This is a genomic window from Streptomyces sp. x-80, from assembly GCF_046549095.1.
GTDB lineage: Bacteria > Actinomycetota > Actinomycetes > Streptomycetales > Streptomycetaceae > Streptomyces > Streptomyces celluloflavus.
In genome coordinates, this window is record NZ_JAJPWM010000022.1 from 56,246 (window position 1) to 112,657 (window position 56,412).

The window sequence follows — 56,412 nt, forward strand, 5'->3', positions numbered from 1 at the left end:
CCTGGACCGTTATCCGGATCGAGGGCGCGGTGTTGTTCTGGCAGACCAGTTGCAACTGCCAGTGATTCTTCGGAGCTGTGGTCTGACAGTTGGCCGACCCCCAGTTCGGCCCCTGATCGGTGAAGCAGTACGACGTCTGGGGAGCCGCCGACGCGCCGGGCGCCACCACCGCCCCCGCCGTCAGCATGACCGTTCCCGCCGCCAGTACCGTTCCCCATCGACGCATGTCTTCTCCGCCCTCTCCTGGTCACCCGTGGCGTGTACGTGCCACAGCATCCCAGCGACTGGGGACTATGCCCCCGTCAGTGACAGAAATGGCAGGAACGTGCCCGCGGCCAGCGGATCGCTCCCGGCACACGCCGACGGAGAGCGGTCACCGGCCCGTGGCAGCGGGGCGGGCGGGGAGCCATCCTCGCGGGCGCGGGGAACGGGCCGCGCCAAGAAGGCCCCGATATTCGATCTCCGTCAGGTGCCGCAGAGCGCCTGATCCGCCGGCGCGAAGAGTACGACCTGAGAGGTACGGACATTCATTCTTCATGATGACCAAAAGCGATGTTCAAGGACATTTCAATAGAGAACATGAGTCGTAGAAAAAGTGGCTTCGGGTGTGGCGCACTGGCGGTAGTAGCCGCGCTGATGGTGGTGCTTGCCAGCGCCTACACCCAGCGGGACGCCCTCACGGGCAAAGCCTGGAACGTCACCTACCGTGCCACGGGCAGCAAGACCGAGCCGATGTCGGTGACGTACCAGGACACCAAGAGCCGCTACCTCTGGGGCGACCGGTCCCTCAAGGAGCACGCCGCGAAGAACGTACGCACCGGGTGGTCCCGCGAGGTGACCCTGGCTGCGGGTCGGCAGGCCAAAATCACGGTGACCCCGGCCCCCGGCGCGACCGCCCACTGCCAGATCCTCCTGGACGGCGAAGAGCCTCTGGCCAAGAGCAGCTCCCCCGCACCCGGGCAGCCCGCGGTCTGCATCGCAGACCTCAAGGGGTCGAAGAACCTCTGGGAATGAGGACCGGCGTTCCGCGGGTACGGGCATACGCAAACCCGTCAGAGGTGCCACGCCACGCCACACCAAGACGGAGCACGGCCTTTCTCGCGCCCCTCCTGTACCTGCTTGACCGACTCCGTGCACGAGCGCCCCGGCACGGCCGCGACCGGAGAAGCCCAGCAGGCCCGGCGGCCATCGTGAAGCGATCCCGGCCCGGATGACGACAGGAGCGCCCTTCGTCCGAGTAGCGGCCGACAGGGCCGAAGTGTCCGTATCCCGCCTCAAAGGATCTGGTTCACGACTCGGGTGTGACCTGCGACGACCAGATCGTTGGAGACGCGCTGCGGGTCAGATCGGGGCCGCCCCCGACAACGGGCCCCCTGTCAGAGACATTTCGCACCCACCTATGCTTTACGAGATATTTAATAATCTTTTTCTGGGAAAGTGGGGGGTACGCATGAAGCTGTCGCGTATTTCATCCGTTGTCGCGGCTGCCGCAATCGCGCCTGCCGTCCTGTTCGCCTCTCCGGCAGTCGCCGCCGACACCGCCACGTCGCCGGCCAGCTCCGCCCCTGACACCGCATCGGACGCGAAGCCGGACACGCAAGGGAACGCGAAGGCCGACGAGAACAACCGCTTCGCCATCCTTGAGATCATCCACAAGTCCAAGCCTGACAGCCGGGTCTACGAAGCCGCGCAGGCCGCCATGAACGGCTCCCCCGAGGACCGCGTGCGTTTCCTCGAAGAAGGCTACGAACTGGCCCAGTTCGCGGACGACAGGCTGCGCACTGTTCGGATCTTGAGCGTCGGCGGGAAGGGCGTGCGGCGGGAGGCCGGCGAGGCGCTGAAGAAGGGCACCCACGAAGCCCTCCGCCAGTTCCTGGAGGTCGGCCAGTACAAGGCGCGCGACGAGGACAACCGCGTCGAAATCTTCACCATCCTCGTCACGGCCAAGCCCGGAAGCGCCCTCTATGACGCCGTGCAGGAGGCCCTGGACGGCAGCCCCGAGGACCGCACGCGCTTCCTTGAGGTGGGCCAGCACGCAGCCCGCGAGACCGACGACAGCATCCTCGTCACCCGCATCGCCATGACCGGCGGCCCCCACGTCAAGGAAGCCGCCAGGAAGGCGCTGTGGAGCGGCAAGGCAGCGGACGTCCGTCACTTCCTGGACGTCGGCCAGCACGAGGCCCGCAAGCTGGACGAGGCCGAGGCCGCCAAGGACAAGGACAAGGACAACGGCAAGGAGAACGCCAAGGACGGCCAGGAGTCCAAGGACGGCCAAGGGGCCAAGGACGGCAAGGCGACCGACGGCGACAAGCAGAAGCAGAAGCAGGACGGCACCAAGGATCCCGAGGAGTCCAACGACACCACCGGCGTCAAGCCCGCCGTAGCGATCTCCAGCACCGGCTCCTCGGACGCCCAGCTGGCCTCCACCGGCGCCAGCTCGGCCACCCCCTGGGTCATCGGCGGCAGCGCCGTCGCCCTCACCGCCGGCGCCGGCCTGATCCTCACCTCCCGCCGCCGCACCTCCAGCGAGAGCTGACACCGAACGCCGGCACCCATGCAGGAAGAGGCCGGGGCGGCCGCCCGCACACGGACGACCGCCCCGGCCACCCCTCACCCGGCGGACGCCGCAGCGAACGACTGCTGACGCTCCCTGGAGAACGGTCCGGCACAGCACTCGCACTCGGCCCGTTCGGGCGCTCGGCGTCCGAAGACGGGTGGCTGCGGCAGGACGGCAGCGGCCCTCCAGCCACTACCGGCTCGCCGACCCGGCAGGCGGGCTCCGCCCACCACAGACGTCGCCGGCCGGCCCCCGGATGCTCGGCCCGTCCCAGTCCGCCGCCTGCGGTCACCAGCCCCGGCGTGGCGTCAACGCCGATGCCGGTCACGACCGTGGGTTCGATGCCGCCGTCGGCCGGTCCGGCCTGCTGCGCCTGATGGCGCGAGACCGGTCCTGGGCCCTGCTCGTACTCATCCTTGACGTGCGGCACCCAGGCCGCGTCCGGCATGCCCGGCGCCAAGAACCCGGTACAGCCGTCTTCTTGGCACAGTTCGGCCGACCACGCGGCCTCACCTGAGGCGACAGGCTGCCACCAGGCGGATTCTCGGACATACCGCCCTTGCTCTCCCTGTCGCGTGGACGGGCAGGCCACTCAGCGGTGCTGCCATACGAGGGTGTAGCGCCAGAACAGCCGACGGCGCAGTCGTGCGCCGGGCAGGACCGCATGGGCCTCCCGGACGATGTCGGGGAAGCTCATGTCCGCCGGCCGGGTCCTGGCCGTCATGGAGGCCGGGCGAGGTGCTGTGCGGCCCCTGTTCTTGACCCAGCCCGTAGTGGCGTTGAGTGGGCTGGCTACGGCTCCGAGCAGGTAGTCGCCCGGAGTTGTCGGGCGCGACAGCCCGAGAATCACGAGAGTTCCGCCGGGCGCCAGGTGGCGGCGGAAGACGGTGAGAGCATCGGTGAACGGCAGATGGTGGATCGCGGCGACGCACGTGATGACGTCGTAGGAGTCCGCGGGGATCCCGGTCAGCGCGTCCGCGGCCGTGAAGGTGACGGGAGTTGCCGGAGGGGTCAACTCCCGTGCCTGGGCCGTGATCTCCGGGTCGGAGTCGATGCCGTGTACCGTGCCGGCGCGCACGGCCAAGAGCCTGGCCAGGTCGCCACTGCCGGAGCCGACGTCCAGGGCACTGTCGAAGCGCCGGGGCAGCTGCCGCAGGATCCAGGGGTGGTAGTGGGCGTTGTGGTCCCAAGGGTGGGCGGCATTGAACTGGTCAAGAGCCCGGAGGACCCGGTGCGGCAGTGTCGTCATGCCGCCACTCCATCAAGTTGCTGTTGCCCGCGGCACGGGGATGGCCGACGGCCTGTGAGCCGTATCCGCCGCGGAACCACCGGGAACTCCGTACCGGGGGTGCCGGTTTACCGGCGGCGGCTCCGGTCGCGCGGGGACAGGGACGAATCGGAGAGGTGGACCGCGTGCCGCGCCGGGGCGGGCTGCTCGGGGCCCGTCTCTCGCGCCCGAGACCGAAGGCCGCCGCTGCCGAAGGGGCGGATGACGGTGGAGCGTGATCCGGCTGCGGTCGATGAGGAGTCAGGCTCGGGTCAGGACAAGACAGGACAGGACAGAACAGGTCAGGCCGGCATGGGCGGACGGTTCGGCCGGGACGGAACCCGTTGGAGCCCCTCGTTCTCTTCGTCCGGCGGCCGACGTCTCATCCGCGTTCGCGGAGGTACGCCTCCAGTTCGGCGGCCCCGGTCAGCATCGCCCGCCCGCGGGCGGAGAGCCGGCCGCGCCAGTCGCCCAGCGCGGCCTCCAGCGGCGCCGGCCCGCCGGCCGCCCGCACCTGGGCGATCAGCGGGGCGATCTGCTCCAGCAGGTAGCCGCCCCGTCTGAGCTGGTGGGCCAGCCGGGCGTCCCGCACGTCGGCCTCCTCGTAGACGCGGTACCCGGTCAGCGGGTCGCGGCGCGGGCGCACCAGCCCGGCGCGCTCCCATTTGCGCAGCGTCGCGGGCCGGATTCCGAGCTTGTCCGCCAGCGGGCCGATGAATGTGCCGTCAGGCCCGGACACCGCCGCGTCGGGTGCGGACGCGGCGGCGGGTGCCAGGTCACGGAGGGCGCGTTCCACGGCCTGGAGGGTCCGCCGGTCGTCGAGCAGCTGGGCGTGGCTCTCGTCGATGAGGTGGCACGCCTCATCGACCGCGCCCCGGTTCACGGCCCGCATGACCGACGTCGCCGTCCGGTGGCCGTGGCCGGGCACCAGGGCGAGGAACGCGCCCAGGGCCATCGCGTGCAGCGGGGTATAGGCGCGGTAACCGTTGGGTGTGCGAGCGGCGGCCGGAAGGATGCCGGCCTCCTCGTAGTTCCTGATGGCCTGCGTGGACAGACCGTGCCCGCGCGCCAGGTCAACCGGCCTGAGCCGTCCGCCGTTTTGAAGGTTCTGTGCCATGCGCCCGACGATATCGCGGGAAAGTTTCCACCGAAGGTTCAACGATACCGTTGAAGGCATGGCTACTGACATCAAGGACACCGTCCATGCCTTCGAGGCCGCCGCCGTCATGAGGCTGCTGCCGGCCCGGCCGCGGCTGCTCGCCCTGGGCGAGCCCACCCACCGCGAGGACACTCTGCTCGGCCTGCGCAACGAGCTGTTCCGGCAGCTCGTCGAGCAGGAGGGCTACCGGACGATCGCGATCGAGAGCGACTGCCTGATGGGCCTGACTGTGGACGACTACGTCACCGCGGGCACGGGCACCCTCGACGAGGTCATGGAGCGGGGAATCAGCCACGGCTGGGGCACCTCCGAGGCCAACCGCGAGCTCGTGCGCTGGATGCGCGCCTACAACGACGGCCGGCCCGCGTCCGAGCGGCTCCGCTTCGCCGGTTTCGACGGCCCGCTGGAGATCACCCACGCCGCGAGCCCCCGGCAGGCCCTCACCGCACTCCACGGCTACCTCGCGGCCCGGATGGACGCGGACCTGCTCCCCTGCACCGCGGAAACCCTCGACCGTCTGCTCGGCGCCGACGACCGGTGGACCAACCCCGCCGCGATGCTGGACCCGGCCCGGTCCACGGGGCAGTCGGCCGAGGCGGTCCAACTGCGGGTGCTCGCCGATGACTTGGTGGCACTGCTCGACGCGCAGACGCCGCACCTGAGCACGGCGACCCCACGGGACGACTGGGACCGGGCATGCCTGTACGGGCGCACCGCGACCGGCCTGCTGCGCTACCACTACTGGATGGCCGACACCTCACCGGCCCGCATGACCCGGCTGGTGGGCGTCCGGGACCAGATGATGGCCCACAACCTCCTCGCCATCGCCGAACGGGGCCCGGCACTCGTCCACGCCCACAACGGCCATCTCCAACGGGCCAAGAGCTCGATGCGGATGGGCGGGACGCCGCTGGAGTGGTGGGGCGCCGGTGCGCTGGTGAGCGCCCGGCTCGGCGAGGAGTACGCCTTCGTGGCCACGGCCCTCGGCACGATCCGGCACCAGGGAGTGGACACCCCGCCGCCGGACACCGTCGAAGGGCTCCTGTACGCGCTCCCGGAGGACCGCTGCGTCATCGACGCCCCGCGCCTGGCCACCGCCCTCGGCGACACGCGGCCCGCGCACCGCGTATCCCCCTGGTTCGGCTACGCCCCGCTCGACCCGGCCCACTTGGCGGACAGCGACGGCATCGTCTTCGTCAAGGACGTCCCGCGGAGCTGAGGGCTGTCCCGTCATACCTGGTGGATCAGCGCGCGGCGTCGGACGCGGTGCATCGCAAGGCGGAGGAGCGTCCACATACTGGGTGTATGCGGATGTTCCGACAACGCCGCGAGGTGCCGTAGCTGTCGTCGCGCGCCCGCCAGGTAGGACGGGACAGCCCTCCCTGCAGGTCTCAGCCCTTGCGGGGGGAGAAACCGCCGCTGGCGTCGCCGTGGGCCGTGCAGTCCATGTCGCGGTAGCGGTCGACGAAGGTGCCGGTGAGGCCGGTGAACGCGTCGTACGTCTGGTCCAGGGGCAGGTCTTCACTCACCCTGAACCGCAGTTGCACGTGGACGGACTCGCGGGGCTTCAGCGTCTTAGGGCCGGGGAGGGTGCCGCGGGCGTTTCCATCGGCCTGGCGCAGCGTCTTCCAGGCGTGCTGCGAGGTGTCCCAGTACTGCAGATCGCCGTACGGGCTCAGGTCGCGCTCGCCCTCGTTGTAGACGTAACTGCCCAGCTTGGCGCTGAGTTCGAACGACTTCAGCTCCTTCGCCGAGGCGTTGGTGAGCGTGGCGGTGTAGGTCGTCCAGTGAGTGCCGAGAGTGATCGACTTGGGTATGCCGAACGAGCGGCCCACGAAGGTGTTGTTGTGGTACTGCCCGTAGGCGGTGTCGACGTCGTAGCACGTCGGGATTTCCGCGGCGGGGGCCGCCTGGGAGGCGGGCGCGGCGGCCACCGCCACGGGGAGCAGGGCGGCCGTCGCGGCCGAGGCCGACAGGGCGCGGCGCAGTTTCATGAAGATCTCTTTCCCGGTTCTTCGGACCCTTGGAGCCTCTGTCTCCAGTGCCGTTGAGTTCTGAGGACGTGGATCCTTTGGCTATCAGGTTCTTGGCGAAATGGCTGGGCTTACGTGGTGATGTCCGTGGCGCCCGGACCGGCCGCGCCCTTCCGGCGGCGCACGCCGATGACCGCACCCGCGCCGACCGCCATCGCGGCTCCGGCGGCGAGAGCGATCGCCGGGAGCGCGGACGAGGAGCCGGTCGCGGCGAGGTGGGCGCCGCCCTGCGGGCTGAGGCCACCGGTGGAGTCGGAACCACCCGTACCGCCGCCGGACCCGGCGCTCCGGCCGGGCTCGGCCGTGCCACCCGGCTTGCCCGGCTCGGCGGTCGGGGGCTGCGTCGGCTTCGCGCCCGCGGGGAGGATGGTGAAGTCGTACCAGGCTTCCTTGGCCGAACCACAGGAACCGTCGCCGTTGCGGTAGTCGCCGGCGGCGAGCGCGTACCCGGCGCCGGGCTTGGCGTCCTTGACCACGCGGGTGCGCAGTTGGAGCGTGACGGTGCTGCGCGGACCGACGGCGAAGAAGCCGAACAGGTCGTCGGGCTCCGCGTCATGGAAGGTCTTCCACCGCCCCGTCCTGGCGTCGCGGTACTCGGTCTCCAGCTCCCAGTACGGCCGGTCGACATCCTCGGCGGAGGACACGAGCAGGAAGGGCTGGACCTCCCCCAGGGGCTTGCCGGTGGTGTTGGTGAGCGTCATGGAGAAGGGGGTCCAGGCGCCGCCCGCGGTCAGCTGGAGCGGCAGCCCGTGGACGGCCACCTGCAACTGGTCGGACTCGAACGCGCAGGACTGACCCGCACCATCGGAATCACCGGTGTCCTTGCCTCCGCCGGTGGCACCACCCGCGCCGGTGGTCCCCTCAGTGGTCCCGGCGGCTTTCGGCGGCTTCCCTGGGGCGGGACGGGCGGCCCCGTCGCGGTCCTGGGATGCCGAGCCACCGGCCGCGGCTTCGTCCGGGCGCCGCGGCCCGTCCGGGTTGTCCGTTCCGCCGCCGTTCGTTGCGGCATCCGTCGGCCGGTCCGCCGGTGTTGCGGCGTCGGGAGAGGCGGGTGTGCGGGGGCCGGCCTCGGACACCGGCTCCGTGGCGAACGCGGCGGCGGGCGCGGCCAGTACGGCGGCGGGCGCTATCACGGCAGCCGCCGCGGCGGCCGTCAGGGCGCGGCGAATCTTCATCCGGCAGACCTCCCGGATCTCAAGTGCCGCCTGGACGGCACAGGTTGACGTTCGTCATGTTCAGGCCGTGCATGGCGCATGGTGCGCGTGGGTGCGCATGCAGACATGCGTACACGCGCACATCGGCGCCTCGTACGTGACCACTCGCACTGCGAAAAGGTTGCACGCTCAATTCACCGAAGTGGCTGAAGTGGTGCATGGGGTGGGAGGTATCCCGGGAATTCCGCGTGCCACCCTCGGCGGTCCGGCCTGCCGGGGCGCCCCGGAGGCGCGGGAGGCGTCCGGCCGTCAGTGGCGAAGACGGCCGTTGAGTGCCGGGCGCCCCCGGGTGCCGGCAGGCCGGGGACCTCCGCAATGGGCTCGTGCCGCACCGTGGCTCGCCTCCCGGGAATTCCGCGTGCCACCCTCGGCGGTCCGGCCTGCCGGGGCGCCCCGGAGGCGCGGGAGGCGTCCGGCCGTCAGTGGCGAAGACGGCCGTTCCGTGCCGGGCGCCCCCCGGGTGCCGGCAGGCTGGGGACCTCCGCGATGGGCTCGTGCCGCACCGTGGCTCACCTCTCCTGAGACCGGACATCGCCGGCGACGTCGAACGTTCGGCGCAGGATCCGACACCGGTGTTCCGCACCTCCGGAGCCCGGCCGGACCTGCCCGACGTCCCTCTCACCCGCGCACGTCCGGCTGGTCGTCAAGCGCGGCTCCGACGGGATCACCCGGCGTCCGGCCCGTTCGACGTGGGTGCAGGGGGCGCCGCCTCACTGGAGGGCGTGGACCGCCGCCGCGAAGACGGCCGGCAGCCTGGCCGCGGTCGGTACGATCCGCCGGGCGGCGGCCGGCCGGCCGCTCGCCCGGACGAGTGCCTCCGTCAGCAGCCGGTGGCGGCGCGACAGACGGCGCCACTGGCTCTCGTACGCCTCCGGACGGCCCGCCGTCAGGCAGCGGACGGCGGCGGCCGCCGATGCGAGCGCGAGGGCGATGCCCTCACCGGTGAGGGCATCGACATAGCCCGCCGCGTCACCCACGAGCAGCACCCGGCCCGCGGTACGGCGGGCGACCCGCTGGCGGAGCGGGCCGGCCCCGCGCACCGCGTTGTCCGGTGGGCCGGCCAGCAACGGCGCCAGGTGGGGGAAACCGCGCAGCTGGTCGTCGAAGCCGCGCCGCGCCGTGCCGAGTACGGCCACGCCGACCAACTCCTCACCCACCGGGGTCACATACGCCTCACCGCAACGGGACCAGTGCACCTCGATGAAGTCCGACCACGGTGCCACGCGGTAGTGCCGCCGCAGGCCGTAACGCCGGGGACGAGGGTCGGGCAGGTCCAGGCCGAGGGCGCGCCGGACGGGTGAGTGGAGCCCGTCCGCGGCGACCAGCCAGCGCGCCCGCAGGCCCGCGGCGTGTACGCGGTCGGCGCTCTGGCGTACCTCGCCGACCCGGCCGGGCAGGATGGTGACGCCGGCTTCGGCGGCCTGCCGGGACAGCGCGGCGTGCAGCACCGTACGGCGCACGCCCAGCCCGGTGCCGTCGCGGAAGGACGCCTGTGCGCGGTGCGGTCCGTCCAGGTAGCGGACACCGCGCAGCGGGTGGCCGGTGACCTCGGCGCCCAGGGCGGTCAGGGCGCGCACCCCGCCGGGCATGATGCCCTCGCCGCACGCCTTGTCCACCGGCGTGCCGCGCGGTTCGACCACCACCGTCTCCATCCCGGCGCGCGCCGCGTGGAGGGCGGTGGCCAGTCCGGCCGGTCCGCCGCCCGCGATCAGCAGGTCGATCACTGCCCCGCGTCCGGGGTGACGACCGGTGCGCGGAGCCCGGTTGACATCCGGCTGCGGACGAGTGCCCGGTTCTCGCACCGGATCCGTACGGTCAGCAGCGCGGCGTTGAGGACGCCGAAGGCGAGTGCGGTCAGCCAGGCCCCGCGCACCAGGGGCAGGGCGAGCCCTTCCGCCACCACGGCCACGTAGTTGGGGTGACGCAGCCGGCGGTACGGGCCCGCGCTCACCAGGGGCAGGCCGGGCACGACGAGGACGCGGGTGTTCCAGCGCGGCCCCAGGGTGCGGATGCACCACCAGCGCAGCGCCTGCGCGGCGGCCACGACGGCGGTCATCGTCCAGCCCAGTACGGCGTCGAACGGCCGGCCGGCCACCCACGCCTCCGCCAGGCAGCTGGCCAGCAGCCCGCAGTGCAGGGCGACCATGGCCGGATAGTGCCGGTGTCCGGCCTCGACGGCGCCGTGGGCCAGGCTCCAGCGTGCGTTGCGGCGCGCGACGGTGAGTTCGGCGATCCGCTCCGCGCCGACGGCGAGCACCAGCAGGGCGTACCAGATCATGTGTCCCCGTCCCTCCGGGTCAGGTGTCCGCCGTCCCGCCGCATCAGGTGTCCCCGTCTCTTCGGAGCGGATGTCCGCCGTCCCGCCGGATAGGGGCGGATGTCCCCGTTCCTACCGGCTGTCCCCCTCTCTACCAGCGCAGCAGCACCAGTTCGGAGCAGAACCCGGGCCCCATGGAGAGCAGCAGCCCCGGGGTACCGGCGGGTGGCCGACGCTCGGCCAGGGTGTCGCGCAGCACGTGCAGCACGGATGCGGAGGAGAGGTTGCCCACGTCCGCCAGCGAGCGCCGGCTGAGGTCGAGGGCGCCGTCGGGCAGGGCGAGGGATTCCGCCAGCGCGTCCAGCACCTTCGGGCCGCCGGGGTGGCAGACCCAGGCGGTGACGTCCGTGCGGCGCAGCCCGTGGTCGGCGAGGAAGGCGTCGACGTCGGCGGCGAGGTTCTTCCGTACGAGGTCGGGGACGCCGGCGTCCAGTACGACGCGGAAGCCGGAGGCCGTGATGTCCCACCCCATCGCGTCCTCGGTGCCGGGGTAGAGGTGGCTGCGGCCGGCCACCACCGTCGGCCCGCCGGCCACCGCCCGGCGCGCGCCGCACGCGACGACGGCGGCGGCGCCGTCCCCGAACAGTCCGGTGGCGACGAGGTTGGCCGGCGCGGCGTCGGCGCGCTGGAGGGTGAGCGTGCACAGTTCCACCGACAGCAGTACCGCCACGTCGTCGGGCCTGCCGAGCAGGTAGTCGTGCAGCCGGGCGAGGCCCGCGGCTCCCGCCACACAGCCCAGGCCGAAGATCGGCAGCCGCTTGACGTCCCGGCGCAGCCCGAGCCTGCTCACCAGGCGCGCGTCGACGGACGGCGCGGCGATACCGGTCACCGAGGTGAACATCAGCAGATCGACGTCGCGGGGGGAGAGCTCCGCCGTGTCCAGCGCCGCGCGGACGGCGTCGGCACCGAGCTCCACCGCGGTGGTGATGAAGGTGTCGTTGGCCGCGCCGAAGTCGTCGAGACCGGCGTACCGGTCGAGCGGCAGCGCCATATGGCGGGCGCCGACCCCCGCGCTCCGGTGCAGCCGATCGAGGGCGCGGCGGTCGGTCCCGACGGGCAGACAGGTCCGGGCGACCATGTCCGTGATCTCGCGTTGGGCGTACCGGTACGGGGCCAGCACTCCGTGCACGGCTGCGATGCGGGTCATCTGCGGTCCGGGGCCGGGAGAGGGGTCACCCTGCAACAGATGCCCCGGGCCGCGGCCGCCCGACACCGCGTCCCCGCCGAAGTCGCCCGTCCGGCCGCAGCCACAGCCGCAGCCACAACCCACGGGGATCTCCGAGGAGGCACGGGCGGACGGGTGGGCGGACCACGGGGCCCGGCGCGCGCCTCGTCACCCCTCCGGGCCGGGCCGGCGGCATGGCGCTGCGCCCCGGCCGTGGTGCGCTTGCCTAAGGGCTGTCCCGTCATACCTGGTGGATCAGCGCGCGGCGTCAGATGCGGTGCATCGCACGGCGGAGGAGCGTCCGCATACCGGATGTATGCGGACGTTCCGACAACGCGGCGAGGTGCCGTAGCTGTCGTCGCGCGCCCGCCAGGTATGACGGGACAGCCCTTAGCATGACCGCGTGGATGCCATGGACCGGGCGGGCACCGCCGACCGGGTACCGGACACCGGTGCGGCGGCGCGGGTACCGCGTACGCCGGACGGCCGCGGGCCACGGGCGGCGGGTGCGGTGTGCTCGTTGCTGAGGGCCTGTCACCCGGGGCCGACCGCAGCGGTCACGCTCCTGACGGGCGGGCTGGCGGTGGCCGCCGGGCGGACCGGACCCGGGGTGCTGCTGGTGGTCGCCGCGGTGCTGGCGGGGCAGTTGTCGATCGGCTGGAGCAACGACGCGGTGGACGCCGCCCGCGACACCGCCGTCGGCCGGCGCACCAAGGCGGTGGTGGCGGGCTCGGTGACCGCAGGTGCCGTACGGATCGCGGCGTGTGCCGCCCTCGCGCTCTGTGTGCCGCTCTCCTTCGCCTGCGGGCCGCTCGCGGGGGCGGTGCATCTGGCCGGGGTCGGCGCGGGCTGGGCGTACAACCTGGGGCTGAAGTCGACCGTGCTGTCGTGGCTGCCGTACGCCGCGGGGTTCGCCTCGCTCCCCGCCTTCGTGGTGCTGGGCCTGCCGGGCCGTCCCTGGCCGCCGTGGTGGACGGTCACCGGGGCCGCGCTGCTCGGGGTCGGCGCGCATCTGGCCAATGTGCTGCCGGACATCGCCGACGACCTGGTCACGGGGGTGTACGGCTGGCCGCAGCGGCTGGGCCGACTCCGGTCGGGCCTGCTGCTGCCGGTTCCCCTGGTGGCGGCGACCGCGGTGCTGGCGTTCGGGCGGCCCGGCCCGGCCGGTGCCGCCGGGCCGCTCGCCGTGGCCGCGTCGGTGATCGTGGCGGCCGGCGGGGCGCTGCTGGGCCGTACCCGGCCGAAGGTGCCGTTCGCCGGGGCGGTCGCCGTCGCGGCGGTCGGGGTCGTCCTGCTGCTGCGGTAGGGCGTGGCCACCGGCTGAGGTACGGCGGTCCGCCCACCGCGCCCCGGCGGTGCGGGCACATCGCCCCGCGGACCGCCGTCGCCACCCTCGTGCACGTTCCCGGCGCGGCGAGGCCGGAGAGGAGAGCCGAGGAGAGGCAAGGCAGGACGGCCCTCGGAGCGTCGGCCCGCCCGGGGGCGGTGTGCTCCGCCTCGTCCGGGACCGGCACGGTCCCCGCCCGGCACCGGGAAACGACGACGAAGCCGCGCGGCGCGGCCTCGTCGTCGGGCGGCGGCCTTACGGGTGGCACGGCGGCGGCCACGGGCGGGCCGGGCATCGTCCTCCTGGGCGGCCGGGGCCTCGGCGGCGGCGCTCTCCGCGGCGGGCTCGGGCGCCTGACGACGAGGCCGCGCGGTGTGGCCCGGCGGCCCGCGGCGACGACCAGCGGTGACTGACGACGAGCCGCGGAGGACGCCGTGGCCGAGCGCCCTCGATGGCCGACGCCCCGGGCGCCGAGGACGGCCACCACGGTCCCGACCGGCTCACCATTGGCGCGCGGCCGGCCCGCGGCACGCCCGCGGCACGCCGTTCAGCCGGTCCCGTCGGTGTCGCGGTAGGTCGGGCGGCCCGCGAGCCAGGTGCCGAGGACGCGGATGTGCCGGATCCGCATCGGGTCGGCGGTGCGTGGGTCGTCCGACAGCCAGACCAGGTCCGCGGGGGCGCCGGGCGCCAGCCGGGTGCGGTCGTCGGCGTATGCCTGGTGGGCCACACCGGCGGTGTAGGCGTCGAGTGCCTGGTCGGCCGTCAGCCGCTGATGGGCCGTCCAGCCGTCGCGCGGCTCGCCCTCGAAGGTGCGGCGGGTCACCGCGACCTGGATACCGGCCAGCGGCTCGTGGGAGGAGACGGGCCAGTCGCTGCCGAACGAGAGCCGCGTCCCCGAGCGCGCCAGATCCCCCATCGGGTACTGCAACGCCGCGCGCTCCGCACCCAGCCGGGGAATGCTCAACTCGGTCTGGAGCGGGTCCAGTTGGGCCCAGAGCGGTTCGAAGTTCGCGATCACGCCCAGGGCCGCGAAGCGCGGCAGGTCGACGGGGTCGGCGAGCTGCACATGGGTGATCACCGGGCGCCGGTCCCAGGCCGGGTTGGCCGCCACCGCGGCGGCGATCGCGTCGAGGGCGGTGCGCACCCCCGCGTCACCGATGGCGTGGATGTGCACCTGGAACCCGTCGGCGTCGAAGGCGCGGACGGCCGCGGCGAGTTCCGCCGCGGGCCAGACCGGCATACCGCAGGTGTGCGGGGCGTCCTGGTACGGCGCCAGCACCGCCGCCGTACCGCCCTCGATGACACCGTCGCAGAAGAACTTCACGGTGCGCGCGGAGAGCAGGGCGCTGCCCGCGGCCTCGACCCGCTGCCGCACTGCGGCGAACGGCGCGCGCTGCGCGCGCCAGCGGTCGGGGTCGGCGCGCTGGGCGAGGTTCACCCGGAACGCCAGGGCGCCGCGCCGGGCCGCCGCCAGGTACGGCCGCACCATCTCCGGTTCGACCCAGGCGTCCTGAACCCAGGTCAGCCCCGCTCGGGCGTAGTGCGCGCCGGCCACCCGCAGTGCCTGGACCAGTTCGTCCACCGGCCGTGCCGGGAGCCTGTCGAGCACGAGGTCGCAGGCGTGCCACTCGCGCAGGGTGCCCATGGGGGTGCCGTCGGGGCGCCGGACTATCCGGCCGAGCGGCGGGTCGGGGGTCGTCTCGTCGACGCCGGCCCGGCGCAGTGCCTCGGTGTTGCACCACACCGTGTGGTAGTCGTCCGCGCGCAGGACGGCCGGCCGGTCGGGTACGGCCGCGTCCAGCCAGCGGGCGTCGAACTCGCCGTCGGGCGCGAGCGCCGGGTCGTAGGAGGCGCCGACGATCCACTCCTCGTCCGGGTGCGCGGCGGCCCAGCGCTTGACCTCGGAGACGACCGCATCGACCGTCGCCAGCCCCTTGATCCGCGGTCCCGCCTCCTCCAGGCCGCCGAACATCGGGTGGGCGTGGCCGTCCCCGAAGGCCGCCGTGAGCAACCCGCCGCCGAGGTCGATCAGTTCCGCGGCAGTCGGCGCCATGGCCTCGGCCCGTGCGCCGAGTGCGACGACCCTGCCGTCGCGTACGGCGAGCGCGGTGCTGTCGCCGCGGCCGTCCGCGCCGTCGCCGGTACGCACCGTCCCCCGGAAGGCCAAGGTCCCCGTCGTGGCTGCCATGTCAGTCGATTCCTCTCGGTGTTGCGGTGTGGCGGTGTGGCGGTGTGGCGGTGATGCGGTGTTCGGTGATGCGGTGTGGCGGTGCCGCGGTGTCGCACCGGCGGTATTGCCGTGTGTCGTCCGGTGCGCCACGTTGCGACAGGAGCGGAGTGCCGCGTCGCGTGGGGCGGCGCGGCACCACGGCGGTGTGCGGTGTGCGGTGCCGTGCCGGGGTCAGCCGCGTTCGGCGTCCACCGTGGTGAGCAACGCGTACCGCTGCGGGTCGCGGCGGCGGATGCGCAGCGCGACGGCCAGTCCGGCGGCGAACGCGAGCGGCAGGGGGACGAGGAGCGCGGCGTTGATCCCGGCCGAAGCGCCGGTCAGCAGACCGAAGTTGCGGCACACCAGCACGGTCAGCACGGCGAGCCCGGCGCCGGCCAGCAGCGGCGCCGCCACCACCCGCCAGGCGGGCAGCCCCCGGCGGTCGCGGCGGAAGAAGCCGTACACGGCGAGCGCGGTGAGCGCCTGCATGATCATGATGCCCAGGATGCCGGTGCCGTTCGTCCACAGGAACGTGACGGCGTACGGGTCCGCTCCGGTGGCGATCGTGGCCGACACCACGACGAGCCCGAGCGCCGACTGGAGGACGACCGCGGCGGCCGGCGATCTGGTCCCCGCCGTCACGGTGCCGAGGCGGCGCGGCAGCAGTCCCTCGCGGCCCAGGGCGTAGAAGTAGCGGGTGGCGCCGTTGTGGAAGGCGAGGGTGGCGGCGAACGCGCTGGTGATGATGAGCAGATGCATGGCGTCGGCGGCCCAGGCGCCGGCGAACCGCTCGGTGGCGGTGAAGACCATGTCGGTGCCGCCCGCGCCGTTCGCCACCGCCTGCACCCGGTCCGCGCCGAAGGCGTTGATGATCGTCCAGACGGTGAAGGTGTAGAAGAGCGCGAGGAAGCCGACGGCGATATACGTCGCGCGCGGCACCGAACGTTCCGGCCGGCGTGCCTCCTCGGCGTAGATCGCGGTCGCCTCGAAGCCGATGAACGCGCCGACGGCGAGCACGAACATGCCGCCCACGCCCGCGTTGGCGAGGTGCTCGGGGGAGAGTGCACCGAGCCGGGGGCCGTCGGGCCCGCCGCCGTGCGCGAACACCCCGGCCTCGAACACCAGCAGGACCAGCACTTCGAGGGCGAGCGCGACGCCGAGCACCTTGGCGCTGAGGGTGACCTTGAGATAGCCGAGGGCGCCGATGGCGGCCAGCCCGACGAACGCCCAGACCCACCAGGAGACGCGGACGCCCGTCAGCTCGTGGAAGCCGGATTCGGTGAACCGGCCGAAGGCGGCGAGCAGTCCGACCTCGATGGCGTTGTACGCGAGCAGGGCCACATAGGCCGAGCCCACCCCGACGGCCCGGCCGAGGCCGCGGCCGATGTACGCGTAGAACGCGCCGGCGTTGCGGACGTACCGGCTCATCGCGGTGAAACCGGCGGCGAAGACGATGAGCAGCAGGCCGGAGATCAGATAGCCGAGGGGCGCCGCCTGGCCGGCCATGCCGATCGCCACCGGGGCGACACCGGCCATCACGGTCAGCGGCGCGGCCGCGGCCACCACGAAGAAGACCAGGTCACCGGCGCCGATGGCGCCCTTTTCGAGAGCGTCGGCGGCTGCGGTGGACGAGGCTGTGGACGGAGCGGTGGGCGGTGAAACGGACGAATACGACGAAGATGTGGACGGCTGCGGGCTCATGCGCGATCCTCGTAACTAATGGCTTTAGTTTTGTGGGGAGACCGTACGCGGCACACGGTCCGTGGGGAAGCCCTCGGGGGAATCGGATCCCGGCGGACTGTTCGGGCCGCGCGAGGAAGGAAGTTGGGCCATGGGGAGGCCGCACATACCGCTGCTCAGCACGGACCGGATCATCCGGGAGGCGCTGGCGCTGATCGACGCCGAGGGCGCCGACGCGTTCAGCCTGCCCCGGCTCGCGGCGCGGCTGGGTATCAGGACGCCGTCGCTCTACCACCATGTCGCGGGCCGGGCGGCGGTCGTCGAGGGCGTACGGCGGCTGGTCGTCGAGGAGATGGACACCTCCGCGTTCGCCGACCGCCCGTGGGACGAGGCGCTCACCGCCTGGGCGCGCTCGTACCGCGACGCGTTCGCCCGGCATCCGCACGCCATCGCACTGCTCGCCACCACCACGATCAGCTCACCGGCCACCCTCGCCATGTACGAGACGGTCCTGGGCGCGCTCGACCGCGGCGGCTGGCCGTCGGAGCGGCTGGTCGCGGTGCTGACGAGCGTGGAGGCGTTCCTGCTCGGCTCCGCTCTCGACCTCGCCGCTCCCCCGCTGATGATCGACCCCTCGGCGGACGGCGCGGCGGTGCCGCTGCTGGCCGCGGCGCTGGACAGCGTGCCACGGAAGGCGGCGCGGGCCGAGGAGGCGTTCGCGACGGGCCTGGACGCGCTGGTCCGCGGTCTGGTGGCGCAACTCGCCGAGGCGCGCGCCTGAGGCGCCGGGGGCGGGTGCGCGGTGGCGGTCCCGCCGTGCTCGCACGCGCTCGCCCGACACGGCGACGGAGCGGGGAAGATTGCGCGGCTCCCGGTTGTTGAGCGATCGTCATGACGGTCTGCGGCGGCCCGCCGCCGCGGCCCTGTGCCTACGAATCAATTCTTCGATGAGGGGACGGGCAGCATGCCTCTTGAGGGTGAGTACGAGCCGAGCCCTACGCAGTGGGTGCGCGACCAGGTCGCGTTGTACGAGAGCTCCGGCGGCACCGAGGGCACGACGATGCGGGGCCTGCCCGTCATCGTCCTGACCACCCGGGGCGCGAAGAGCGGCAAGATCCGCAAGAGCCCGCTGATGCGGGTGGAGCACCAGGGGGTGTACGCCGCGGTCGCCTCGGTGGGCGGCGCCCCCAAGCACCCGGTCTGGTACCACAACCTGGTGGCCGACTCCCGGGTGGAGCTCCAGGACGGCACCGTGCGCCAGGACATGACGGCGCGTGAGGTGACCGGCGAGGAGAAGGCGGTCTGGTGGGAGCGCGCGGTCGCGGCGTTCCCCGACTACGCCGACTACCAGCAGAAGACGGCCCGCGAGATCCCCGTCTTCGTCCTGGAGGCGACGCCCGCCGGCTGACCGGGTGCCGGATGCCGCCGTGCCCCATGTCCCCGTCCCCGGGTCCATGGGGCACTGTGCCGTCCGGCGCGGTGGCGGTCAGCGGGGGACGAGGGAGACCTCGGTGGCCTTGACGCCGGTCCACACGGGTACGCCGTCGGCCAGGCCGAGTTCGAGGGCCGCCTGCGGGGTGATCTCGGCGACGAGGTCGGGCACCTCCGACGAGCTGATCAGGATCCGTAGCCGGCTGCCCGCCGAGGTGATCTCGCGGACGGTGCCCGGCCAGACGTTGCGCGGACTGCCCCCGGGCTTGTCGCGGTGGACGGAGACGGCCTCCGGCGCGATGATCGCCAGCGCGCGGGTGCCGGCGGGGAGGCTCTCCGCGACGACGAGCCGGCCGCCGCCGGCCGGTGCGAGGCCGTCGGCGGTGGCGGTGCCGGGCCAGGCGTTCCGGCCGAGCATCCGGGCGACCCACGGCGAGTGCGGGCGGCGGGTGACCTCGGCGGGCGAGGCGTCCTGGAGGGTGCGGCCCTCCTCCAGGACGAGGACGCGGTCGGCCAGCGAGACCGCCTCGACCGGGTCGTGGGTGACGATCAGGCAGACCCCGCCGAAGCCCGCGAGGTGGGTACGCAGGGTGTGCCGGACATGGGCGCGGGTGGTCTGGTCCAGGGCGGCGAGCGGCTCGTCGAGCAGGAGGAGCCGGGGCCGGGCGGCCAACGCGCGGGCCAGCGCGACGCGTTGGGCCTGGCCGCCGGAGAGCTGGGCGGGCTTGCGGTGGGCGAGGTGGCCGACGTCGAGCCGGTCCAGCCACCACTGGGCCTCGCGGCGGGCCTCGGCGCGCGAGACGCGGTGCGCGCGCAGCCCGTACGCCGTGTTGGTCAGCGCGCTCAGGTGCGGGAAGAGCGCGCCGTCCTGGGGCACCCAGGCGACGCCGCGACGGTGCGGGGGCAGCGCACCGGCGTCGGTGCCGCCGAGCCGCAGGGCCGCGTGGGCGCGCGGGGTGAGGCCGAGCAGGGCGCGCAGCAGTGTGGTCTTGCCGGCGCCGTTGGGGCCGACGACGGCGATGGTGGTGCCCGGATCGGCGTCGAGGGTCAGCTGGTTGAAGCCGGTGACCTCGGCGTGCAGCGGCCAGCGCTCCTGCGGAGCGGAGGACTTGGGGGCCGCGGGTTCCGGGCGGGGGTGGCCGTCGTCCCCGGCGGGCCGTGGCGGCGCCGGGTGCGCGTCGTCGGCGGGGCGTGCCGCGGAGCGCGGGACGCGGCGGGCGCGGACGGTGGCGCCTCCGGTCCAGCGGCCGCGCAGGCCGATGAGGACGGCCATGGCGATGGCGAGCAGCAGCAGGGAGACGGAGGTGGCGGCTTCCGGGGAGTCCTGGAGCAGCAGATAGACCTGGAGGGGCAGCGTCTGGGTCGTCCCGGGCAGGTTGCCCGCGAAGGTGATGGTGGCGCCGAACTCGCCGAGCGCCCGCGCCCAGGTCAGCGCGGCGCCGGCGGCGAGCCCGGGAGCGACCATGGGGAGGGTGACGGTGCAGAAGACCCGTACCGGCGAGGCGCCGAGCGAGGCCGCCGTCTCCTCGTAGGCGGGGCGCAGCCCGGCGAGCGTGCCCTCCAGGCTGATGACCAGGAACGGCATCGCGACGAAGGTGGCCGCCACCACCGCGCCCGAGGTGTGGAAGGGCAGGGTGAGGCCGAAGGTGTCCTCCAGCCAGGGGCCGAGCAGACCGCGGCGGCCGAAGCCGAGGAGCAGGGCGACACCGCCGACCGTGGGCGGCAGGACCATCGGCAGCAGCACCAGGGTGCGCACCAGGGTCTTGCCGGGGAACGTGACGCGGGCCAGCAGCCAGGCCAGCGGCACCCCGAGCAGCAGGGACAGCCCCAGTGCCCAGAAGGAGACGAGCAGCGAGAGCCGGAGGGCTTCGGTGACGCCGGGGCTGGTGAGGTGGGTGCCCAGCTCGCCCCAGGAGGTGCGGGCGAGGATGCCGATGAGCGGCATCAGCAGGAACGCGATCGCCAGGAGGGCGGGCACGGCCAGGGCGACCGGAGTACGGGTGCCGGGCGTGCGGGTGCGGGGGCGTCTCATCGGGGGTCCTGGGATCGGGGGCGGCGGGCGGATCGGGGCGGGCCGACGGGACGCGTACGGCGGGGCGCGTACGGTGCGGGCCGCGCGGCCGCAGGGAGCTGTCCGGCCCCCGATCCGGACGGCTCCGTGCGGTACGCGCCGTGGGGCGCGTGGGTCGCAGGCCGTGGGACGGGCGGCTGCCTACGGCTTCTGGAAGCCCGCCTTCTGAAGGATCTGCTGCGCCTCGGGCGTGTTCAGCCACGTCACGAACGCGGCCGCGGCCGCACCGTTCTTGGACGTCTTCAGGGTCGCGGCCGGGTAGTCGGCGACGGCGTTCTGCGCGTCGGGGATGTCGATGGCCTCGACCTTGCCGGGCGCGGTCGCGGCGTCCGTCTTGTAGACGATGCCGGCGTCGGCCTCGCCCAGTTCCACCTTGCTCAGCACGGCGCGGACGTTGGGCTCCTGGGAGACCGGGTGCACCGCGAGGTGCTGCTGGTCCAGGACCTTCTTGCTGTAGCGGCCGACCGGCACCTCGGGGGCGGCCAGGACGACCTTGAGGTTGCTGCCGGTGAGGTCCTTGAGGTCGTGGACCTTCTTCGGGTTGTCCTTGCCCACCGCGATGACCAGGCGGTTCCTGGCGATGACGGCCGGGGTGCCGGTGTCCGCCTTCAGCCCGTCCATGGTCTTGGTGTCGGCGGTGACCAGGGCATCGGCGGGGGCCCCCTGCTTGACCTGGGCGGCCAGTTCCTGCGAACCGGCGAAGGAGAACTTCACCTTGGTGCCCGGGTGCGACTTCTCGTAGACGGCGCCCGCGGTCTTGAAGACGTCGGTCAGCGAGGCGGCGGCCAGCACGGTGAGGTCCGCCTTGGCGGTGCTGCCGCCGGACTTCTCGGCACCGCCGGCCTTCGCGCCGTCGTCCTTGTTGCCGCATGCGGCGAGCGGAACGAGCAGCGCGGCGGTGACGATCGCGGCGGCGGCACGGCGTCCGGTGAAGGCGAGGGACATGGGGCGGGACTCCTTGGGACGCGGGGCGACCGGTGCCGCCCGAGCGGGTAGGGACGAGCCGCGCCGGGGACGGCCGACGCCGCTCGGTCGACGCGGTGGCTCAGGTGCGGTCGATGTGCACATTGGTGGACTTCACGCGGGCGGTGGCCTGCATGCCCACTTCCAGGCCCAGTTCCTCCACCGCTTCCCGGGTCAGCAGGGACACCAGGCGGTGCGGGCCCGCCTGGATCTCGACCTGGGCGGCCACATCGCCGAGCTTCACGGCGGTGACGATGCCGGGGAAGGCGTTCCTGGCGGAGGTGTACGAGATGTCCTCCTCGCCGCTGCCGTTCTGGGCGACCTCGACGGAGAAGGCGGCCAGGTCACGGCCGTCGATGAGGCGGCGGCCGCTCTCGTCGCGATGGGTCGCGACCTTTCCGGCGTCCGCCCAGCGGCGGGCGGTGTCGGGGCTGACGCCCAGCAGACGCGCCGCCTGGCCGATCGTGTAGGACTGCATATGCGACAACATATTCGCCATTGGCTGGTATTTGCAATTCATAAGCCAATCTCGCCCAGCAGATGCCAGGGAGAACAGCGAAAGGCGCCGTGGAAGGATCGGCGGCCCTTCCCGCCGCCGCCCCTTCCCGGGCGGCGCGGCCTCTCCCCCGGGCGGCGCGCCCCCTTCCCCGGGCGGCGCGACTCCTCCCCCGGGCGGCGCGCCCTCTCCCCCGGGCTGCTTTCCTCACCGCTCCCCAGGACCGCCCTCACACTCCCCGGCGGCCTCCCAGGTCCCGACCCGGATGCCGGTGATCGCGCTGATGTAGCGCGCCCCGCAACGGTCGGTGGGCACCACCAGCTGACTGCCCGCCGTGTCCAGCCCGTGCCCGTCCAGGGAGGCGGCCAGCAGCACCGGCGCATCGCCGAAGTCGGCGTCGATCTCCGCCCAGGCCAGCACGGCGTGATGCCCGTCCCCACCCGTGACGGACAGCAGGAACCGGGAGCGGTCCTTGCGCCGCCGGGCGTCGAAGGCGGGCCCCGCCTCGCCCACCACCTCCCGCAGCAGCGGCCCTTCGAAGGTGTGCCGGCGCGGCCCGCTGGTGGCGCAGTCGAAGACCACCCGGGCGCGGTGCTGCGCCCACCGCTCCCGGAGATCGGCGACGGTCAGCGAGGCCGGGCGGCGCACCTGACCGCCGATCAGAAAACGCCGGACGGCGACGCCGGAAGCGGCTCGGGCGGCCGCGGCGTCCACGGGCGCGGCGCACCCGGACGTGGGGCATACGGGAGCGGGGCACCCGGAGGTGGGGAATCCGGGCGTGGTGCCTATGGGTGTGGTGCGGGACGGCGTGCCGGTCCGGCTCATGGATGTCCCCCTCCAGACGGTCCGCGCGGCGGCTGCCCTCCTGTGATGCCCGACCACCCCACCGGCGAACCGCGTCTGCCATCCCCTTGCGCTTCTTTACCTCGCCGATGCGAGGTGAAGCACTCCCTACGGGCGGCATGTCCGGGTTGGCCGAGAGCGTCACCCGGCCATCCTGACGACGCGCGGACCAGCTGGGCACGGGCACCGCGGCGGCCCCGCGCGCCGGACCGCCGGCCCTTGCGGGTCCGCCGGCGCAGGGCCGGCCGGCGTCGGCGCAGATGCCCGTCGCGTGGTTCACGATCGCACCGGCCGCGCACCGGCGCCCGCTCCGGTGGTCGCGGGTGCCGCACCCGGCGGATCAGCGGCCCGGGGCACCGGCGGCGGAGGCGAGACCGGGCGGTGCGACGTCGAGGGCGTGGCGGATCGCCTCGGCGAGGGCGAGCGCGGCCTCTTCGGTGAGTTCGACGGCCACCCGCGCCGCGGGGCCCTGCGCGGGGTTGAGGAAGTCGATGTTGACGGTGTGCTCGTAGGGGGCGTGCTGGGGGTGGTCGACGTAGACCATGGCCTCGCTGAGGGTGAAGTACCCCCGCGCGCCCTTGCCGCTGCCGTCGATCGCGATCTTCTCGGTGAGGTAGGTGCACATGGTGGTGGTGTCGCCTTCCGTGCGGTGCGGGTGTGGTCGGGGTGGGTGTGGCCGGGGCTGCGGAGCGGAGGTCAGCCCGCGAGGTGGCGGCCGAAGAAGTCCAGGACGCGGCCCCAGCCCTCGACCGCGGGCTGCGGGCGGTAGCTGGGCCGGTCCACCGCGAAGAAGGCGTGCCCGGCGCCGTCATAGGTGTGGAACTCGTACGTCTTGCGGTGCGCCGTCAGCGCCTCCTCCAGTTCCGCCGTCTCGGCCGGGGACGGGTGCTGGTCCTCGGCGCCGAACAGGCCGAGCAGCGGACAGGACAGGTTCTCGGTGAGGTGGAGGAGCGGTTCGGCCGGGACCGGGAAGTCGTGGGGCGGGCGGCCGGCGACGAACGCCCCGTAGCAGTCCACGGCGGCCTGGAGGTCGAGGCTGCACGCCGCGAGGAAGGACTGGCGGCCGCCGGAGCAGTAACCGATGGTGCCGACGCGCTGGTTGGCGGAGGAGAGCCCGCGCAGATAGCGGGCGGCGCCCGCCACGTCCCCGACCAGGCGTGCGTCGGGGACGCCGCCGCGGGCGCGGGCCGCGGCGGCCGCGTCGTCCGGTTCCGCGCCGGGCGCCTCGCGGCTGTAGAGATTGGGGCAGACGGCGGCGTAGCCCTCCGCGGCGAACCGGCGGGTGATCTCCTTGGTGGCCCGGTCGTAGCCGGGCATGTGGTGGATGACCACCACGCCGCCGGTGGGTCCGGGGGTGAGCGGGCGCGCGGCGTACGCCTCGATGGCGTCGCCGTCGTGGCCGGTGAGGGTGACGGTCTCGGCGAGCAGTGCGTCGTACATGGCAGATCCTCGGCTCGGGCACAGCGGCGGGGCGGCTGCCCTCGGCCGCCGGGGTGACGGGTTTCAGGGGGTGGCGTCGACGGGGTCCGGGGCCGGCCTCCGGGGGCCGGGCCGCTGCGCCCGTTCCGCGAGGTCTTCGAGGGCCGGGAGCGCCGCGTGCAGCAGGCGCTGCCTGTCCTGGGGCAGCCCGGCTATCTCCTCGGCGAGCCGGCTGGTGGTCTCCCGGCGTACCGCGCCGAGCAGGGTCCGGCCGGCTTCGTTGAGGCTGAGGAGGGTGGCCCGTTGATCGTCGGGGTCGGGCCGGCGGGCGATCCAGCCGCAGTCGTCGAGCAGATCCACCATGCGGGAGGCGGTGGACAGCGCGATGTTCATGCGGGCGGCGAGGCCGCTGACGCGCAGCGGGCCGTGGGCGGCGAGCACCGCGAGGGCGGTGAGCCTGCTGGGGGTCAGATCGCCGTGCGCGTGCTGACCGCGGAGCAGCGGCAGCAGATGCTGTATCACCGCGCGCAGCCGCCCGGCCAGCTCCGCGGTCTCGGCCGGCCGCCCGGTGGTGTCCATCATGGGCTCCCGGAGCGGTCCGGCGGGTTCCCGGGGCGGCCCGGTGACGGGGGCGGCGCCGGGGCGGGGCCGGTGGCCCCGAGAGAACGGGGCGGCCGGGTGGTGTCCGACGGCCGGGCGGTGCGGCCCGGCGGGCCGTGGGCGGCGGCCGGACCGGGACCGGTCGCCGGATCAGGTCCGGTCACCGGGCCCGCGGATACGGCCGGAGCGCCGGGTGCCTGTCCCCGGAGCACCGGGTCCCCGATCCGGTCGTCGTGACGGCGGTGGTCGTGCGACCCGTCGCGGTGGCTCCGGTCCCGGCGGCGCTCGTCGCTGATCCGCTCCTCGTGGACCCGCTCGTCATGGATGTAGCGCCCGCCGCGCAGCAGCGAGGCGACGGCCGCGATCAGGCAGGCGGCGATGGCGAAATCGAAGGCGACGGCCAGCCCGTCGGCGAACGGCGGGGAGATCAGCCGGGGGAAGAACTCGCGGCCGGTCAGGTACGCGGCGTGGCCGGCCGGCAACTGGCTCAGGACGTGCGGGCCGAGCAGGGTCTGCACCGGGTTGTAGCCCAGCAGGGAGGCGAACAGCACGCCCACCGGCGGCAGCGCCGCGACCTTGGCGGTGTCGGCCGCCGGGACGCCCTGCGCGGTCAGGCCGTGGGTGAGGGCGCCGGGCAGCGCGGACGCCAGCCCCGCGATCATCAGGGAGAAGAAGATGCCGATGGACAGCACCATGGCGGAGTTCTGGAAGGTGGTGCTGATGCCGGCGCCGACGCCGCGCTGGTCGGGGGGCAGGCTGTTCATGACGGCGGCCCGGTTCGGCGCCGCGAACAGGCCCATGCCGATGCCGTTGAGCAGCAGGATCAGCGCGAAGCCCGGGTAGTCGAAATCGACCGGCAGCGCTTGCAGCGCGACGAACGTACCGGCCGCCAGCAGCATGCCGCCGGTGGCGAAGGTCCGGGCGCCGAACCGGTCCGAGGCCCAGCCGGACACCGGCCCCGCCACCAGGAAGCCGAGGGTCAGCGGCAGCATGTAGATACCGGCCCAGAGCGGTGTCTGGGTGAAGCTGTAGCCGTGCCGGGGCAGCCAGATGCCTTGCAGCCAGATGATCAGGATGAACATCAGGCCGCCGCGGCCGAGCGCGGCGAGCAGGCTGGCGAGGTTCCCCGCGGTGAACGCGCGGATGCGGAACAGGCCCAGCCGGAACATCGGTGCGGGGACCTTTGTCTCGACCACACAGCAGACGGCCAGCATCGCCACACCGCCGCCCAGTGCGGCGAGCACCGCTGGGCTGGTCCAGCCCATGGTGTGCCCGCCGTAGGGCTGGATGCCGTACGTGATGCCGGCCAGCACGGCGATCAGGCCCACCGCGAAGGTGAGGTTGCCCCACCAGTCGAGCCGGGCCGGGGTGCGGATACCGGTGTCGCGCAGTTTCCGGTAGGCCCAGAGCGTGCCGAACACGCCGAACGGCACCGACACCAGGAAGACCAGCCGCCAGTCGACGGGGCCGAGCAGCCCGCCGAGGACCAGCCCGAGGAACGACCCGGCGATGCCCGCCACCTGGTTCAGGCCCAGGGCGAGGCCGCGCTGCCGGGCGGGGAAGGCGTCGGTGAGGATCGCGTTGGCGTTCGCCATCAGCATCGCGCCGCCGATGCCTTGCAGGACGCGCATGCCGATCAGCCACAGGGCGCCGGCCGTGCCGTGCTGCCAGGTCACCGAGAGCAGTACGGAGAAGACGGTGAAGACGGCGAAGCCCAGGTTGTACATCCGGGTCCTGCCGTACATGTCGCCGAGCCGGCCGAAGCTCACCACGAGGACGGCGGTGACCACCAGATAGCCCATGATCAGCCAGAGCAGCAGGCCCGTGTTTCCGGGCTGGAGGGGATTCACTCCGATGCCGCGGAAGATGTCGGGCAGCGCGATCAGCATGATCGACATGTTGATGGAGGCGATCAGCATGCCGAGGGTCGTGTTCGACAGGGCGACCCATTTGTAGCGCGGGCCGGGCACGAAGCGCGGCCCCGGGCTCGGGCGGGCCGGGACTGCGGCCGTCTTTCCCACGGGACACCACTCCCATCGGGAGGTACACCGGGAGATTTACTTGCTTGACATCAACCAATTTAGTCCCGCCCCCGGCGTCCGGCCAGCGTTGCGTCTGCCGCGTTGCCGGTGACCACGCCGGTCGCCCGCCCGCCGGACGTGCGCGGGCGGGCGGACGGCGGCGCGGGCGGAAATATCCGGTTGGCCCGCCCGCGCCCCGGTGCTGCAATGTGCGGATGGATCTTGATGCGGTACGCACCCTCCTCGACCGGCAGCTGCGGCGTGCGGCGCCGCCCGATTCCGCCGCCGCCCGGGTCGAGCGGACCGGCGGTGTGGTGCGCCAGACCGGCGGGCCCGCCGACTGGCACGGCATCCTCTGGTCGGATCTGACCGAGGCCACCGCCGACGCGGCGATCGCCGCGCAGGTGCGGCACTTCGCCGCGCTGGACCGCGAGTTCGAGTGGACGGTGTACGCGCACGACCGGCCCGCCGACCTCGGCGCGCGGCTGCGGGCGGCCGGTTTCCTGCCCGAGCCGGCGGAGACGCTGATGGTCGCGGAGGTGGCCGGCCTCCCCAAGGAGGCCGAACTGCCCCCGGGCGTACGGCTGTTGCCGGTGACGGACCCGGCCGGTGTGGAGCAGCTCGTGCGGGTGCACGAGGAGGTGTTCGGCACGCCCGGCGGCCGGCTGCGGGACCGGCTGCTCGCCCGGCTCGCGGCGGATCCGGACGCGCTCGCCCTCACCGTCGTGACGGCCGGTGACGAACCGGTGTCCGGGGCGCGGCTGGAGTGGGTGCCGGGGACGGACTTCGCGGGGCTGTGGGGCGGCGGCACGCTGCCCGCCTGGCGCGGCCGCGGCATCTACCGGGCGCTGATCGCCCACCGGGCCCGGCTCGCCGCCGAACGCGGGGTGCGCTACCTGCGGGTGGACGCCTCCGACCAAAGCCGCCCGATCCTGCGGCGCCTGGGCTTCGCCGCGCTGAGCACGGCCACCCCGTACCTCCACCGCCCCTGACGGGCGGACGCCACCGGCCTTGCGCCACAAGGAAGTTGAGCCGGGTGGCCGTCATCGCACCGGAGAACGGAACGGCAGGGAAAATACCGCCGGGACGGTTTCTACCGTTTGCGGCGAAATGTGCCGGATGTAACGCTGGGATCTCCCGTAGAAGGAGTTGATCGCATGATTACGGACCGCACAGCACCGGCCGAGTCGGTAACCCTTACCGCGGAGGTCGAGAATCTGGTGGACTCCGCCGAACCCGACGCCGTCTTCCGGGACACCCGCGAGTGCGGTGGAGGGCTACTGCTCCTCGGCCTGCTCCTGATCTCGCCGCCCACTCCGCGGCCGAAGACGGACGCCCGATAAGGGACCTGCGTTGGCTGAACAGGCGCAGGAAGCAGTCCCACTGAGCGCTGTGATCGCTGATGCTGCGACAGGGGTCGCCCTCGCCCTGCGGGGTGAGGGCGACCCTTACGCGCTGTCCCGCACCCTCCGGCAGGGGGACGCGCTGGCGCTGGCCGCGATCCGGGTGCTGGGCGCCGACGCGCTCGCACCGTACGCGCTCGGCCACCGGGCCGGACCCGGCGGCGAGGACGAGAGTGTGGTCAGGGAGGCGCTCGCGGCATATCCGCCGGGGGTGGCAGCCTCCGATGTGTCGGTGTGGAGCTACCGGGGACTGATCGAGGCGTCGCACGCCTTTCTGAACGGTGGCGCGGACGGCTGGCCGCGTCCGCCCGAGGCGGGCGCCGGGTGGATCGGCACCGATCCGTGGCCACGGCTGTCCTACCGGGCTTCCCAGCTCGCCGCCCTCGCGCTCCCCGGCCTGGCGCCGGGGCTGGCCGAGGCGCTGGCGGCGCGCACCGACGATCTCTCCCGTGGTTTCGTCCGGGCGGTACGCCGTCAGGACTGGCTCCAGGCGGCCGGTCTGGGCCGCTGGCTGGCCCGGCTGCCCGAGGTGCCGCCGACGCTGGGCCTCGACGGCGGGCTGGCGTTCGTCCGGCAGATGAGCGGCGGCGATGCCCGGGTGGCACTGCACGTCGTGGCCGCCCGGCGGTTCCACGGGCGGGGGTGGTGACCGGCGGCCGGGGCGACCCGGCGCTGCTGGACCGGCTGGTCGGTGACGGCCTGGGGTGGCTGGACAGGGCGCGCGCGTCCTTCCGTCTGCCACCGGACGTGACCACCGACGCCGACCCCAACACGACCCTCAAACCCCTCGGTGAACTGGCCGAACTCACCGACCTCACCCGGACGACGCACCCCCGGCGCGAGATCCGCGAGCGGGCGGACGCCCTCTTCGCCTTCGCCTGGCAGGAGACGGGCGAGGGGGAGCTCTTCGCCGAGCTGATCCGCGGTGAGCCGCGGGCGACCTATCCGGTGGAGCTGTACGGGACCTTCGCGCAGGCCGGGCTCCGCCACGCCGCCGTGGAGGAGCTGCTGGTGACGACGACCGGGCTGCGGGGCTGGCGGGTGGCGCGCGAGGACCACACCCGTACGCTCGGCGTGCTCAACGCGGAGCGGCGGATCGGCCTGCCCCGGCACGCCGCCACCGACGCCGAGTTCGCGTACACCGGGCTGGGCCTGCTGCCGGAGCCGTGGACGCTGGACCGCAAGGCGGCGTACGGCGTGACCCATGACGTCTTCCACCTCACCGACTGGGGCCGCACCCGCCGGCGGCTGCCCGCGGCGCACGCCGGATATCTGCGCCTGTGGCTGCCCGCCTGGCTGGAGTGCTGGCTGGAGGAACAGCTGTGGGACCTGGTGGGCGAGTTGCTGGCGGTGACGGCCTGTCTGCCCGACGCCCCGTACGACGCGGCGGCCTGGCAGCGGCTGGCCGCCGCACAGACCGCCGACGGCGCCGTCCCCGAGACCGGCACCGCCGCGGCGTCGGCCGACCCCGCGGAGACCTTCCTGGCCTGCTACCACTCCACCCTGGTGACGGTCTTCGCCGGCACCCTCGCCCGGATCGCCGCCACCGAGGCCGCGGGCGGCCCGGCAGCGGCCGGACGGCCCCCCTTCGAAAGCGAGGCAGCCCCGTGACCGTACCGACGGCCGCACCCCCCGCGCTGCTGCACCAGATTGGTGACCGCGCGCTGACCTGGCTCGACGCCCACCGCGAGCACTTCCGGCTGACGCCCGAGGACCACGCCACCAGCGGCGCGGTGATCGAACGCCTCAAGCCGATCGGCGAGTTGGCGATCAATATGCAGGTGCTCTTCCGGGAGGGCGTGGCGGGCTCCCGGCAGCACGCCCGCGCCGGGCAGCTGCTCGACTTCGCCTGGCGGGAGCTGCTGGACGGCGGCAATGTGCTGGCCGCGTTGCAGCGCGCCGAACCGCTCTCCCCGGTGTCCCTGGAGATCTACGCGCCCTTCCACGAACTGGGCCACCGCCACCCCCAGCTGGAGGCGGCCATCGAGGTGTGCCGGCGCACCACGACGTGGACGGCGCTGGAGATGGTGCCCAACCGGCGGCTCGGTGTGCTCAACGCCGAACGCAAGATGGGGCTGGCGCCCAGCGGCGACTTCGACCGGGCCGTGGCCCGCACCTGGCTGGGGCAGCTGCCCGAACCGTGGTCGGTGCAGTACCACATCGCCTACGACCTCACCCACACCGTCTTCCACCTCACCAACTGGGGCGAGGCGCCCGGCCGGATCCCGCCGGCGATCGCCGCCTACCTCACGCGGTACCTGCCCGCGTGGATGGAGGACTGGGCGGACCTCGAACACTGGGATCTGCTCGGCGAACTCCTCGTCGTGGACGCCTGCCTGCCACGTCCGACGCTGGACGGCGAGCTGTGGGAGCGGTACGCCGCCGCGCAGTGCGGCAGCGGTGCGATGCCCATCCAGCACGGGATGCCGGCCGGTGACGCGGCGGAGGTCTTCGACCTCGTCCACCACCCCACCCTGGTCGCCGCGTTCGCCTCCGCGATGGCCACCTCCCGGGCGCTCTCCCCCGGCGCCGCCCGATGAGCCCCCACGGCCCCGGCACCGGCCTCGCGGACCGCCTCACCCGGGCGCTCGCCGCCGTCGACGCCCCGGACACCGTGCTCGCCGTGACCCGCCGCGGCGAGCGCACCCTGGTCACCGGCGGCACCGCCCGCACGCCGCCCCGGCCGCGGGAGGCGCTGCGCTACGAGCTCGGTTCGCTCTCCAAGACCTTCACCGTGCTGCTCCTCGCCGACCTGGCGCGCGCCGGGGTGCTGCGCCTCGACGATCCGCTCGCCGCCCATCTGCCGGAGCTGCGGCTCCCGCACCCCGCCTCGCGCCGGATCACGCTGTGCCATCTGGCCACGCACACCGCGGGGCTGCCGCGCGTCCCGCGCGACCTGGTGGCCGGCGCGCTGCTGCGCCCGTACCGCAGCGGCTACGCCGGGTACGACACCGAGCGGCTGCTGCGCACCTTCGCCCGCACCCGGCCCCGCCATCCGCCCGGCACCCGCTGGCACTACTCCAACCTCGGGCTGGCGCTGCTCGGCCCCGCCATGGCGCGGGCCGCCGGCAGCGACTACCGCGCACTGCTCACCGACCGCGTGCTGCGCCCGCTCGCGCTGACCGGCACCGCCCTGGGCCCCGGCGCCACCGGCACCGACGCCGTCGGGCACCGTACGGACGGCAGTACGCCGGTGCCGGGCTCCGACATGGGCGGCTTCGTCGCCGCCGGGGCGGTCCGCGCCACCCCGGGTGATCTGCTGACCTACCTCGAAGCGCTGCTCTCCCCCGACGCCGCCCCGCTGAGCGGGCCGCTGCGCGACGTCCAGGTCCCGCTGCTGCGGCGCGGCTGGCGGCACCGCCACACCCATACGCTGACGTGGTACCAGCACCCCGCGCCGGGCGGACCGCTGCTCTTCCACGCCGGGGCGACCTTCGGCCAGCAGGCGTTCCTGGGCTATCACCCGGTCTCCCGGACCGGCGTCGTCGCCCTCGCCACCCGCCGCGGCCGCGGCTGCCGGCTGACCGGGACGGCGTACGACCTGCTGTACGCGCTCGGCGGCGAGCCCGCGCCCTGAGTCCGCCGCACGGCGCCGTTACAGCTCACCCGCCAGGACCCGGGCGAGGGATGCCTCGGGGCGTTCCTCGGTGGCCCGGCGGAAGGCGTCCGCGTAGGCGTGGTCGCCGATCGCCGCGCGGGCCCGCTGCTCACACTCCTCGCGGACCGCGCGCAGCTCCGGTGTACCGCGCTGCGGGTGGCCGACGGTGCGCCAGAACGCCTGGCCGCTGCCGTAGATCAGGGCGGCGCCCTCGCCGTTGCCCTGCGCCGCCACCGCGGCGGCCAGCAGGTCGAGGCCGAGCGCGATACCGAAGTTGTCGCCGATGCCCTTCTTCCCGGCGAGCATCGCGCGGGCGTGGTCCGCGGAGTCCTTCGGGCGGCCCTGGAAGAGGGAGATCAGGGAGAGCTGGTAGTCGGTGTAGGCGCGGGTCCAGTACTCGCCCAGCTCCACACAGCCGCGGCGCAGTGCGGTCGCCTCGGTCCGCGCCTCGGCGAACTTGCCCAGGCCGGTGAGGGCGAAGACCCGGATGAGATGGCAGCGCAGCCGGGCGGGAGAGTCGAACGGGGCGTTCACCAGCGGGCCGAGGGCCTGGTCGGCGACGCTGTACGCGGCCAGCGGCCGGCCCGCCATCAGGTGGGTGAGGCCGACGAGGTAGCCGGCCGCGAGCATCGCCTCCACGTCGTCGTCGGCGCGGGCGGCGCGGGAGCACTGGCGGCCCAGTTCGTCGGCGGTCTCCAGATCGCCCTGGAGCAGCACGCCGACACCGAGCGCCCACAGCGCCCGGGTGCGGGCCGGGCACGGGGTGCGGTGCGCGACGAGGGCGCGTTCCAAGTAGTCCCGGGCCTCGTGCAGATGGCCGCAGCAGCTCCAGAAGAAGCCGACCGCGGCGCTCAGTTCGAGGGCGCGTTCCGGGTCGACGACGAGCAGGTGGTCCAGCGCGGTGCACAGGTCGATATGCGCCTCGGCGACCCGTCGGTACCACTTGACCTGGTCGGGGCCCAGCCAGCCGGTCTCGGCCAGGCGGCCGAAGCCGACGAAGTGCGCGGCGTGCCGGGCCGACAGGGCCGGTTCCTCGCGCAGTTCCGCCAGCCACATACGGCCGTACTCACGCAGGGTGTCGAGCATGCGGAAGCGCTGGCCCTCGCGGGTGAGCACCGATTTGGCGGCGAGTCCGGCCAGCGCCGTGCGGACCCCCTGTGCGGAGAGCGGGCCGCCGGCGCAGACGGCCCGCGCGGACGCCTCGTCGAACGATCCCCGGAAGACCGAGAGCCGCGCCCACAGCAGCCGCTCCAGCGGTTCGCACAGTTCGTGGCTCCAGCCGATGGCGGTGCGCAGCGTCCGGTGGCGCGGGGTCCATGCCCAGCCGGCGCCGTCGAGGGTGTCGAAGCGGGAGTTGAGCCGCTCGGCGACCCGCTCGGGGGTGCTGCCCGCGAGTTGGGCGCCGGCCAGTTCCAGGGCCAGGGGGATGCCTTCGAGGCGGCGGCAGATCTCGGCGGCGGCCGCCGCGTGCGACGGGTCGGTGAGCCGGAGCCCGGGGGACGCGGTGGCCGCCCGGTCCGCGAGCAGGGCGAGGGCATCGTTGTCACCCTCGACGGGCAGCGGTTCGATCTCGGTGACCCATTCGCCGCCGACCTCCAGCGGCTGCCGGCTGGTGACGAGCACGGTGAGGCCGGGGGCGGCGGTCAGCAGATCGCCGGTCAGGTTGCGGCAGGCGTCGACGAGGTGTTCACAGGAGTCCAGCACCAGGAGCAGCTGTTTGTCGGCGAGCCATTCGCACAGTGCCGCCACCGGCATCCGGGCCGTGTGGTCGGACAGCCCGACGGCATCGGAGACGGTGGCCAGCAGCAGTTGTTCACCGTGGAGGGGTGCGAGGTCGGCCCACCACACCCCGTCGGGGTAATGCGGCAGCGCCGCTCCGGCGGCCCGCATCGCGATCCGTGTCTTGCCCACACCACCCGGCCCGGTCAGGGTGATCAGCCGGTGCCGCGCCAACTCGCTGTCCAGTCGGCGCAGTTCGGCCCGTCGACCGACAAAGCTGGTCGATTCCTCGGGAATATTGCTCTCCACCGGGCCAGTTTGCCGCACCCGCGGCACCGGAGGGAGGACGGCGGACGCCCCCGCGGGCCGCCGGACACCGCCCCTGGCGCGGTGGTGGCGCGGTAGGGCGGGAATGTCCGGCGGGCCCGGTGTCACCCGATGGTCTACCGCGACGAGGTTGACGGACGGCGTCCCCCGCCGCCGTCCGGCCGGGCCGCGGCGCGGGTTTCGCGCGCCGTCACGCGTCCGGTACGGCCGTGCCGCCGGTGCCTGCGCCGAGGCCGAGGTCCGGCCCGTCCGGCGGTGCGAAGTGCCGCGCGACCTCGGCCGCGGTCACCGCGGCCGGCCGGTCCGGTGTCCAGCGCGGGTTGCGGTCCTTGTCGATGATCTGCGCGCGGATGCCCTCGACCAGGTCGGGCGAGGACAGCATGGCGCACGCGATGCGGTACTCCTGGTCCAGGGCGTGCTCCAGGGAGCCGAGCGCGCGGGCCCGGCGCAGTGCGGCGAGGGTGACCTTCAGGGAGGTGGGCGACCTGGTGTACAGGGTCACCGCCGCTTCCTTCGCGGCCTGTTCACCGCTGGCCACCAGCCGCTCGGTGATCTCCTCGACGGTGTCGGCCGCGTAGCAGCTGTCGATCCACTCCCGGTGGGCGGCGAGTTCGCCGCCGGGCGCGGTGGCGGCGGCGTACCGGGCCACGGTCTCCGGCACACCGGCGCCGGCCAGCCCGTCGGCGAGGTCCGGCAGCCGCGCGGCGGGCACGAAGTGGTCGGCGAGCCCCAGCAGCAGGGCGTCGGCCGCGCCGACCGCGGCACCGGTGAGCGCGAGGTGGGTGCCCAGTTCGCCGGGGGCGCGGGCCAGCAGGAAGGTCCCGCCGACGTCGGGTACGAAGCCGATGCCGGTCTCCGGCATGGCGATCCGGGAGCGCTCGGTGACGATCCGTACCCCGGCGTGCGCGGAGAGGCCGACGCCGCCGCCCATCACGATGCCGTCCATCAGGGCGACATAGGGCTTGGGGTAGCGGGCGATCCGGGCGTTGAGGCGGTATTCGTCGCGCCAGAAGGCCCGCGACGCGGCTCCGCCGCCGGCACTGGCGTCCTGGTGGATGGCGCGGATGTCGCCGCCGGCGCAGAGCCCGCGCGCACCGGCGCCGCGGAGGACGACGGTGGCCACCGCCGGGTCGTGCTCCCATGCGGTGAGCGCCTCGTCGATGCGGCGCACCATGGCGTGGTCGAGGGCGTTGAGGGCGCGGGGCCGGTTGAGGGTGAGGTATCCGGCCCGGCCTTCGGTGTGCAGGAGTACGGAGTCGTCGGCGCTCATCGGCCCGCTCCGCTCGGCGCCGGTGCGGCAGTGACACACATGGTCTCGTCGTCCTTTCCAGGATCCGCTGCGCCCGCGGGCCGCGGGCGGTTGCTCGCCCCCACTCCATCAGACGGTGGTGGCGGCTTCGCCGTTGCGGTCCGCCGCCGGATTCCGATCACTGGGCAATCCTTTAGGCTTAGGTTAGGCTCACCTTACTCGTTAGGGCGGTCTCCGTGCCGGACCGCACCGGTCCATGACGGCAACGCCGGCACGGCCGTGCCGGAACTCCGGCCGGACACCGCACTTCGCCCACCCTCATCGGTTCCCTGCACACCCCTCATCGGTTCCCGACGGGACCTTCGGAGAAATGGAGTCCCCGTGCCGACGGCACCCGAAGTCGCCACGCACGCCCCAGCGACCGGCCCGGCCCACCCCGCCGTGGGGGCGGCCACCGCGCTCCTGGACGGCTACTCGCCCGGCGACCGCTTCCTGGCCACCCCCACCCGTACGCTGCTGGCACACGGCGTGGAGCGTGAAGTGCCGCACGGAACGGGCCCGTTGCCGCAACGGGTGGCCGCCGCGCTGGACGCGGCCCGCGCCGCGGGGCACCGCGCGCCGGTCGTCATCGGTGCCACCCCCTTCGACCACGCCGCGCCCGCCGCCCTGGTCGTCGCCGAGTCGGTGCGCAGCGCGCCGCCGCTCACCGCGGACCCGCTGATCGCACTGCCCGCCGAGGCACCGGCCGCGACGGACTGGCAGATACGCCCGCACCCGGCGCCCGAGGTGTACGGGGCGGGCGTCGCCGACGCCGTCGAGCGCATGTGGCGCGGCGAGTTCAGCAAGGTCGTGCTGGCCCGCACCCTCGAACTCACCGCCCCCGCGCCGCTGGACATCCCCGCGATGCTGCAACGGCTGGCCCGCCGCGACCCGTCCGGCTACACCTTCGCGCTGCCCACCGCGCCCGGCCGGACGCTGCTCGGCGCCAGCCCCGAACTGCTGGTCTCCCGGCGCGGACCGCGCGTCGTCGCCAACCCGCTCGCCGGATCGGCGCAGCGCAGCCCCGACCTCGCCGAGGACGTGCGTCGCGCCGCCGCGCTGCTCCGGTCCGCGAAGGACCTGCACGAGCACTCCGTCGTGGTGGACGCGGTACGCGAGGCGCTCGCGCCCTACTGCACGGCGCTGGAGGTCCCCGAGCGGCCCACCCTGGTGCGCACCGCCACCATGTGGCATCTGTCCACCACTGTGCACGGCACCCTCGCCACGCCGGACGCCTCGGCGCTCGAACTGGCCTGTGCGCTGCACCCCACCCCCGCCGTCTGCGGCACCCCGACCGACACCGCCCGCGAGGTGATCGGCGCGACCGAGCCGTTCGACCGCGGCTTCTTCACCGGCATGATCGGCTGGGGCGACGCGCACGGCGACGGCGAGTGGGTGGTGACCATCCGCTGCGCCGAGGCCGCGGAGCGCTCGCTGCGGCTGTACGCGGGCGCGGGCGTCGTCGCCGCCTCCGACCCGGCGGCGGAGACCGCCGAGACGGCCGCCAAGTTCCGTACCTTCCTGCACGCCGTGGGGGCCGAGCTGTGAGCGCCGTGCCCACGCCGACCTGGCCCGCCGAGTTCGCCGCGCGCTACCGCGCGGCCGGCTGGTGGCGCGGCGAGACCTTCGGACAGGTGCTGCGGGACCGTGCCGCCGCGCACCCGGACCGGATCGCCGTCGTCGATCCGGCGGCCGGTGTGCGCCGTACGTACCGCGAACTCGACGAGCGCGCCGACCGGCTGGCGGCCGGTTTCCTCGCGCGGGGTATCGCCAAGGGCGACCGGGTCGTCGTCCAGCTGCCCAATGTCGCGGAGTTCTTCGAGGTGATCTTCGCGCTCTTCCGGATCGGCGCGCTCCCGGTCTTCGCGCTGCCCGCGCACCGCGAGAGCGAGATCGGCTACTTCTGCGCCTTCACCGAGGCCGTCGCCTACGTCATCCCGGCCGGACACGGCGGCTACGACTACCGGGCGCTGGCCGGGAAGGTCCGCGCGACGGCGCCCGCGCTGCGCCATGTGTTCGTGGCGGGCGGCGGTCCGGCGGACGCGGACGACGGCTGCGAACCGCTCGCCGCCGTCCCCGCGGAGCCCGTCGAGATCACCGGGCCGGAGCCGCACGAGCTGGCGTTCCTCCAGCTGTCCGGCGGCAGTACGGGCATCCCCAAGCTGATCCCGCGCACCCATGACGACTACCTCTACTCGGTGCGCGGCTCCAACGAGATCTGCGGCGTCGACGAGCATTGCGTGTATCTGTGCGTGCTGCCCGCGGCGCACAACTTCCCGCTCTCCTCGCCCGGCACCCTCGGCGCGCTGTACGCGGGCGGCCGGGTGGTGCTCTGTCCGGAGCCCAGCCCGGACACCGCCTTCCCGCTGATCGAGCGGGAAGGCGTCACCCTCACCGGGGTGGTGCCGCCGCTGGCGCTGGTGTGGACGGAGGCGGCGGCCACCTCCGCGTACGACCTCAGCAGCCTCGGCGTCCTGCTGGTGGGCGGTGCCAAGTTCAGCGAGGAGGCGGCCCGGCGGGTCCGGCCGGCGCTCGGCTGCACCGTGCAGCAGGTCTTCGGGATGGCCGAGGGCCTGGTCAACTACACCCGGCTGGACGACCCGGCGGAGGTCATCGTCACCACCCAGGGCCGGCCGATCTCGCCCGACGACGAGATCAGGGTCGTGGACGACGAGGACCGCGAGGTGCCGGCCGGGGAGGCGGGCCATCTGCTGACCCGCGGCCCGTACACCATCCGCGGCTACTGGCGGGCTCCCGGGCACAACGCCACGGCCTTCACCGAGGACGGCTTCTACCGCACCGGCGACATCGTCCGGCTCACCGCCACCGGCCATCTGGTGGTCGAGGGACGGGCCAAGGACCAGATCAACCGGGGCGGCGAGAAGATCGCGGCCGAGGAGGTGGAGAACCATCTGCTCGCCCACCCCGCCGTGCACGACGCCAATCTCGTGGCGGAGGCCGACCCGTATCTGGGCGAGCGCACCTGCGCGTACGTCATCCTGCGGGCCGGGGCCGGGCCGCTGAAGCCGGCCGCCGTCAAGGCGTTCATCCGCCAACGGGGCCTGGCCGCCTACAAGGTGCCCGACCGGGTGGAGTTCGTGACCGCCTTCCCGCAGACCGGTATCGGCAAGATCTCCAAGAAGGACCTCCGGGCCGCGGCCGCCCGCACGGCCCGCGCGCCGGAACGGGACACCGGACCGGTGCCGGTACCCGCCGTGGAGTGACCCGGCGGACCGACTGCTCACGAGGGCCCCGCGATGCCGCGCGGGGCCCTCGTGCCGTACGTGGTGCGCGGCAGCCGGGTGCGGTACGGGCGCGGGGCCGGTGGGTGGTACCGGCAGCATCCGGCCGGGGACATGACGGAGCGGCCGACGCCCACCGGCGTCGGCCGCTCCGTCAGTTCCCGGGCGTCGGCCCGCGGCCTGCCCGGACGTCAGCCCGCGAGGGCGCTCTTGACGTTGTCCAGCACCGTCTGCGCGGCAATCGGACCGCCCGCGCTGTTCCAGGCGGCGCCCTCGATGACGACGACATGGCCCTTCTTCTCGGCCTTCAGCTGACCGAAGTTGGGCACCTTCTTGGCCTCCTCGTACGCCTTCTGGCCCGCGGCCTTGTCGCCGAGCGTGCCGAAGAACAGCCAGTCGCCGTCGATCGTGTCCAGCTTCTCCAGGCTCACCGGCTCGCTGTGGCCGGCGCTCTCGCCCTGCTGGTTCGGCGGGCGCTTGAGCCCGAGCGCGGCGAGGGTGGCGCCGACATGGCCCTTGCCCTTGCCGACGATCGAGGGCGCGCCGTCCTGCCAGCGGACGACACTGGTGACGGCCCCGGCGTTGCCCTTGAGGGCGTTCTTGGTGGCCGTCACCTCGGAGTCGAAGCGGCCGAGCCACTTCTCGGCGTCCGGCTTCTTGTTGAGCGCGTCCGCGGTGGCGGTGAACGCCTTCTTCCAGTCCTCGTTGAGCTTGGCGGTGAGCACGGTGGGCGCAATGCCCTGGAGCTTGTCGAGCACCCGCTTGGCGCCGACGGTCTCGTCCACCAGGATCAGGTCCGGCTGGAGGGTGGCGAGCTTCTCCAGGTCGGGTTCGGCGACGGTGGCGACGATCTCGGCCCCGCCCGCCTTGCCGGCGAGGTATGCCGAGACGCCGTGCTGGCCGCGTCCGGCGGTGGCACCGACCGGCTTGAAGCCGAGGGTGAGCGCCGCGTCGAGGGTCGGTTCGCTGAGCGTGACGACCTTCTTGGGCGCCGCGGGCACGGTGACCTGCTTGCCGTTGGCGTCGGTGACGCTGCGCGTACCGGCGGCCCGGTCCGCCGGCGCCCCGGCCGCGCCGGACGTCGTACCGCCGCCGCAGGCGGTCAGCGCGAGGGATGCGGCGAGCACGACGGCGGGGAGGGCGGCCGCGCTGCGGACGGCGGATCGGTGCGGCTGGGAAGCACGCGGCATGGGGGTGGCTCCTGGTTCGTTGGGGAGGGGGAGGGGACGGGTCGGAGGGTGCCGGTGATGCGGCGGGAGGGGGCCGGGCAGCGGACGCGCTCCCCGGGGGTGGTCAGCGGCCGAGGAGGGAGACCAGGCCGTCGGCCAGGCCGCCGCGCCAACAGGCGTAATCGTGACCGCCGTTGAACTCGGTCCGGGTGACGCGGTAGTCGCGGGCACGCAGGATGTCGTGGAGCGTCCGGCTGTGGTCGACCATCGCTCCCTCGTGCAGCCCGACGTCGAGGTGGACCCGGACGGCGCGCGGGCCGGCGTCCGCGAACTGCTGCGCCAGCCAGGGGACGCCGCCGGTCATGGTCTTCGGTACGCCGCGGGGCATACCGGGGCGCCACCACAGGGACGGCGACTGGGCCAGCGCGTTGCCGAACCGGCCGGGGTGGCGGAAGCAGGCGTACAGCGCGGCCAGCCCGCCCAGGCTCTGGCCCGCCACGACGGTGCGGGCCGGGTCGGCGGTGAGCGGCCAGCGCTCCGCCGCCCAGGGCAGCAGCGCCTGTGCCAGGAAGTCGGCCCAGGAGTCGCGGGCGCCCAGCTCCCGCCACCGGGTGGCGTTGTCGACGGCGTCCGGCGACAGCACCAGCAGCGGCGGGATCGCCCGGTCGGCGATCAGCGCGTCGAGGGTGTGCTGGATGCCGAGCGCGCCGAACCACATGTCGCCGTCGCTCAGGACGAGCACATCGAGCGGGGCGGCCGCGACGTGGTCCGGGGGGACGTAGACCCAGATGTCGCGCTCGTCGCCGAGCGTCGCGCCGGGGAAGCGGTGCCGTTCGGCCGTGCCGCGTGGCGCGTCGGCGCGCCGCGCGTGCCACGGCTGCGGCGGGGCCTGCGGCAGGGCGAAGACCGAGCTGTCCGGAGCGCCCCAACGGCCCGCAATGCGCGCGGGGTTGAGCGGGTCGGGTGCCGCGTGCGCGGTCAGTGCGCGCAGGCGGTTCTGGAGCGGTCCGGCGCCGGCCGGCGGCGGGCCGGGCGAGAGGTCGGCGACGATCCGGTAGGAGCCCCGGTGGTCGGCGCGCAGCCGCTGGGTGCGGTACCAGATGTCGGTGCCCGGCAGCCGGGTGAGCAGCGAGCCGGCGAGGTGGTCGCGGTCCATGAGGCGGTTGGCGAGCAGCAGGACCTGGCGGGTGGCGCGGTGGCCGCGCCACAGGAAGGTGACGGCCCGGTGGTCCGGGTCGCCGTCGAGGGGTTCGACCAGCGGGGTGCCGGACCGCTCGGCCGCCGCCCAGAAGTCCGCGACCAGGGCGGTGCGTTCGTCCGGCCCGGCGGCGTCGAGGCGGTGGGCGAGCCGGGTGATCCGGGCGCCGGCCGCGGGGCGGGGCAGCGGCCGGTCCGCGGTTGCGGTCCGCGCCCACGGGGGCGCGCCGGGGGCGGTGGGTGCGGCGCCGTTCATCCGGCCCGCCCGTGGGTGCGGGCCAGTTCGACGAGGCGGCCGACGAGGTCGGCGGGGCTCGGCAGGGCGGCCATCTCGGCGGCCACCGTACGGGCCTGGGTGCGCAACTCCTCGTCGGTCAGCAGCCGTTCGACGAGTCCGGGGGTGCACGCGTCGGGGCCCGCCGGCACGAGTCCGCAGCCACGGTCGCGTACCGCGGCCGCGTTGGCCGGGCGGTCCGCGCCCTCCCCCAGGACGATCTGCGGCAGGCCGGAGTCCAGTGCGGCCAGGGTGGTGCCCGCACCGCCGTGGTGGATGACCGCGTCGCTGGCGGCGAGCAGTGCGTTGAGGGGTGTCCAGTCCACCGGGCGGACGTTCTCCGGGAGCGGGCCGAGGCCGGCGAGGTCGGCGCCGCCCAGGGCCAGTACGAATTCGGCGTCGACGGCGCGGGCCGCGTCCACCACCCAGCGCACCGGGGAGACGCCGTCCACGACGGGGCGTACGGTGCCGAGCGTGACGGCGACCCGCGGGCGGCCGGTCGGGGTGAAGAGCCAGTCGGGCAGTGCGGCGCCGCCGTTGTAGGGCACATGGCGCAGGAACCAGCGGTCGGGTTCCGTGGTGACGGTCATGCTCGGCGGGGTGACGTCGAGCCAGGCGGCGAGGGGTTCGGGGCCGGTGAGGCCGTGCCGGTCGTAGGCGCCGGCGAGCGCGTTGTTCATCATCCGCACATGTGCGGCGGTGTGCCCGAAGCCGACGGCGTGCAGCACGGAGGGGACGCCGAGCCGCGCGGCCACCAGCTGTCCGACGACACCGTTGGGGGTGTGCACGACGAGGTCGGGGCGCCAGTGCCGGGCGAGCTTCACCATGCCGTCGGCCATCTCGTCGCTGAAGAAGGAGAACCCCTGGCCGCGGGGTGGTTCGCCGCCCTCCCCCGGTACCGGTGGCCGCTTGCCGCGGCGGTCCCGCTCCAGCTGTGCGTAGCGCGCGTCGGGGTCGAGGCCCGGTGCGCAGTCGACGGCGGGCAGACCGGCCCGCACGGTGTGCCCCACCGCGGCGCCGCAGGTGCCCATGAGCACCTCGTGGCCGGCCGCGCGCAGCGCCTGGGCCAGCGGCACCATCGGGTAGAGGAGCCCGAAGAAGGGCGGCCCGGCGAAAAGGACACGCATGTTGCTCTCCACTTCCGTCGTTACCTGTCGTCTCGTGTCGTCCCGCGGTGTCCCGCGTCGCCGCCGGCACCGCTGAGCTGCCGTCATATGCGCTCTCGGCGGGACGTGTTGCCGGGTGTCGCGCCGTCTCCGCCGACCGGATCGGGCCACCCTGGAGCAACCGCTACTTAGCTTAGCCTAAGCTAAGTTCGTGCTTACCGGATCAGCAACGTCCCCGGGCTGGATACGTAGGCTCGCCGCCGCGTGCCGCCGCCATCCCCTCCTCCTGACCGCCGTCCTGCTCAGCTCCGTCTTCGGCACCGGACTGGAAGCCTTCGGGCCCCTGCTCGCCGGCCTCGCGGTGAACGACGCCGTCGCGGGCGACACCAGTCGCATCGGCCCGCTCGTCGCGCTGCTCGCCGCGCTGGCCCTGGTCCAGTTCGGCGCGGAGTTCACCCGCCGATTCGCCGCGGGCAAACTCGCCCTGGCCGTCCAGCACCGGCTGCGGACCCAGGTCTTCGACGCCGTCCAGCGCTACGACGGCGTCCAACAGGACGCCCTGCGCACCGGGCAGGTCGTCTCCCGCGCCAACAGCGATCTCCAGCAGGTCCAGGTCCTGCTGGGCATGCTCCCGATCCCGGTGGGCGTCAGCGCCCTGTTCCTGGTGTCGGCCGGCGCCATGCTCTGGCTCTCCGCGCCGCTCACCCTCGTCGCGCTGACCGTCGTCCCCGCCCTCGCGTTCACCGCGGCCCGCAGCCGCGCCCGGCTGGTGCCGGCCACCCGCGGCGCCCAGGTGCGCGCCGCGGCCCTCGCCGAGCACGTCGAGGAGACCGTCACCGGCGTCCGCGTGGTGAAGGGTTTCGGCCAGGAGGAACGGGAGACGGACCGGCTGACGCACGCCGCCCGGCGGCTGTTCGCGCACCGGATCGGGGTGTCCCGGTTCCAGGCCGCGGCCACCGCGACGATGGCCGCGCTGCCGGCCGCCGGACAGGTCGGCGTGCTGGCCCTCGGCGGCTGGCTCGCGCTGCGCGGCAGCATCGATGTCGGCACCTTCCTCGCCTTCGCCGGCTATCTGACGCTGCTGGCGGGCCCCGCCCGGCTGCTCGCCACCTTCACCGTCACCGCCCAGCAGGCCCGCGCCGCCGCCGAGCGCGTCCACGAACTCATCGACGCCACACCGGATGTCACCGACGCCCCGGACGCGGCGGCGGTGGCCGACGGGCCGCTGGAGATCGAGCTGCGCGGGGTGACCTTCGGCTACGCGCCCAGCGACCCGGTGCTCAGCGAGGTGTCGCTGACCGTGCGGGCGGGCGAGACGCTCGCCGTCGTCGGCCCGCCCGGCTCCGGCAAATCCACCCTCTCCCTGCTGCTCAGCCGGTTCTACGACCCGCAGACCGGCAGCGTCCGGCTCGGCCCGCCGGGCGCACCGGACGACGTCCGGGGCATCGCGCTGGCCTCGCTGCGGTCGGCCGTCGGCACCGTCTTCGAGGACCCGTTCCTCTTCTCCCGCTCGCTGCGCGACAACATCGCCTACGGCCGCCCGGACGCCACCGACGCCGAGGTACGGGCCGCCGCCGAGGCCGCCGGGGCGCACGCCTTCATCGCCGGGCTCCCGGACGGCTACGCCACCGAGGCCGGCGAGCGCGGGCTGGCGCTCTCCGGCGGCCAGCGCCAGCGCGTCGCCCTGGCCCGCGCCCTGCTCTCGGCGCCGCGCGTCCTGGTACTGGACGACGCCACCTCGGCCGTCGACCCGGCGACCGAGGCCGCCGTCCAGGCCACCCTGCGCACCGTCACCCGGGACCGCACCACGGTGCTGATCGCCCACCGCAGGTCCACCCTGGCGCTCGCCGACCGGATCGCCGTACTGGACGCGGGCCGCGTCGTCGACACCGGCACCGAGGCGGAACTCACCGCCCGCTGCCCGCTCTTCCGCGAACTGCTGGCCGGCGCCAGCGGCTCCCTCGACGAACGCACCGCCACCGCGCCGGAGTCCGCCGCGGGCGTCACCCCCGACCTGTGGCCGCGGCGCCCGGAGGACGCCCGGCCCGCCGACGCGGACGACGGCGTACCGGACCACGACCCGGACCTCGACCAGGACCGGCTGCGGGCACCCGACCCACGCGTCTCGCTGCGCCGGCTGCTGCGCCCGGTACGGCTGCCGCTGCTGCTCGGCCTGGCCCTGCTGGTGGTGGACACCGCCGCCGGGGTCGCGCTGCCGCTGCTGGTACGGCGCGGTCTGGACGACGGGGTCGGCGCGCACGACGGCGCGGCGCTGACGGTGTCCGTGCTGCTGGCCGCGCTCGCGGTGGCCATCGGCTGGGCCGCGTTCACGCTCCAGGGCCGGATCACCCGGCGGGCCGGTGAACGGGTGCTGTTCGGTCTGCGGGTACGGACCTTCGCCCAGCTCCAGCGGCTCGGCATGGACTTCTACGAGCGCGAGCGCGGCGGCGCGGTGATGACCCGCGTGGTCAACGACATCGACGCGCTCGCCGCCTTCCTCCAGACCGGTCTGCTCGCCTCCGTGGCCTCGCTGGCGACCGTCACCGGCGCGATCTGCGCGATGGTCGCCGTCCACCCGCCGCTCGCCCTCGCCGCGCTGGCGCTGCTGCCGCTGGTGGTGCTCGCCACCGCCGTCTTCTGGCGGCTGTCGTCCGCCGCGTACGACGAGGCACGGCGCCGCATCGGTGAGGTCAACTCCAGCCTCCAGGAGAACGTCAGCGGACTGCGCACCGCCCAGGCCCAGGTCCACGAGAAGGGCGCGGCCCAGGACTTCGACCGGCTCTCCGACGCCTACCGGGCCAGCCGGCTGCGGGCCCAGCGCTATGCGTCGGTGTACTTCCCCGCCGTCAACCTGTGCGCGGAACTCTCCCGGGCGCTGGTGCTGATGGTCGGCGCGAGCCGGGTGGCCGCCGGTGACCTCAGCCCCGGGGTGCTGGTCGCGTTCATGCTCTACCTCGGGATGTTCTTCGCCCCGGTCCAGCAGCTCTCCCAGGCGTTCGACAGCTATCAGCAGGCGTCCGTCGGCCTGCGCCGGTGTGTGGAGCTGCTGCGCCTGACGCCGTCCGTCCCGGAGACGGCCGACCCCGCGCCGCTGCCCGAGCGGCTGACCGGCGCGCTCGAACTGCACGACGTCACCCACACCTACCCGGGGGCCGACCGCCCCTCGCTGCGCGGGGCCGGGCTGCGGGTCGGGGCGGGCGAGACCGTCGCGCTGGTCGGCGCGACCGGCGCGGGCAAGTCCACCGTGGTCAAACTGCTGGCCCGGTTCTACGACCCGGGCGCGGGCCGCCTCACCGTCGACGGCACCGACATCCGCCGCTGGCCGGCGTCCGGCTACCGCCGGCTGATCGGCTACGTCCCCCAGGAGGCCCATCTGTTCACCGGCGACATCGCGGACAACATCCGCTACGGGCGCCCCGACGCCACCGACGCCGAGGTGGAGGCCGCCGCCCGCGCGGTCGGCGCGCTGGAGGCCATCGCCGCGCAGTCCTACGGGTTCCACCAGCCGGTCGGCGAGCGCGGGCAGTCGCTCTCCGCGGGGCAGCGCCAGCTGATCGCGCTGGCCCGCGCCGAACTCGTCGATCCCGGGCTGCTGTTGCTGGACGAGGCCACCGCCTCGCTGGACCCGGCCACCGAACGCGCGGTGGCCCGTGCCATCGAACGCACCGCGGCGCGGCGCACCACCGTCGTCGTCGCCCACCGGCTGGCGACCGCGGCCCGCGCCGACCGGATCGTCGTCCTCGACGGCGGCGCCGTCACCGAGGAGGGCACCCACGACCAGCTGCTCGCGGCCGGCGGCGGCTATGCGCGGCTGTGGCGGCACTACACGGCGGGCACCGGGGCCGACATCCCGCCCGCCCCCGGCGGCACGGCGCGCACGCCCGACGCCTCGCCCCCGCCCGGCACCTCGCCGGTACCGGACACCTCGCCCACACCCGACGCGACCCACACCTCAGGAGTGAACCGACCGTGAAGGCACTCGTTCTGGCGGGCGGGACCGGCAGCAGACTGCGGCCCATCACGCACACCTCCGCCAAGCAGCTCGTCCCCGTCGCCAACAAGCCGGTGCTGTTCTACGGCATCGAATCGCTGGTGGCCGCGGGCATCACCGAGATCGGCATCGTCACCGGCGACACCGCACCGGAGATCGAGGCGGCGGTCGGCGACGGGTCGCGCTTCGGCGCCCGCGTCACCTATCTGCCGCAGGACCGGCCGCTGGGCCTGGCCCACGCGGTGCTGATCTCCCGCGACTGGCTCGGCGACGACGACTTCGTGATGTATCTGGGCGACAACTTCGTCGTCGGCGGCATCACCGAGCTGGTGGACGGCTTCCGCGCCCGGCGGCCGGACGCGGGCATCCTGCTGACCAAGGTGGCCGACCCCAGCGCGTTCGGCGTCGCCGAACTCGACGCCGAGGGGCGGGTGAGCCGGCTGACGGAGAAGCCGCCCGCCCCGCGCAGCGACCTGGCACTGGTCGGCGTCTACCTCTTCACACCCGCCGTGCACACCGCCGTACGGGCCATCGCCCCGTCCGCCCGCGGTGAGCTGGAGATCACCGACGCCCTCCAGTGGCTGGTCGCCCAGGGGTACACCGTCAGCCCCACCGTCATCACCGGCTACTGGAAGGACACCGGCAACGTCACCGACATGCTGGAGGTCAACCGCTCCGTCCTGGAGACGGTCGAGCCCGCCCAGGACGGCACGGTGGACGCGGCGAGCGAACTCGTGGGCCGGGTGCGCATCGAGGCGGGCGCGCGGGTGGTCCGCTCCCGGATCGTGGGGCCCGCGGTCATCGGCCCCAACAGCGTCGTCACCGACTCCTACGTCGGCCCCTCGACCTCGGTGGCCGGCGACTGTGTGATCACCGGCAGCGAGGTGGAGTTCTCCATCGTGCTCACCGGCTCCCGGATCGAGCAGGCGGGCCGCGTCGAGGGCTCCCTGATCGCCCGCGATGTGCACGTCACCGGTGCGCCCCGGGCACCCCGGGCGCACCGCCTCGTCCTCGGCGACCACAGCCGCGTCCAGATCAGCAGCTGAGCACGCCCGCGGCCGCGCCGCCGCACGTCCCCACCTCCTGCGACCGAAAGCCCCTACATGCGCATCCTCGTCACCGGCGGGGCCGGCTTCATCGGCTCCCACTTCGTCCGCACCCTGTTCGGCCCCGAAGGACCCGGCGAACCGCTCGCGGTCACCGTCCTGGACGCCCTCACCTACGCCGGGAACGTGGCCAACCTCGCCCCCGTACTCGACCACCCCTGCCTGGACTTCGTGCACGGTGACATCCGGGACCGGGAACTCGTCGAGGCCCTGATGCGCCACCACGACGCGGTGGTGCACTTCGCCGCCGAGTCCCATGTGGACCGGTCCATCCGCTCCGGCGCCGACTTCGCCGCCACCAACGTCCTGGGCACCCAGACCCTCCTGGAGTCCGCGGTCGCCCACGGTGTGGGGCGCTTCGTGCACGTCTCCACCGACGAGGTGTACGGCTCGATCGCCCACGGCTCCTGGACCGAGTCCCAGCCGCTCGCCCCCAACTCCCCCTACGCGGCGTCGAAGGCCGGCTCCGATCTGCTGGCGCTGGCCTACCACCGCACGCACGGCCTCGACGTACGCGTCACCCGCTGTTCCAACAACTACGGCCCGTACCAGCACCCGGAGAAGATCATTCCGCTGTTCACCACCCGCCTCCTGGAGGGCCGCAAGGTCCCGCTCTACGGAGACGGCCGCAACGTCCGCGACTGGCTGCACGTCGACGACCACTGCCGGGCCCTGCGCCTGGTCCTCGACGGCGGCCGGGCCGGCGAGGTCTACCACATCGGCGGCGGCACCGAACTGACCAACACCGAACTGACCGGCCGGCTGCTGACGGGCTGCGGTGCCTCCTGGGACCGCGTCGAGCGCGTCGCCGACCGCAAGGGCCACGACCTGCGCTACTCCGTGGACTGGACGAAGATCCGCGACGAACTGGGCTACCGGCCGCGGCACTCGTTCGACACCGGGCTCGCCGCCACCGTCGACTGGTACCGCACGCACCGGGACTGGTGGCAGCGGTGAGCGGCTGGCTGATCACCGGCGCGGACGGCATGCTCGGCCGGGAGGTGGCGGCGGCGCTGAAGCGGGCCGGCGCGCCGGTCCTGCCGCTCGCCCGCCCCGACCTCGACCTCACCGACGCCGCCGCGGTGCACCGGACGCTGCGCCGCGCCCGGCCCGCCGTCGTCGTCAACTGCGCCGCGTGGACCGATGTCGACGGCGCCGAGCGCGCGGAACGGGCGGCGCTGGCCGTCAACGGCGACGCGGTACGCACCCTGGCCCGCGGCTGCGCCGGTGTCCGGTCCCGGCTGCTGCACCTGTCCACCGACTACGTCTTCGCGGGCGACGCGGACACCCCCTACGCGGAGGACGCCCCCGCGGCACCGCGCTCGGCGTACGGCCGCAGCAAGCTGGCCGGTGAGCGGGCGGTGCTGGAGGAGCTGCCGCGGCTGGGCACGGTGGTGCGCACCGCCTGGCTCTACGCCGGCCACGGCCGCAACTTCGTGACCACGATGGCCCGGCGGGCCGCGGCCGGCGCCGAGGTGCACGTCGTGGACGACCAGTACGGGCAGCCGACCTGGGCGCGGGACGTCGCCGGGCGGCTGCTCGCCCTGGGCGGGCTGCCGGCCGAGCGGGCGGCGGGCGTCTTCCACGCCACCGCCGCGGGCCGCACCACCTGGTTCGGGCTGGCCCGGGAGGTCTTCCGGCTGACCGGCGCCGACCCCGCGCTGGTCCGCCCGGTCAGCACCGCGCAGCTGGGCCGGCCCGCCCCGCGCCCGGCGTTCGGCGTCCTGGGGCACGAGCGCTGGGCGGCGGCCGGGCTGGCGCCGCCGCGGCTCTGGACGGACGGGCTCGCCGAGGCGCTGAGTGCCGCCACCCGGCCCTGTCCGCCTCTGCCGTCACCGTCCCCGCCGGATGCGCCCGATGCGCCCGATGCGCCGGCAGTTGCCTACGAGTCCAAGGGAGTGGCCTGATGCGCCCGTTGAGCATCGAAGGGGCCTGGGTGCGCAGCCCGGCCGTGCACCGCGACGAGCGGGGCAGTTTCCACGAATGGTTCCGGACCGACGAGTTCGGCGCCGCCGCCGGGCACCCGCCGGCGCTCGCCCAGGCGAACTGCTCGGTCTCCCGCCGCGGTTCGCTGCGCGGTATCCACTTCAGCGAGGTGCCGCCCGGCCAGGCGAAGTACGTCACCTGTGTGCGGGGCGCGGTGCTGGATGTCGTCGTCGATCTGCGGCGCGGCTCACCGACCTACCGCGCCTGGGAGGCGGTGCCGCTCGCCTCGGCCGAGGGCACCGCGGTGTATCTCTCCGAGGGGCTGGGGCACGCGTTCTGCGCGCTGTCCGACGACGCCACGGTGGTGTACCTGTGCTCCACCGGCTACCGGCCGCGGCGCGAGCACGCGGTGCACCCGCTCGACCCCGACCTCGGCATCGACTGGCCGGCGGACCTCGCGCCGCTGCTGTCGCCCAAGGACGCGGCGGCCCCCACCCTGCGGGAGGCCGAACGGCTGGGCATCCTGCCGTCGTACGAGGACTGTGTGCGCCACCGTGCGGACGCGGCCGCCGCGGGACGGGCCGGATGACGGCGGTGGCCGACGCGCTCGGCCCCGCGGCGCAGGCCCCGGCGCCGCCCGGCCGGCGGGCGGCGCTGCGCGCCACCGGGCTGCTGCTCGGGCTCGTCCTGCTGGCCGTCGTGGTGCTCGCGAGCCTGGCGATCGGTACCCGGCAGATACCGCTGCACGACGTGTGGTCGGCCCTGTTCGATCCGTCGGGCACCGAGAACGACGCCGTCGTCCGGCAGTTGCGGCTGCCGCGCACCCTGATCGGGATCGCGGCGGGCGCGGCGCTCGGCCTCGCCGGGGCGGTGATGCAGACGCTGACCCGCAATCCGCTGGCCGATCCCGGGCTGCTGGGGGTCAACGCGGGCGCCTCGGCGGCCGTGGTCACCGCGATCAGCCTGCTCGGGGTGGACTCCTTCGACCTCTATCTGTGGTTCGCGCTGGCCGGCGCCGCGGTCGCCGCGGTCCTGGTCAACCTGCTGGGCGGCAGCCGGGCCGCCACCCCGGTACGGCTCGCGCTGGCCGGGACCGCGGTCAACGCGGCGCTGTTCGGCTATGTCAACGGGCTGCAACTTGTCGATCTGGGCACGCTGGAGACGATGCGCCACTGGTCCGTCGGCACCCTCGCGGGCCGCGACGCGGGCCTGCTGGTCAAGGCGCTCCCGATGCTGCTGGCCGGGGTGCTGCTGGCGTTCGGGCTCGCCCGGCCGCTCGGCGCGATGGCGCTCGGTGACGATTCGGCGCGGGCGCTGGGCGCCCATGTGGGGCGTACCCGGGTGCTGTCGATCGCCGCCATCACCCTGCTGTGCGGCGCCGCCACCGCCGTGTGCGGGCCGATCGGCTTCATCGGGCTGATGATCCCGCACGCGGTACGGGTCTTCAGCGGCCCCGATCCGCGGTGGCTCTTTCCGGCCTGTGCGCTGTACGCGCCGGTGCTGATGCTCGCCTCCGACGTGGTGGGCCGGGTCGTCGTCCCGCCGTCCGAGATCGAGGTGGGCATCGTCACCGCCTTCCTCGGCGGGCTGCTCTTCATCCATCTGGTCCGGCAGCGGAAGGTGGCCCAGCTGTGACCCTGTTCAAGAACGTGACCGTGACGCGCGGTGCGGTGCGTACCGGGGCGGGCTGGTCGCTGCGCTTCGACCGGCGCGCGCTGCTGGTGTGTACGGCGCTGGCACTGGTCGCGGCCGCGGTGACGGTGCTGGCCATCGGGACGGGGCGCTATGCGCTCACCCCGTGGGAAGTGGTGCGCACGCTGGCCGGAGACGGGCCGCCGGGCGCCGGGTTCATCGTGCGGGACCTGCGCCTGCCCAGGGCCCTCGACGGGCTGCTCGTCGGCTTCGCGCTGGGGATGGCGGGCGCAGTCTTCCAGTCGCTGTCGCGCAATCCGCTGGGCAGTCCGGACATCATCGGCTTCGGCAACGGCGCCTCGGCCGGGGCGCTGGTCGCCATCATCGTGCTGAACGCGGGTGCCCCGCAGACGGCGCTCGGTGCGGTCTGCGGCGGGCTGGTGACGGCGGCCGCGGTGTATCTGCTCGCCTGGAAGCGCGGGGTGCACGGCTACCGGCTGGTCCTGGTGGGCATCGGCGCCGCCGCGGTGCTGGGCTCGGCCACCAGCTTCCTGTACGTCCGTGCGGAGATCGGCAAGGCCGCGCAGGCGGCCACCTGGATGGTGGGGTCGCTCAACGGGCGCGGCTGGAGCGAGGTGTGGACCGCCGCGCTGGGGCTGGCCGCGCTGGTTCCGGTGGTGCTCGCCTACGCGCGCCGGCTGTCGCTGCTGGAGATGGGCGACGACACGGCGGCCGCGCTCGGTATCCGGCCCGAGCGCAGCCGGCTGGTGCTGCTGGCGGCCGGTACCGGGCTGACCGCGATGGCGGTCGCGGCGGCCGGCCCCATCCCCTTCGTCGCCCTCGCCGCACCCCAGCTGGCGCGCCGGGTGACCCGCGCCCCCGGCCCGAACGTGCTGCCCGCGGCCTGGATGGGCGCGGTGCTGGTCGCCGGGGCGGACTGGGCCACCCAGCGGATCTCCCGGTCGGCGATTCTGCCGGTGGGCGTGGTGACCGGTGTCGCGGGCGGGGTGTACCTGGCCTGGCTGCTGCTGCGGGAGCGCAGGTCGGGGCGGCTGTAGCCCGCGGCCCCGCAGCACCTGGAACGAACCGCCGCCGCCGGCCGGGCAGTCCCGGCCGGCGGCGGCGGTTGTGGTGGGCGCGGTCAGTGCCCGGCGGCTTCGGCGTGTGCCAGGCAGGCCGCGTAGGAGGCCGGTCCGTGGACGGTGTGCCAGCCCGCGGGGACGGCGATATGGCCCGGCCACAGGGAGCGGCCGCCGTGGTCGTCGGCGAGCACCAGGTGGGTGGCGGCGGCGGACCCCGTCGGGTCGAAGGGTGCGGTGGGGGTCATCCGTCGAGTTCCTTCAGCCGGGCGGCGAGCACCGCCGCGATCGTGTCGAGGTGCGGGGCCTGGGTCATCTGCTGGTGCAGGCAGTCGATCTCGTGGGGGCGCAGCGCGCCGCTGACGTAGGGCGTCCACGCCTCGTGGGTCAGCCAGTCCTCGGCACGGGGCGCCGCGGCGGTGAAGAAGAGCACCTCGCCGTCGAAGACCCGGTGGTGGTGGGTGCGCATCAGCCGGGCGTTGTTGACGACGATGTCCACGACGGCGGAGAGGGTGCGCTCGGAGAGTCCGGCCAGCGCGCTGCCCTCGCGCTGGAGCGTGCCGAGCACGTCCTCGCGGGTGAGTTCGTCGGTGCGGTCGAAGCCGGCCATCCGCAGCAGCGCGGTCAGGGCGTCCGTCTCGCCCGGGACGGCCTGGTCGCGCCACTGGTCGGAGGGGTAGGCGTCCAGCATCGCGAGCAACTCGACCCGCTCGCCCGCCTCCTGGAGGAGTACCGCGACGGTGTGCGCGAGGACGCCGCCGACGGACCAGCCGAGCAGCCGGTAGGGGCCGTGCGGCTGGACGCGGCGGAGCTGGCCGGCGTAGTCGGCCGCCATCTCCTCCAGGGTGGCCGGCAGGGGTTCGTCATGGACCAGTCCGCGGGCCTGGAGACCGTGCACGGGCTGGTGCGCGTCGAGGTGGGCGAGCAGCCCGGAGTAGCACCAGCTGATACCGCCCGCCGGGTGCAGGACGAAGAGCGGGGTGCGGTCGCCGTGGGTGCGCAGCGGCAGCAGCACGCCGAGGGCGTCGTCCGCGCCACCGGTCCCGGCGCCGAGCTTCGTGGCGAGCGCGGCGGGGGTCGGCGCCTGGAAGAGGGTGCCGATGGTGAGGTCCGTCCCCAGCGCGTCGCGCACCCGGGCGACCAGCCGGGCCGCGAGCAGCGAGGTGCCGCCGAGGTCGAAGAAGCCGTCGTCCACCCCGACCGACGGCAGGCCCAGGGCGTCGGCGAACAGCCGGGCGAGGGTCTCCTCCTGGTGGGTGCGCGGTGCCCGGTCGCCGATGGCCGCGGTGGGAGCGGGCAGCGCGCCGCGGTCCAGCTTGCCGTTGGGGCTGAGCGGGAAGTCGTCGAGGACGAGTACCGCGCCGGGCACCATGTAGTCGGGCAGCGTCGCGGCGAGCCGGGTGCGCAGCGCCTCGGGATCGGGGGCGGGGTGCGCGGCGGTGACATAGCCGACCAGCCGCTGGTCGCCGGGCCGGTCCTCGCGGACCAGGACGCAGGCCCCGGTCACGGCGGGCGCGGCCGCCAGCGCCGCCTCGATCTCGCCGAGTTCGATGCGCAGCCCGCGCAGTTTGACCTGGTGGTCGGTGCGCCCGAGGTACTCCACCTCGCCGTCCGCCGTCCAGCGGGCCAAGTCTCCGGTGCGGTACATCCGGGTGCCCGGTGCGCCGTAGGGGTCGGCGACGAAGCGGGTGGCGGTGAGCCCGGGGCGGCCGAGGTAGGCGGTGGCGAGCTGGGGGCCGGCGAGGTACAGCTCGCCGGGGATGCCCGGCGGGCACGGCTGGAGGGCCGCGTCCAGGACGTACAGCCGGGTGTTCCAGACGGGCCGCCCGATGGGCACCGGGCCGTCCTCGCCGGGCCGGCAGGCGTGGTACGTGACGTCGACGGCGGCCTCGGTCGGGCCGTACAGGTTGTGCAGCGGCACACCGGGCAGCACCCGGGCGAAGTCCTGCGCCGTCTCGCGCGCCAGCGCTTCGCCGCTGCAGAAGACCCGGCGCAGCCCGGTGCGGTGCGCGGCGTCCGGTTCGGCGAGGAAGACCTGGAGCATGGAGGGCACGAAGTGGCAGGTGGTGACGGCCTGTTCGCGGATGGTGCGGGCCAGGTAGGCCGGGTCCTTGTGGCCGCCGGGTTCGGCGACGACGAGGGTGGCGCCCTCGCGCAGCGGCCAGAAGAACTCCCATACGGACACGTCGAATCCGGCGGGGGTCTTCTGGAGCACCCGGTCGCCCGCGGTCAGCGGGTAGGCGGCCTGCATCCACCGCAGCCGGTTGTCGATCGCGGCGTGCGGGACGACGACCCCCTTGGGGCGGCCGGTGGAGCCGGAGGTGTAGATGACGTACGCGGGGTGCTGCGGGGTCAGCGCGCGGGGCGGGGTGATGTCGAGGTGGGCGGAGAGGTCGAGCCCGTCGAGGACGACGGTGGGCGGGCCGGTGTCCGGCAGCCGGCCGGCGACATCGGTGAGGACGCAGACGGGTGCGGCGTCCTCGACCATGCCCACGAGCCGGTCGGCCGGATGGTCCGGGTCGAGCGGCAGGTAGGCGCCGCCCGCCTTGAGGACCGCCAGCAGGGCGATGACCAGGTCGGGCGAGCGCGGCAGCGCGACGGCGACGACCGCTCCGGGGCGCACGCCCAGCGTGGCCAGGTGCCGGGCGAGCCGGTTGGCGCGGCCGGTGAGCTGTGCGTAGCTGAGGGTCAGCCCGCCGTGGACGAGGGCGGGGGCGTCCGGGGTGCGGATGGCCTGCGCCTCTACCGGGCCGATCAGGGTGGTCGGCGGCACGGCGCGGGCGGTGTCGTTGAACTCCGTCAGCACCAGGTGGCGTTCGGCGGCGGTGGCGATGCCGTGGGCGGCCAGCGGGGCGTGCGGGTCGGCGGCCGTGATCCGGTCGAGCAGGTCCAGGAACCGGTCCTGGTGGGCGGCGAGTTCCCGTGCGGTGTAGAGGGCCGGGTTGCCGTCGTGGTCGATGCGCAGTCCGCTGCCGTCGCCCCGGTCGTAGATGTTGACGGTCAGGTCGTCGACCGGGCCCGCGGACAGGTTGTGGGCCGTGCAGGGGGCGCCGGCGAAGTCCAGCGCGTAGTCGAAGGGCATGACGTTGACCAGCGGGCCGGTGAGCGCCCGCCCCTCGCCGAGCAGTCCGAGGTCGCGCCGGATGTCCTCGTAGCGGTAGCGCTGGTGGCGGCGGGCGGCGCGGATGCCGAGGACGACCTGCCGGGTGAGTTCGGCGAACGTCGCCTGCGGGGTGACGGTCAGCCGCAGCGGCAGCACGTTCATGACCATGCCGGGGATGCGCAGTGCGGCGGAGCCCAGCCGGCCCATCATCGGCAGGCCGAGGACGACCTCGGCGCTGCCGGTGGCGCGGGCGACGTACAGCGCCTGGGTGGCGATCAGGACTTCCGGCCAGGTGGCGCGGACGGCGCCGGCCAGCGTCTCGATCCGGTCGCGGACGCCGGTGCCGAGCGTGGTGGTGCGGCGCAGGAAGGTACGCGACGGGAGGGCGCCGCGCCCGGCCAGGGTGGGCACGTCGGGGCGGTCGGCGAAGGTGTCGCTCCAGTGCGCGCGGTCCTTCTCGTACGCCTCACCGGCGCGGTACGCGGCGTCCTCGGCGACCAGTTCCGCGAGCCGCCCGAAGGGGCTGGGCCCGGCCTCCTCGCCCGCGGCGAGGGCACTGTAGACCTCGGCGACCCGGCGGGCGACCAGCGCGTAGCCGAAGCCGTCCAGGACGATGTGGTGCACCCGCTGGTACCACAGCCAGCGGCGCTCGCCCACCCGGAAGAGGGCGTGCCGGAAGAGCGGCCCGGTGGCCAGGTCGAAGGGGTCCGCGAGGTCGTCGCGCATCCAGGCGCGGGCGACCGCGTCCGGGTCGCCCTGGTCGCGCAGGTCCGCGGCGTGCATCGGGAAGCCGTGCCCGGACGGTTCGATCTCCAGGGCGAACTGCCGTGGCCCGGCCGGGGTGTCCTCGATGCGGACGCGCAGCGCGTCCGTCTCGCCGACGGTCCGGTGCAGCGCCTCGGCGAAGCGCACCGGGTCCAGCGTGCCGTGGATCTCGACGCATTCCGCGGTGTTCTGCGCGGGGCTGTCCGGGTCGAGGGCCTGGGCGTACCACATACCGGACTGCGCGGCGGTGAGCGGGGCGCCGCCCGCGGTCGCGGTCCCGGCCGGGGCGGCGGTCATGGCGCGACCCCCAGCAGTGCCGCCCAGGCGTCGATGGCGGGGCGTTCGGCGAGGTCGACGAAGGTCGCCTCGATGCCGTGGTCGCGGCGCCAGCGGCCGATCAGGCTCATGATGCGGATCGAGTCGAGGCCGTAGTCCACGAGGTTCTCGTCGTCGGGGATGTCGGCCGGGTCCTCGCCGAGCGTCTCGGCGACATCGGCGCGTATCTGCTGCAACGTCAGGGCCATCGCGGTCAGACCCCCTCGATGCCCTGGCACAGGGCGTCGGTGGTGGTGATCCGCGCGCACTTGTCCGCCGCCCAGCGCAGCGCCTGCTGGTGGTCGGCGGCCGAGAAGTCGGCGACGGCGTCGGCGACGACGAACGCCTGGATGTCGCGCATCCACGCGTCACAGGCCGTCATCAGCACGCCGATGTGCGC

The 56,412-nt window shown here is 74.2% G+C and carries 48 protein-coding genes (2 of these 48 only partly in view); 21 read left to right on the forward strand and 27 right to left on the reverse strand.

Features of this window, described 5'->3' with window-relative positions; genetic code table 11:
• Positions 1–226, reverse strand: the 5' portion of a protein-coding gene (locus ACLJWH_RS33955; RefSeq protein WP_411145633.1) for a hypothetical protein. 89 nt of this gene lie to the left of the window's left edge; 226 of the gene's 315 nt are visible here — the first part of the coding sequence; it begins with the start codon at positions 224–226; its stop codon lies off the left edge, out of view.
• Between the two features lie 353 nt (positions 227–579).
• Between ACLJWH_RS33955 and ACLJWH_RS33960 the strand changes: the two genes are divergently transcribed.
• A complete protein-coding gene (locus ACLJWH_RS33960) occupies positions 580–1,014 on the forward strand; it encodes a hypothetical protein (RefSeq protein ID WP_411145634.1) in 435 nt (144 codons plus the stop codon).
• Positions 1,015–1,450: 436 nt separating this feature from the next.
• On the forward strand, positions 1,451–2,536 hold the full coding sequence (locus ACLJWH_RS33965) for an LAETG motif-containing sortase-dependent surface protein (RefSeq protein ID WP_411145635.1): 1,086 nt from the start codon (positions 1,451–1,453) through the stop codon (positions 2,534–2,536).
• A gap of 613 nt (positions 2,537–3,149) precedes the next feature.
• Here ACLJWH_RS33965 and ACLJWH_RS33970 read toward each other — a convergent pair.
• Together ACLJWH_RS33970 and ACLJWH_RS33975 are read right to left on the reverse strand one after the other, a co-directional pair.
• Positions 3,150–3,806 carry a class I SAM-dependent methyltransferase gene (locus ACLJWH_RS33970; protein ID WP_411145636.1) on the reverse strand — a complete coding sequence of 219 codons (657 nt, stop codon included), beginning with the start codon at positions 3,804–3,806 and terminating at the stop codon, positions 3,150–3,152.
• Positions 3,807–4,206: 400 nt separating this feature from the next.
• Positions 4,207–4,941: a TioE family transcriptional regulator gene (locus ACLJWH_RS33975; protein ID WP_411145637.1), complete on the reverse strand. Its 735-nt coding sequence runs from the start codon at positions 4,939–4,941 to the stop codon at positions 4,207–4,209.
• Between the two features lie 58 nt (positions 4,942–4,999).
• Here ACLJWH_RS33975 and ACLJWH_RS33980 point away from each other — a divergent pair, with 58 nt between their 5' ends.
• Positions 5,000–6,202 carry an erythromycin esterase family protein gene (locus ACLJWH_RS33980; RefSeq protein WP_411145638.1) on the forward strand — a complete coding sequence of 401 codons (1,203 nt, stop codon included), beginning with the start codon at positions 5,000–5,002 and terminating at the stop codon, positions 6,200–6,202.
• A 172-nt stretch (positions 6,203–6,374) separates the two neighbouring features.
• On the opposite strand, the gene ACLJWH_RS33985 is transcribed toward ACLJWH_RS33980, so the two are convergent.
• The 5 genes from ACLJWH_RS33985 to ACLJWH_RS34005 all read right to left on the reverse strand — a co-directional run bounded on the left by ACLJWH_RS33985 (position 6,375) and on the right by ACLJWH_RS34005 (position 11,694).
• Complete coding sequence (locus ACLJWH_RS33985; protein WP_411145639.1) at positions 6,375–6,977, reverse strand: hypothetical protein; 603 nt, start codon at positions 6,975–6,977, stop codon at positions 6,375–6,377.
• A 110-nt stretch (positions 6,978–7,087) separates the two neighbouring features.
• Positions 7,088–8,191: a hypothetical protein gene (locus tag ACLJWH_RS33990; protein ID WP_411145640.1), complete on the reverse strand. Its 1,104-nt coding sequence runs from the start codon at positions 8,189–8,191 to the stop codon at positions 7,088–7,090.
• Between the two features lie 749 nt (positions 8,192–8,940).
• Complete coding sequence (locus ACLJWH_RS33995) at positions 8,941–9,954, reverse strand: NAD(P)/FAD-dependent oxidoreductase (RefSeq protein WP_411145641.1); 1,014 nt, start codon at positions 9,952–9,954, stop codon at positions 8,941–8,943.
• A complete protein-coding gene (locus ACLJWH_RS34000) occupies positions 9,951–10,508 on the reverse strand; it encodes an isoprenylcysteine carboxyl methyltransferase family protein (protein WP_411145642.1) in 558 nt (185 codons plus the stop codon). The genes ACLJWH_RS33995 and ACLJWH_RS34000 overlap by 4 nt, the downstream gene beginning before the upstream one ends.
• A 130-nt stretch (positions 10,509–10,638) precedes the next feature.
• The gene (locus tag ACLJWH_RS34005) at positions 10,639–11,694 is read right to left on the reverse strand and encodes a type III polyketide synthase (RefSeq protein ID WP_411145643.1); all 1,056 of its coding nucleotides are present in this window, start codon (positions 11,692–11,694) and stop codon (positions 10,639–10,641) included.
• Between the two features lie 430 nt (positions 11,695–12,124).
• Between ACLJWH_RS34005 and ACLJWH_RS34010 the strand changes: the two genes are divergently transcribed.
• Positions 12,125–13,018 carry a UbiA family prenyltransferase gene (locus ACLJWH_RS34010; RefSeq protein ID WP_411145722.1) on the forward strand — a complete coding sequence of 298 codons (894 nt, stop codon included), beginning with the start codon at positions 12,125–12,127 and terminating at the stop codon, positions 13,016–13,018.
• 568 nt (positions 13,019–13,586) lie between these two features.
• Here the strand turns inward: ACLJWH_RS34010 and ACLJWH_RS34015 are convergent.
• Positions 13,587–15,227 (reverse strand): amidohydrolase, encoded by a 1,641-nt coding sequence (locus tag ACLJWH_RS34015; RefSeq protein WP_411145644.1) that lies wholly within the window; start codon positions 15,225–15,227, stop codon positions 13,587–13,589.
• Positions 15,228–15,440: 213 nt separating this feature from the next.
• Positions 15,441–16,949, reverse strand: coding sequence for an APC family permease (locus ACLJWH_RS34020; protein WP_411145645.1), 1,509 nt, complete (start codon positions 16,947–16,949; stop codon positions 15,441–15,443).
• Positions 16,950–17,079: 130 nt separating this feature from the next.
• Here ACLJWH_RS34020 and ACLJWH_RS34025 point away from each other — a divergent pair, with 130 nt between their 5' ends.
• Both ACLJWH_RS34025 and ACLJWH_RS34030 read left to right on the forward strand, forming a co-directional pair.
• Positions 17,080–17,709, forward strand: coding sequence for a TetR/AcrR family transcriptional regulator C-terminal domain-containing protein (locus tag ACLJWH_RS34025; RefSeq protein ID WP_411145646.1), 630 nt, complete (start codon positions 17,080–17,082; stop codon positions 17,707–17,709).
• Between the two features lie 183 nt (positions 17,710–17,892).
• On the forward strand, positions 17,893–18,336 hold the full coding sequence (locus tag ACLJWH_RS34030; RefSeq protein WP_411145647.1) for a nitroreductase family deazaflavin-dependent oxidoreductase: 444 nt from the start codon (positions 17,893–17,895) through the stop codon (positions 18,334–18,336).
• 78 nt (positions 18,337–18,414) lie between these two features.
• On the opposite strand, the gene ACLJWH_RS34035 is transcribed toward ACLJWH_RS34030, so the two are convergent.
• The 8 genes from ACLJWH_RS34035 to ACLJWH_RS34070 all read right to left on the reverse strand — a co-directional run bounded on the left by ACLJWH_RS34035 (position 18,415) and on the right by ACLJWH_RS34070 (position 26,772).
• Positions 18,415–20,391 (reverse strand): ABC transporter permease, encoded by a 1,977-nt coding sequence (locus tag ACLJWH_RS34035; RefSeq protein WP_411145648.1) that lies wholly within the window; start codon positions 20,389–20,391, stop codon positions 18,415–18,417.
• Between the two features lie 180 nt (positions 20,392–20,571).
• The gene (gene modA / locus ACLJWH_RS34040; protein WP_411145649.1) at positions 20,572–21,375 is read right to left on the reverse strand and encodes a molybdate ABC transporter substrate-binding protein; all 804 of its coding nucleotides are present in this window, start codon (positions 21,373–21,375) and stop codon (positions 20,572–20,574) included.
• Between the two features lie 100 nt (positions 21,376–21,475).
• Complete coding sequence (locus ACLJWH_RS34045; RefSeq protein WP_052854238.1) at positions 21,476–21,871, reverse strand: molybdopterin-binding protein; 396 nt, start codon at positions 21,869–21,871, stop codon at positions 21,476–21,478.
• 225 nt (positions 21,872–22,096) lie between these two features.
• The gene (locus ACLJWH_RS34050; protein WP_411145650.1) at positions 22,097–22,714 is read right to left on the reverse strand and encodes a molybdopterin-dependent oxidoreductase; all 618 of its coding nucleotides are present in this window, start codon (positions 22,712–22,714) and stop codon (positions 22,097–22,099) included.
• Positions 22,715–23,072: 358 nt separating this feature from the next.
• Positions 23,073–23,357 (reverse strand): DUF6295 family protein, encoded by a 285-nt coding sequence (locus ACLJWH_RS34055; RefSeq protein WP_411145651.1) that lies wholly within the window; start codon positions 23,355–23,357, stop codon positions 23,073–23,075.
• Between the two features lie 71 nt (positions 23,358–23,428).
• Entirely contained in the window at positions 23,429–24,172 is a 744-nt protein-coding gene (locus ACLJWH_RS34060; protein ID WP_411145652.1) for a dienelactone hydrolase family protein, read from the reverse strand.
• Positions 24,173–24,235: 63 nt separating this feature from the next.
• A complete protein-coding gene (locus tag ACLJWH_RS34065) occupies positions 24,236–24,730 on the reverse strand; it encodes a MarR family winged helix-turn-helix transcriptional regulator (RefSeq protein WP_411145653.1) in 495 nt (164 codons plus the stop codon).
• Entirely contained in the window at positions 24,730–26,772 is a 2,043-nt protein-coding gene (locus tag ACLJWH_RS34070; protein ID WP_411145654.1) for an MFS transporter, read from the reverse strand. Before ACLJWH_RS34070 ends, ACLJWH_RS34065 begins: the two co-directional genes overlap by 1 nt.
• 215 nt (positions 26,773–26,987) lie before the next feature.
• Here ACLJWH_RS34070 and ACLJWH_RS34075 point away from each other — a divergent pair, with 215 nt between their 5' ends.
• The 6 genes from ACLJWH_RS34075 to ACLJWH_RS34100 all read left to right on the forward strand — a co-directional run bounded on the left by ACLJWH_RS34075 (position 26,988) and on the right by ACLJWH_RS34100 (position 31,752).
• Positions 26,988–27,764 (forward strand): GNAT family N-acetyltransferase, encoded by a 777-nt coding sequence (locus ACLJWH_RS34075; RefSeq protein WP_411145655.1) that lies wholly within the window; start codon positions 26,988–26,990, stop codon positions 27,762–27,764.
• 165 nt (positions 27,765–27,929) lie between these two features.
• Positions 27,930–28,115, forward strand: coding sequence for a hypothetical protein (locus tag ACLJWH_RS34080; protein ID WP_052854250.1), 186 nt, complete (start codon positions 27,930–27,932; stop codon positions 28,113–28,115).
• Positions 28,116–28,164: 49 nt separating this feature from the next.
• Entirely contained in the window at positions 28,165–28,824 is a 660-nt protein-coding gene (locus tag ACLJWH_RS34085; RefSeq protein ID WP_411145656.1) for a hypothetical protein, read from the forward strand.
• Positions 28,821–29,786, forward strand: a complete 966-nt coding sequence (locus ACLJWH_RS34090) for a DUF6895 family protein (protein ID WP_411145657.1) — start codon at positions 28,821–28,823, stop codon at positions 29,784–29,786. The genes ACLJWH_RS34085 and ACLJWH_RS34090 overlap by 4 nt, the downstream gene beginning before the upstream one ends.
• Positions 29,783–30,715, forward strand: coding sequence for a DUF6895 family protein (locus tag ACLJWH_RS34095; RefSeq protein ID WP_411145658.1), 933 nt, complete (start codon positions 29,783–29,785; stop codon positions 30,713–30,715). Before ACLJWH_RS34090 ends, ACLJWH_RS34095 begins: the two co-directional genes overlap by 4 nt.
• Complete coding sequence (locus ACLJWH_RS34100; RefSeq protein ID WP_411145659.1) at positions 30,712–31,752, forward strand: serine hydrolase domain-containing protein; 1,041 nt, start codon at positions 30,712–30,714, stop codon at positions 31,750–31,752. The genes ACLJWH_RS34095 and ACLJWH_RS34100 overlap by 4 nt, the downstream gene beginning before the upstream one ends.
• 18 nt (positions 31,753–31,770) lie before the next feature.
• On the opposite strand, the gene ACLJWH_RS34105 is transcribed toward ACLJWH_RS34100, so the two are convergent.
• Together ACLJWH_RS34105 and ACLJWH_RS34110 are read right to left on the reverse strand one after the other, a co-directional pair.
• Positions 31,771–33,801 carry an ATP-binding protein gene (locus ACLJWH_RS34105; RefSeq protein ID WP_411145660.1) on the reverse strand — a complete coding sequence of 677 codons (2,031 nt, stop codon included), beginning with the start codon at positions 33,799–33,801 and terminating at the stop codon, positions 31,771–31,773.
• 208 nt (positions 33,802–34,009) lie between these two features.
• Positions 34,010–35,089 (reverse strand): enoyl-CoA hydratase/isomerase family protein, encoded by a 1,080-nt coding sequence (locus tag ACLJWH_RS34110; protein WP_411145661.1) that lies wholly within the window; start codon positions 35,087–35,089, stop codon positions 34,010–34,012.
• A 360-nt stretch (positions 35,090–35,449) separates the two neighbouring features.
• Between ACLJWH_RS34110 and dhbC the strand changes: the two genes are divergently transcribed.
• Positions 35,450–36,655 (forward strand): isochorismate synthase DhbC, encoded by a 1,206-nt coding sequence (gene dhbC, locus ACLJWH_RS34115; protein WP_411145662.1) that lies wholly within the window; start codon positions 35,450–35,452, stop codon positions 36,653–36,655.
• Positions 36,652–38,331 (forward strand): (2,3-dihydroxybenzoyl)adenylate synthase, encoded by a 1,680-nt coding sequence (locus ACLJWH_RS34120; protein ID WP_411145663.1) that lies wholly within the window; start codon positions 36,652–36,654, stop codon positions 38,329–38,331. Before dhbC ends, ACLJWH_RS34120 begins: the two co-directional genes overlap by 4 nt.
• Before the next feature lie 209 nt (positions 38,332–38,540).
• Here ACLJWH_RS34120 and ACLJWH_RS34125 read toward each other — a convergent pair whose 3' ends face one another.
• The 3 genes from ACLJWH_RS34125 to ACLJWH_RS34135 all read right to left on the reverse strand — a co-directional run bounded on the left by ACLJWH_RS34125 (position 38,541) and on the right by ACLJWH_RS34135 (position 42,116).
• Entirely contained in the window at positions 38,541–39,539 is a 999-nt protein-coding gene (locus tag ACLJWH_RS34125; protein ID WP_411145664.1) for an ABC transporter substrate-binding protein, read from the reverse strand.
• Positions 39,540–39,642: 103 nt separating this feature from the next.
• Positions 39,643–40,971: an enterochelin esterase gene (gene fes / locus ACLJWH_RS34130; protein WP_411145665.1), complete on the reverse strand. Its 1,329-nt coding sequence runs from the start codon at positions 40,969–40,971 to the stop codon at positions 39,643–39,645.
• A complete protein-coding gene (locus tag ACLJWH_RS34135) occupies positions 40,968–42,116 on the reverse strand; it encodes a nucleotide disphospho-sugar-binding domain-containing protein (protein ID WP_411145666.1) in 1,149 nt (382 codons plus the stop codon). The genes fes and ACLJWH_RS34135 overlap by 4 nt, the downstream gene beginning before the upstream one ends.
• A gap of 190 nt (positions 42,117–42,306) precedes the next feature.
• Between ACLJWH_RS34135 and ACLJWH_RS34140 the strand changes: the two genes are divergently transcribed.
• From ACLJWH_RS34140 to ACLJWH_RS34170, 7 genes are read left to right on the forward strand one after another with little or no spacing between them, the layout of a single operon-like run.
• Entirely contained in the window at positions 42,307–46,068 is a 3,762-nt protein-coding gene (locus ACLJWH_RS34140) for an ABC transporter ATP-binding protein (protein ID WP_411145667.1), read from the forward strand.
• Complete coding sequence (locus ACLJWH_RS34145; protein ID WP_411145668.1) at positions 46,065–47,132, forward strand: glucose-1-phosphate thymidylyltransferase; 1,068 nt, start codon at positions 46,065–46,067, stop codon at positions 47,130–47,132. The genes ACLJWH_RS34140 and ACLJWH_RS34145 overlap by 4 nt, the downstream gene beginning before the upstream one ends.
• Before the next feature lie 57 nt (positions 47,133–47,189).
• Positions 47,190–48,149: a dTDP-glucose 4,6-dehydratase gene (gene rfbB, locus ACLJWH_RS34150; protein ID WP_411145669.1), complete on the forward strand. Its 960-nt coding sequence runs from the start codon at positions 47,190–47,192 to the stop codon at positions 48,147–48,149.
• The gene (rfbD, locus tag ACLJWH_RS34155; protein ID WP_411145670.1) at positions 48,146–49,099 is read left to right on the forward strand and encodes a dTDP-4-dehydrorhamnose reductase; all 954 of its coding nucleotides are present in this window, start codon (positions 48,146–48,148) and stop codon (positions 49,097–49,099) included. Before rfbB ends, rfbD begins: the two co-directional genes overlap by 4 nt.
• Complete coding sequence (locus ACLJWH_RS34160) at positions 49,099–49,707, forward strand: dTDP-4-dehydrorhamnose 3,5-epimerase family protein (RefSeq protein ID WP_411145671.1); 609 nt, start codon at positions 49,099–49,101, stop codon at positions 49,705–49,707. Before rfbD ends, ACLJWH_RS34160 begins: the two co-directional genes overlap by 1 nt.
• Positions 49,704–50,753: a FecCD family ABC transporter permease gene (locus ACLJWH_RS34165; RefSeq protein WP_411145672.1), complete on the forward strand. Its 1,050-nt coding sequence runs from the start codon at positions 49,704–49,706 to the stop codon at positions 50,751–50,753. Before ACLJWH_RS34160 ends, ACLJWH_RS34165 begins: the two co-directional genes overlap by 4 nt.
• A complete protein-coding gene (locus ACLJWH_RS34170) occupies positions 50,750–51,808 on the forward strand; it encodes a FecCD family ABC transporter permease (protein ID WP_411145673.1) in 1,059 nt (352 codons plus the stop codon). Before ACLJWH_RS34165 ends, ACLJWH_RS34170 begins: the two co-directional genes overlap by 4 nt.
• An 83-nt stretch (positions 51,809–51,891) precedes the next feature.
• Here ACLJWH_RS34170 and ACLJWH_RS34175 read toward each other — a convergent pair whose 3' ends face one another.
• The 4 genes in view from ACLJWH_RS34175 to ACLJWH_RS34190 are tightly spaced (at most 5 nt apart) and all read right to left on the reverse strand, a layout consistent with a single transcriptional unit that may run on beyond the window.
• Positions 51,892–52,077 carry an MbtH family NRPS accessory protein gene (locus tag ACLJWH_RS34175; RefSeq protein ID WP_411145674.1) on the reverse strand — a complete coding sequence of 62 codons (186 nt, stop codon included), beginning with the start codon at positions 52,075–52,077 and terminating at the stop codon, positions 51,892–51,894.
• Positions 52,074–55,994: an amino acid adenylation domain-containing protein gene (locus tag ACLJWH_RS34180; RefSeq protein WP_411145675.1), complete on the reverse strand. Its 3,921-nt coding sequence runs from the start codon at positions 55,992–55,994 to the stop codon at positions 52,074–52,076. The genes ACLJWH_RS34175 and ACLJWH_RS34180 overlap by 4 nt, the downstream gene beginning before the upstream one ends.
• A complete protein-coding gene (locus ACLJWH_RS34185) occupies positions 55,991–56,221 on the reverse strand; it encodes a phosphopantetheine-binding protein (RefSeq protein WP_411145676.1) in 231 nt (76 codons plus the stop codon). The genes ACLJWH_RS34180 and ACLJWH_RS34185 overlap by 4 nt, the downstream gene beginning before the upstream one ends.
• A 5-nt stretch (positions 56,222–56,226) precedes the next feature.
• Positions 56,227–56,412, reverse strand: the final stretch of a protein-coding gene (locus ACLJWH_RS34190) for an isochorismatase family protein (RefSeq protein ID WP_411145677.1). 459 nt of this gene lie beyond the right edge of the window; 186 of the gene's 645 nt are visible here — the last part of the coding sequence; its start codon lies beyond the right edge, outside the window; the stop codon is at positions 56,227–56,229.

Excerpts from the sequence above, each read along its gene's own strand:
- ACLJWH_RS34030 (WP_411145647.1), top strand. The coding sequence starts at position 17,893 with ATGCCTCTTGAGGGTGAGTACGAGCCGAGCCCTACGCAGTGGGTGCGC.
- ACLJWH_RS33965 (WP_411145635.1), top strand. The coding sequence starts at position 1,451 with ATGAAGCTGTCGCGTATTTCATCCGTTGTCGCGGCTGCCGCAATCGCG.
- ACLJWH_RS33960 (WP_411145634.1), top strand. The coding sequence starts at position 580 with ATGAGTCGTAGAAAAAGTGGCTTCGGGTGTGGCGCACTGGCGGTAGTA.
- ACLJWH_RS34165 (WP_411145672.1), top strand. The coding sequence starts at position 49,704 with ATGACGGCGGTGGCCGACGCGCTCGGCCCCGCGGCGCAGGCCCCGGCG.
- ACLJWH_RS34060 (WP_411145652.1), bottom strand. The coding sequence starts at position 24,172 with ATGTACGACGCACTGCTCGCCGAGACCGTCACCCTCACCGGCCACGAC.
- ACLJWH_RS34005 (WP_411145643.1), bottom strand. The coding sequence starts at position 11,694 with ATGACCCGCATCGCAGCCGTGCACGGAGTGCTGGCCCCGTACCGGTAC.
- fes (WP_411145665.1), bottom strand. The coding sequence starts at position 40,971 with ATGAACGGCGCCGCACCCACCGCCCCCGGCGCGCCCCCGTGGGCGCGG.
- ACLJWH_RS34185 (WP_411145676.1), bottom strand. The coding sequence starts at position 56,221 with ATGGCCCTGACGTTGCAGCAGATACGCGCCGATGTCGCCGAGACGCTC.
- ACLJWH_RS34110 (WP_411145661.1), bottom strand. The coding sequence starts at position 35,089 with ATGAGCGCCGACGACTCCGTACTCCTGCACACCGAAGGCCGGGCCGGA.
- ACLJWH_RS34000 (WP_411145642.1), bottom strand. The coding sequence starts at position 10,508 with ATGATCTGGTACGCCCTGCTGGTGCTCGCCGTCGGCGCGGAGCGGATC.
- ACLJWH_RS34175 (WP_411145674.1), bottom strand. The coding sequence starts at position 52,077 with ATGACCCCCACCGCACCCTTCGACCCGACGGGGTCCGCCGCCGCCACC.
- modA (WP_411145649.1), bottom strand. The coding sequence starts at position 21,375 with ATGTCCCTCGCCTTCACCGGACGCCGTGCCGCCGCCGCGATCGTCACC.
- ACLJWH_RS34125 (WP_411145664.1), bottom strand. The coding sequence starts at position 39,539 with ATGCCGCGTGCTTCCCAGCCGCACCGATCCGCCGTCCGCAGCGCGGCC.
- ACLJWH_RS34180 (WP_411145675.1), bottom strand. The coding sequence starts at position 55,994 with ATGACCGCCGCCCCGGCCGGGACCGCGACCGCGGGCGGCGCCCCGCTC.
- ACLJWH_RS33975 (WP_411145637.1), bottom strand. The coding sequence starts at position 4,941 with ATGGCACAGAACCTTCAAAACGGCGGACGGCTCAGGCCGGTTGACCTG.
- rfbB (WP_411145669.1), top strand. The coding sequence starts at position 47,190 with ATGCGCATCCTCGTCACCGGCGGGGCCGGCTTCATCGGCTCCCACTTC.
- ACLJWH_RS34065 (WP_411145653.1), bottom strand. The coding sequence starts at position 24,730 with ATGGACACCACCGGGCGGCCGGCCGAGACCGCGGAGCTGGCCGGGCGG.
- ACLJWH_RS33985 (WP_411145639.1), bottom strand. The coding sequence starts at position 6,977 with ATGAAACTGCGCCGCGCCCTGTCGGCCTCGGCCGCGACGGCCGCCCTG.
- ACLJWH_RS34025 (WP_411145646.1), top strand. The coding sequence starts at position 17,080 with ATGGGGAGGCCGCACATACCGCTGCTCAGCACGGACCGGATCATCCGG.
- ACLJWH_RS34045 (WP_052854238.1), bottom strand. The coding sequence starts at position 21,871 with ATGCAGTCCTACACGATCGGCCAGGCGGCGCGTCTGCTGGGCGTCAGC.
- ACLJWH_RS33970 (WP_411145636.1), bottom strand. The coding sequence starts at position 3,806 with ATGACGACACTGCCGCACCGGGTCCTCCGGGCTCTTGACCAGTTCAAT.
- ACLJWH_RS34020 (WP_411145645.1), bottom strand. The coding sequence starts at position 16,949 with ATGAGCCCGCAGCCGTCCACATCTTCGTCGTATTCGTCCGTTTCACCG.
- ACLJWH_RS34135 (WP_411145666.1), bottom strand. The coding sequence starts at position 42,116 with ATGCGTGTCCTTTTCGCCGGGCCGCCCTTCTTCGGGCTCCTCTACCCG.
- ACLJWH_RS33980 (WP_411145638.1), top strand. The coding sequence starts at position 5,000 with ATGGCTACTGACATCAAGGACACCGTCCATGCCTTCGAGGCCGCCGCC.
- ACLJWH_RS34100 (WP_411145659.1), top strand. The coding sequence starts at position 30,712 with ATGAGCCCCCACGGCCCCGGCACCGGCCTCGCGGACCGCCTCACCCGG.
- ACLJWH_RS34010 (WP_411145722.1), top strand. The coding sequence starts at position 12,125 with ATGGACCGGGCGGGCACCGCCGACCGGGTACCGGACACCGGTGCGGCG.
- ACLJWH_RS33990 (WP_411145640.1), bottom strand. The coding sequence starts at position 8,191 with ATGAAGATTCGCCGCGCCCTGACGGCCGCCGCGGCGGCTGCCGTGATA.
- ACLJWH_RS34015 (WP_411145644.1), bottom strand. The coding sequence starts at position 15,227 with ATGGCAGCCACGACGGGGACCTTGGCCTTCCGGGGGACGGTGCGTACC.
- ACLJWH_RS34035 (WP_411145648.1), bottom strand. The coding sequence starts at position 20,391 with ATGAGACGCCCCCGCACCCGCACGCCCGGCACCCGTACTCCGGTCGCC.
- ACLJWH_RS34160 (WP_411145671.1), top strand. The coding sequence starts at position 49,099 with ATGCGCCCGTTGAGCATCGAAGGGGCCTGGGTGCGCAGCCCGGCCGTG.
- ACLJWH_RS34080 (WP_052854250.1), top strand. The coding sequence starts at position 27,930 with ATGATTACGGACCGCACAGCACCGGCCGAGTCGGTAACCCTTACCGCG.
- ACLJWH_RS34075 (WP_411145655.1), top strand. The coding sequence starts at position 26,988 with ATGGATCTTGATGCGGTACGCACCCTCCTCGACCGGCAGCTGCGGCGT.
- ACLJWH_RS34050 (WP_411145650.1), bottom strand. The coding sequence starts at position 22,714 with ATGAGCCGGACCGGCACGCCGTCCCGCACCACACCCATAGGCACCACG.
- ACLJWH_RS34055 (WP_411145651.1), bottom strand. The coding sequence starts at position 23,357 with ATGTGCACCTACCTCACCGAGAAGATCGCGATCGACGGCAGCGGCAAG.